Annotated in this window: 46 protein-coding genes; 23 read left to right on the top strand and 23 right to left on the bottom strand. The window is 55.8% G+C overall.

Annotated elements, in window-relative coordinates; all coding sequences use genetic code 11:
* Window positions 1-717: 717 nt before the first annotated feature.
* The 3 genes from L1D47_RS07185 (at window position 718) to L1D47_RS07175 (ending at window position 3,008) form a co-directional block, all read left to right on the top strand.
* Window positions 718-1,545, top strand: coding sequence for an SseB family protein (locus L1D47_RS07185; RefSeq protein WP_239883564.1), 828 nt, complete (start codon window positions 718-720; stop codon window positions 1,543-1,545).
* Window positions 1,546-1,708: 163 nt separating this feature from the next.
* Complete coding sequence (locus L1D47_RS07180; protein WP_041508488.1) at window positions 1,709-2,188, top strand: YbaK/EbsC family protein; 480 nt, start codon at window positions 1,709-1,711, stop codon at window positions 2,186-2,188.
* Between the two features lie 142 nt (window positions 2,189-2,330).
* Window positions 2,331-3,008 carry an SDR family NAD(P)-dependent oxidoreductase gene (locus L1D47_RS07175; RefSeq protein ID WP_239883563.1) on the top strand — a complete coding sequence of 226 codons (678 nt, stop codon included), beginning with the start codon at window positions 2,331-2,333 and terminating at the stop codon, window positions 3,006-3,008.
* Window positions 3,009-3,090: 82 nt separating this feature from the next.
* On the opposite strand, the gene L1D47_RS07170 is transcribed toward L1D47_RS07175, so the two are convergent.
* From L1D47_RS07170 to L1D47_RS07150, 5 genes are all read right to left on the bottom strand, one after another.
* Entirely contained in the window at window positions 3,091-3,684 is a 594-nt protein-coding gene (locus tag L1D47_RS07170) for a hypothetical protein (protein ID WP_239883558.1), read from the bottom strand.
* 326 nt (window positions 3,685-4,010) lie between these two features.
* Window positions 4,011-4,373, bottom strand: a complete 363-nt coding sequence (locus L1D47_RS07165; RefSeq protein WP_239883556.1) for a response regulator — start codon at window positions 4,371-4,373, stop codon at window positions 4,011-4,013.
* Window positions 4,374-4,562: 189 nt separating this feature from the next.
* Window positions 4,563-5,645, bottom strand: coding sequence for a rhomboid family intramembrane serine protease (locus L1D47_RS07160; RefSeq protein ID WP_239883555.1), 1,083 nt, complete (start codon window positions 5,643-5,645; stop codon window positions 4,563-4,565).
* A gap of 14 nt (window positions 5,646-5,659) precedes the next feature.
* Window positions 5,660-5,914, bottom strand: coding sequence for a hypothetical protein (locus L1D47_RS07155; protein ID WP_239883544.1), 255 nt, complete (start codon window positions 5,912-5,914; stop codon window positions 5,660-5,662).
* Between the two features lie 174 nt (window positions 5,915-6,088).
* Window positions 6,089-6,397, bottom strand: coding sequence for a hypothetical protein (locus L1D47_RS07150; protein WP_239883542.1), 309 nt, complete (start codon window positions 6,395-6,397; stop codon window positions 6,089-6,091).
* A 376-nt stretch (window positions 6,398-6,773) separates the two neighbouring features.
* Here L1D47_RS07150 and L1D47_RS07145 point away from each other — a divergent pair, with 376 nt between their 5' ends.
* Both L1D47_RS07145 and nhaD read left to right on the top strand, forming a co-directional pair.
* Complete coding sequence (locus L1D47_RS07145; RefSeq protein WP_239883540.1) at window positions 6,774-7,634, top strand: pirin family protein; 861 nt, start codon at window positions 6,774-6,776, stop codon at window positions 7,632-7,634.
* Between the two features lie 303 nt (window positions 7,635-7,937).
* Complete coding sequence (gene nhaD, locus L1D47_RS07140) at window positions 7,938-9,413, top strand: sodium:proton antiporter NhaD (RefSeq protein ID WP_239883538.1); 1,476 nt, start codon at window positions 7,938-7,940, stop codon at window positions 9,411-9,413.
* A gap of 156 nt (window positions 9,414-9,569) precedes the next feature.
* On the opposite strand, the gene L1D47_RS07135 is transcribed toward nhaD, so the two are convergent.
* On the bottom strand, window positions 9,570-10,952 hold the full coding sequence (locus L1D47_RS07135; RefSeq protein WP_239883527.1) for a Na+/H+ antiporter NhaC family protein: 1,383 nt from the start codon (window positions 10,950-10,952) through the stop codon (window positions 9,570-9,572).
* A 532-nt stretch (window positions 10,953-11,484) separates the two neighbouring features.
* On the opposite strand from L1D47_RS07135, the gene rihA reads away from it, so the two are divergent.
* The 4 genes from rihA (at window position 11,485) to L1D47_RS07115 (ending at window position 14,970) form a co-directional block, all read left to right on the top strand.
* Window positions 11,485-12,495, top strand: coding sequence for a pyrimidine-specific ribonucleoside hydrolase RihA (rihA, locus tag L1D47_RS07130; RefSeq protein WP_239883525.1), 1,011 nt, complete (start codon window positions 11,485-11,487; stop codon window positions 12,493-12,495).
* A 44-nt stretch (window positions 12,496-12,539) separates the two neighbouring features.
* Entirely contained in the window at window positions 12,540-13,454 is a 915-nt protein-coding gene (gene rbsK, locus L1D47_RS07125; protein ID WP_239883523.1) for a ribokinase, read from the top strand.
* Window positions 13,455-13,658: 204 nt separating this feature from the next.
* A complete protein-coding gene (locus tag L1D47_RS07120; RefSeq protein WP_239883521.1) occupies window positions 13,659-13,880 on the top strand; it encodes a ribosome alternative rescue factor ArfA in 222 nt (73 codons plus the stop codon).
* A gap of 148 nt (window positions 13,881-14,028) precedes the next feature.
* Entirely contained in the window at window positions 14,029-14,970 is a 942-nt protein-coding gene (locus L1D47_RS07115; protein ID WP_239883519.1) for a DMT family transporter, read from the top strand.
* A gap of 76 nt (window positions 14,971-15,046) precedes the next feature.
* Here L1D47_RS07115 and L1D47_RS07110 read toward each other — a convergent pair whose 3' ends face one another.
* The 6 genes from L1D47_RS07110 to L1D47_RS07085 all read right to left on the bottom strand — a co-directional run bounded on the left by L1D47_RS07110 (window position 15,047) and on the right by L1D47_RS07085 (window position 20,056).
* On the bottom strand, window positions 15,047-15,256 hold the full coding sequence (locus L1D47_RS07110) for a hypothetical protein (protein WP_239883518.1): 210 nt from the start codon (window positions 15,254-15,256) through the stop codon (window positions 15,047-15,049).
* 448 nt (window positions 15,257-15,704) lie between these two features.
* Window positions 15,705-16,661: a hypothetical protein gene (locus L1D47_RS07105; protein WP_239883517.1), complete on the bottom strand. Its 957-nt coding sequence runs from the start codon at window positions 16,659-16,661 to the stop codon at window positions 15,705-15,707.
* 4 nt (window positions 16,662-16,665) lie between these two features.
* Window positions 16,666-17,796 (bottom strand): AI-2E family transporter, encoded by a 1,131-nt coding sequence (locus L1D47_RS07100; protein ID WP_239883516.1) that lies wholly within the window; start codon window positions 17,794-17,796, stop codon window positions 16,666-16,668.
* Window positions 17,797-17,961: 165 nt separating this feature from the next.
* Window positions 17,962-19,065 (bottom strand): endonuclease/exonuclease/phosphatase family protein, encoded by a 1,104-nt coding sequence (locus L1D47_RS07095; RefSeq protein WP_239883507.1) that lies wholly within the window; start codon window positions 19,063-19,065, stop codon window positions 17,962-17,964.
* 161 nt (window positions 19,066-19,226) lie between these two features.
* Window positions 19,227-19,724 carry a hypothetical protein gene (locus tag L1D47_RS07090; RefSeq protein ID WP_239883505.1) on the bottom strand — a complete coding sequence of 166 codons (498 nt, stop codon included), beginning with the start codon at window positions 19,722-19,724 and terminating at the stop codon, window positions 19,227-19,229.
* Window positions 19,721-20,056, bottom strand: a complete 336-nt coding sequence (locus L1D47_RS07085) for a hypothetical protein (RefSeq protein ID WP_239883503.1) — start codon at window positions 20,054-20,056, stop codon at window positions 19,721-19,723. The genes L1D47_RS07090 and L1D47_RS07085 overlap by 4 nt, the downstream gene beginning before the upstream one ends.
* Before the next feature lie 340 nt (window positions 20,057-20,396).
* Between L1D47_RS07085 and nfsB the strand changes: the two genes are divergently transcribed.
* The 3 genes from nfsB (at window position 20,397) to L1D47_RS07070 (ending at window position 22,736) form a co-directional block, all read left to right on the top strand.
* Entirely contained in the window at window positions 20,397-21,050 is a 654-nt protein-coding gene (nfsB, locus tag L1D47_RS07080; protein ID WP_239883501.1) for an oxygen-insensitive NAD(P)H nitroreductase, read from the top strand.
* Between the two features lie 174 nt (window positions 21,051-21,224).
* Window positions 21,225-21,884, top strand: coding sequence for a DNA-J related domain-containing protein (locus L1D47_RS07075; protein ID WP_239883499.1), 660 nt, complete (start codon window positions 21,225-21,227; stop codon window positions 21,882-21,884).
* A 189-nt stretch (window positions 21,885-22,073) separates the two neighbouring features.
* Window positions 22,074-22,736: a thiol:disulfide interchange protein DsbA/DsbL gene (locus L1D47_RS07070; protein ID WP_239883490.1), complete on the top strand. Its 663-nt coding sequence runs from the start codon at window positions 22,074-22,076 to the stop codon at window positions 22,734-22,736.
* A 60-nt stretch (window positions 22,737-22,796) separates the two neighbouring features.
* On the opposite strand, the gene L1D47_RS07065 is transcribed toward L1D47_RS07070, so the two are convergent.
* A complete protein-coding gene (locus L1D47_RS07065) occupies window positions 22,797-22,943 on the bottom strand; it encodes a hypothetical protein (protein WP_239883489.1) in 147 nt (48 codons plus the stop codon).
* 216 nt (window positions 22,944-23,159) lie between these two features.
* On the opposite strand from L1D47_RS07065, the gene L1D47_RS07060 reads away from it, so the two are divergent.
* Together L1D47_RS07060 and L1D47_RS07055 are read left to right on the top strand one after the other, a co-directional pair.
* Window positions 23,160-24,194 (top strand): HlyD family secretion protein, encoded by a 1,035-nt coding sequence (locus tag L1D47_RS07060; protein ID WP_239883487.1) that lies wholly within the window; start codon window positions 23,160-23,162, stop codon window positions 24,192-24,194.
* Entirely contained in the window at window positions 24,184-25,227 is a 1,044-nt protein-coding gene (locus L1D47_RS07055; RefSeq protein ID WP_239883485.1) for a DUF2955 domain-containing protein, read from the top strand. Before L1D47_RS07060 ends, L1D47_RS07055 begins: the two co-directional genes overlap by 11 nt.
* Window positions 25,228-25,320: 93 nt before the next feature.
* Here the strand turns inward: L1D47_RS07055 and L1D47_RS07050 are convergent, their stop codons facing one another.
* The 5 genes from L1D47_RS07050 to L1D47_RS07030 form a co-directional block, all read right to left on the bottom strand.
* The gene (locus tag L1D47_RS07050; protein WP_239883483.1) at window positions 25,321-25,845 is read right to left on the bottom strand and encodes a cytochrome b/b6 domain-containing protein; all 525 of its coding nucleotides are present in this window, start codon (window positions 25,843-25,845) and stop codon (window positions 25,321-25,323) included.
* Window positions 25,846-25,909: 64 nt separating this feature from the next.
* Window positions 25,910-26,431, bottom strand: a complete 522-nt coding sequence (hemG, locus tag L1D47_RS07045) for a menaquinone-dependent protoporphyrinogen IX dehydrogenase (RefSeq protein ID WP_239883481.1) — start codon at window positions 26,429-26,431, stop codon at window positions 25,910-25,912.
* 195 nt (window positions 26,432-26,626) lie between these two features.
* The gene (locus tag L1D47_RS07040; protein WP_239883480.1) at window positions 26,627-28,258 is read right to left on the bottom strand and encodes a di-heme oxidoredictase family protein; all 1,632 of its coding nucleotides are present in this window, start codon (window positions 28,256-28,258) and stop codon (window positions 26,627-26,629) included.
* Window positions 28,259-28,370: 112 nt separating this feature from the next.
* Window positions 28,371-29,519, bottom strand: a complete 1,149-nt coding sequence (locus tag L1D47_RS07035) for an imelysin family protein (protein ID WP_239883478.1) — start codon at window positions 29,517-29,519, stop codon at window positions 28,371-28,373.
* A 33-nt stretch (window positions 29,520-29,552) separates the two neighbouring features.
* Entirely contained in the window at window positions 29,553-30,962 is a 1,410-nt protein-coding gene (locus tag L1D47_RS07030; protein ID WP_239883476.1) for a FlxA-like family protein, read from the bottom strand.
* A 202-nt stretch (window positions 30,963-31,164) separates the two neighbouring features.
* Between L1D47_RS07030 and L1D47_RS07025 the strand changes: the two genes are divergently transcribed.
* On the top strand, window positions 31,165-32,331 hold the full coding sequence (locus L1D47_RS07025; RefSeq protein WP_239883474.1) for an MFS transporter: 1,167 nt from the start codon (window positions 31,165-31,167) through the stop codon (window positions 32,329-32,331).
* 78 nt (window positions 32,332-32,409) lie between these two features.
* Window positions 32,410-33,246: a TIGR03899 family protein gene (locus L1D47_RS07020; RefSeq protein WP_239883472.1), complete on the top strand. Its 837-nt coding sequence runs from the start codon at window positions 32,410-32,412 to the stop codon at window positions 33,244-33,246.
* 8 nt (window positions 33,247-33,254) lie between these two features.
* Here the strand turns inward: L1D47_RS07020 and cobA are convergent, their stop codons facing one another.
* Window positions 33,255-34,076: a uroporphyrinogen-III C-methyltransferase gene (gene cobA / locus L1D47_RS07015; RefSeq protein WP_239883470.1), complete on the bottom strand. Its 822-nt coding sequence runs from the start codon at window positions 34,074-34,076 to the stop codon at window positions 33,255-33,257.
* Between the two features lie 233 nt (window positions 34,077-34,309).
* Between cobA and L1D47_RS07010 the strand changes: the two genes are divergently transcribed.
* Genes L1D47_RS07010 through L1D47_RS07000 form a run of 3 tightly spaced genes read left to right on the top strand, consistent with a single transcriptional unit; the run spans window position 34,310 to window position 37,282 of the window.
* A complete protein-coding gene (locus L1D47_RS07010; RefSeq protein WP_041508460.1) occupies window positions 34,310-35,236 on the top strand; it encodes a phospholipase A in 927 nt (308 codons plus the stop codon).
* Window positions 35,237-35,268: 32 nt separating this feature from the next.
* The gene (locus L1D47_RS07005; protein ID WP_239883469.1) at window positions 35,269-36,759 is read left to right on the top strand and encodes a S41 family peptidase; all 1,491 of its coding nucleotides are present in this window, start codon (window positions 35,269-35,271) and stop codon (window positions 36,757-36,759) included.
* Complete coding sequence (locus tag L1D47_RS07000) at window positions 36,752-37,282, top strand: redoxin domain-containing protein (RefSeq protein WP_041508458.1); 531 nt, start codon at window positions 36,752-36,754, stop codon at window positions 37,280-37,282. The genes L1D47_RS07005 and L1D47_RS07000 overlap by 8 nt, the downstream gene beginning before the upstream one ends.
* An 86-nt stretch (window positions 37,283-37,368) precedes the next feature.
* Here L1D47_RS07000 and L1D47_RS06995 read toward each other — a convergent pair whose 3' ends face one another.
* The 4 genes from L1D47_RS06995 to L1D47_RS06980 form a co-directional block, all read right to left on the bottom strand.
* Window positions 37,369-39,084 carry a hypothetical protein gene (locus L1D47_RS06995; protein ID WP_239883468.1) on the bottom strand — a complete coding sequence of 572 codons (1,716 nt, stop codon included), beginning with the start codon at window positions 39,082-39,084 and terminating at the stop codon, window positions 37,369-37,371.
* A gap of 473 nt (window positions 39,085-39,557) precedes the next feature.
* Window positions 39,558-40,310 carry a phosphoadenylyl-sulfate reductase gene (locus L1D47_RS06990; RefSeq protein ID WP_239883467.1) on the bottom strand — a complete coding sequence of 251 codons (753 nt, stop codon included), beginning with the start codon at window positions 40,308-40,310 and terminating at the stop codon, window positions 39,558-39,560.
* Window positions 40,303-42,000, bottom strand: a complete 1,698-nt coding sequence (gene cysI, locus L1D47_RS06985; protein ID WP_239883466.1) for an assimilatory sulfite reductase (NADPH) hemoprotein subunit — start codon at window positions 41,998-42,000, stop codon at window positions 40,303-40,305. The genes L1D47_RS06990 and cysI overlap by 8 nt, the downstream gene beginning before the upstream one ends.
* A gap of 77 nt (window positions 42,001-42,077) precedes the next feature.
* The gene (locus L1D47_RS06980; RefSeq protein ID WP_239883461.1) at window positions 42,078-43,862 is read right to left on the bottom strand and encodes an assimilatory sulfite reductase (NADPH) flavoprotein subunit; all 1,785 of its coding nucleotides are present in this window, start codon (window positions 43,860-43,862) and stop codon (window positions 42,078-42,080) included.
* Between the two features lie 331 nt (window positions 43,863-44,193).
* Between L1D47_RS06980 and L1D47_RS06975 the strand changes: the two genes are divergently transcribed.
* The 4 genes from L1D47_RS06975 to L1D47_RS06960 form a co-directional block, all read left to right on the top strand.
* The gene (locus L1D47_RS06975) at window positions 44,194-45,363 is read left to right on the top strand and encodes a Re/Si-specific NAD(P)(+) transhydrogenase subunit alpha (protein ID WP_239883452.1); all 1,170 of its coding nucleotides are present in this window, start codon (window positions 44,194-44,196) and stop codon (window positions 45,361-45,363) included.
* Window positions 45,363-45,638, top strand: coding sequence for an NAD(P) transhydrogenase subunit alpha (locus L1D47_RS06970; RefSeq protein WP_011864469.1), 276 nt, complete (start codon window positions 45,363-45,365; stop codon window positions 45,636-45,638). Before L1D47_RS06975 ends, L1D47_RS06970 begins: the two co-directional genes overlap by 1 nt.
* Window positions 45,639-45,644: 6 nt before the next feature.
* Window positions 45,645-47,027: an NAD(P)(+) transhydrogenase (Re/Si-specific) subunit beta gene (locus tag L1D47_RS06965; RefSeq protein WP_239883445.1), complete on the top strand. Its 1,383-nt coding sequence runs from the start codon at window positions 45,645-45,647 to the stop codon at window positions 47,025-47,027.
* 305 nt (window positions 47,028-47,332) lie between these two features.
* Window positions 47,333-47,507, top strand: a 175-nt coding sequence (locus L1D47_RS06960; RefSeq protein ID WP_239882609.1) for a transposase, incomplete at its 3' end; no start/stop codon positions are given.

Raw genomic sequence — 47,507 nt, 5'->3', positions numbered from 1 at the left:
ACTTCATGTCTGTCTAGAACTTTCAATGCATACTTTCGTTGTATAATATCAATTACAACAATTAGTTAAGCCTCATCTAAAGCAATCAAGAATAAGCTCAGGTTGTGGCTACAACAAATCCCCATCGAAGTTGCCGAAATACATAAATGAAAATGCCGTGTAGCCATCATGGACGATGGCTAAGACTCGGGGGGACAGGAGTCCCATCCGAGTCGTTAGGCGATTTTCATTGAAGTATGAGGGCAAACAACTTCGTCTGGGGCGGCAAGGGGAGATGCAAGAGGGGGATTGCTGAAGATCCCCCTCTTGCCCTGGTGTGGAACGGAGTTCCACGACTTTCCTCGGTCGCCAGACCGAAACTAGCCAAGGGGGCAGAACAAATGGGGCGGCAGCGGGAGATGCAAGGTGAGTAATTATCCTTGAAGATTGTGCTTACGAACGAGAGGCACGGATGCCGAACTGGCTTTTATATAAGGATATATTTGGGGATTGCTGTTGATCCCCCTCTTGCCTGGGTGTGGAACGGAGTTCCACGACTTACCTCGGCCGTAAGGCCGCACATACCCAGATATGGGTTGAAGACCCACAACATTATTTCCCCAAACGAAGTTTGCCCCCACTCACCACTCCCCTCTAGACCCAGCTAACACCTTGATCTACTATGCCCACTCACCAGGATGTCTGGTCTATACCAGCTGGCAACAAGGATTAGCGAAAATGGAAGTTACACTCACCCCGAGCAATGCACTCGAAACCGCCCTGCAGGCGGCACTTGCCGATCACACCCAGGCCAAAGCCCTCTATGAACACCTGATTAAGGCCCGGCTCTACCTGCTGAGCGACGGCCAAGAAGATCCTCAGGCCGATGGCACCACAGAGCTCTCCATCATGCAATGGCACATCCCCGTCAGCGATGATCAGGTGCACTACTTCGTCCCGCTGTTTACCTCCCAGGAGGCGGTCGATCAGGCCAAGATGGTTATGCAAGCAGAGGGCAGCGAATTTCACGGTCAGATAGAGATAGATGCGCCTCAAGCATTTCAGCTGCTGCTGACCAATCAGATGGATATGGCGCTCAACCCCAATAGCAATCTATCGAAAGTCGTCAGCAGCGATGAGATCCGCTATATGTTGCTGCCCGACATGGTGCTACTCCCCCAGGGAAATCACCTCCTGCTGCTAGGCAAGGTACTGGCAAGCGATCTGCCCATGTTCGGCGCGGTGCGGCAAATATTGGCTAACTACCCCAGCGTCAAGGCGGGCTATTTCATCGAATCATGCGAGCTAGATATCCGCCGCGGCGGCACAGACAGCGCCTTCACCCTGGCGCTCACCCTGGAGGGAGATAGGATTAGCGATGATTTCAGCCGCATTCGCAGCGATTGCCGCAACCTGCATAGGGAGATTGAGCTTCATGGCTGGGAGATACGCCCCTACCTGTTAAGAAGTGACAAACATGATGAGATAAGCGAGTTCTGCCTGAAGAAGCTTGACCCCTTCTACCGCCCTTCATTGTTGAGCAAAATTAAGACCTGGTTTAGCTGATCGGCAAGCCAGGCTTGGCGGGTGACTTAATCGATAAAAAGCGCTGCTCAGTCAGCAGCAAAAACGGTATCAAGCCAGTGGTGAAAAGTGCACTCAGCCAGCATTGGAGCCTGGCTGGACTATACTTATCGATAACGTTTCACAACGTTAACGAGGCAAGTATATGAGTATTTCAAACCGGTTAAATCACTATCTGGCTGAGCATGAAGTGAACTATGAGATAGTGCTGCACCGCCACAGCCACAACTCTATCAGCTCGGCGATTGCCGCCCAGCTGGCCCCCGCCCAAGTCGCCAAAGGGGTGATATTGGAAGATCATCAGGGACGCAGGATCATGGCGGTACTGCCCACCAATCATAAGATCAACCTCAAGGCGTTGGGTGACAAGCTCAACCGCGATCTGCATCTGGTGAAGGAGCAAACCGTCTATCAGATGTTTGACGATTGCGAGCACGGCGCCATCCCCTCCCTCGGCGCGGCCTACAACATAGAGACCATCTATGATGACCTGCTGATCGAGGCCAAGGAACTCTACCTCGAGGCCGGCGACCACACCAGCCTGGTCAGGCTGAGCCGGGAAGACTTCATCAAGCTGATCAAAGACGCTAAACACCTGAGGTTTAGCTATCAGAGCATCCACTAGCACTGACTCATCAGGGAAGCGGCGGCTTCCCTTTTTTTGTCCAGGCTCTCATTAATCCTTCTCACACCCCACAGCTTCTGGCATCTGGGCTAAGTTGCGGCATAATAGGCCGACCTAACCAAGCTTAATGAGTGAATGGATCATGATACTAATTACCGGAGCCAGCAGCGGCCTGGGCGCGGCCCTCGCCAGGCGTTATGCCAACATGGGGGAGCAGGTGGTGATCTCGGGGCGCGATCAAGCCAGGCTTGCCAGCGTAGCGCAGAGCAGTAGCGGCCTTCATCCTCTGAGTGCCGACCTCTGCAACGAGCAGAGCGTGGCGACGCTGTTAGATGGCGTCGATGCCATGAGCGGCGCCTCACCACTTAGCACCGCGATTCACTGCGCCGGCAGCGGCTACTTCGGCCCCATCGCCGAGCAGCAGGCCGATGAGATAACTAAATTACTGCAAAACAACGTCACCTCCAGCATCTTGCTGGTGCGCGAGCTGGTTAGACGCTATCGAGACACGCCGCTGAATCTGGTGGTAGTGATGTCCACGGCCGCCCAGCAAGCCAAGGCGGGGGAGTCGACCTACTGCGCGGCCAAATGGGCGGTGCGCGGCTTCATCGAGTCCGTGCGCCTGGAACTCAAGGGTAAGCCGATGAAGATCATCGCCGTCTATCCCGGCGGCATGGATACCGGCTTCTGGCCCAGCAGCGGCAAGTCCCTCGACACCTCGAGCTTCATGAGCGCCGAGGAGGCCGCCGAGATGCTACAGGGAGCCCTAAGGGCCACCGAACATGGCCATATCGCCGATATCACCATCGCCAGAGGCTAGCTGTTCGAGATTGAGCGAAACCAAAACAAAGGCTCGGCCTGAATAAGCAGTGCCGAGCCTCGCTTAAGAGCTTGCTAGCAGATCACTTACGCTTGTAGATGGCTTCCATCTCGGCGGCCATGGCCTCTGCCTCTTCGAGCTGCAACTTATGTTGTTTTTCGCCAAGTTCGATAAGTTGTTGCTCTAAATCCGCCAATTGCTCCTGCTCGGACTGGGTGAGCTCTGGCTTATCCTGCAGGGCAAAGATGGCGTCATGGATCTTATCCATCTCCATATCCAGGGCCTCGATAGCATCGGGATTCTCGCCGTCCTGACTATCCAGCTCATCCAGCCAGGCATTAAACTGCTCACGTGAGGCGCCCACGCCCTCGGCGGTCTGGTCGATGAAACAGTCAGACAAGGCCTCGGCGTTCTCTTCTGTCATGCGCTCATACTTATCGAAGCAGCTCTTCATGGCGTGGCGATAACCGCGCTCCAGCTTGCCGCTGTCGATACCAGACACCTGCTCCATGGCGATAAAGTCGCCGTCGGCTTTCATCTGCGAGACATTAAATTCGATAAGCTTATCGACATCCACCTCCATGCCAGCCAAGCCATAAGCATCAGGCGGTGGAAGGTCGGCGCCCTGGGCGCTGGTGAGGATAAAAAACAGCGGTAGTAAGAATCTTGCTTTCATGATTAATCCCTTAATCTGGTGTAATAGCTTAGTCTGTGTAATAGCTTAGTCTGTGTAATAGCTTAGTCTGTGTAATAGCTTAGTCTGTGTAATAGCTTAGTCAGCCAGGCGGTGACCTCCTTGTTGCCGCCATAAGATAGCCCAGCCCATGGGGCCAGTCTAGAGACAAGCGCGCTCACGAAAAAGCGGCTTTTCCTTTATAGGACAAGCCGCTGAAAATGATGATTTATTATGATGCTGCTGTCAGGAATGGGCTGGCTAATACGACGCTGAATCTTCTTGAAATCCTGGCCAATAGCCTGCGAACCACCTCGCCAGCGGCGGCGTTAGAGGTAGGCCTCGATTATCACCTGAATCGCATCAGGCATGACAGGCTTGGTGATGTAGTCATCGACGCCGAGCTTGAGGGCAAAATCCTTGTCCGACTGCTCCGCCAGCGAGCTTATCACCACCAGGGGGATCTTGGCGGTCTCTTCGCTGCCCTTGAGATGCTGGATCACCTGATAACCGTTGACGTGGGGCATGGTGATATCCAGCAGGATCAGATCCGGTACCAGGGATTTCATCACCTCGATGCCACCACTGCCCGAGTTCACCGCGGTGACCTCATAGTCGTCCCCCACCATGGCGAGTAACACCCCGGTACAGACGGGATCATCGTCGATGATCAAAATTTTCGCTCTGGACATTTATCTCTCGCTCTCGCTGTTGATTTGATTACATTGTATCCAAGTCTGGCGGGAATACCAGCCTGTGGCAGGTGGTTAACCTTAGGATTTAGACCCCTTTTTTTCGCTTAAGTTTCAGCAACAAAAAGCACGCCCATAAAAAAGCCCCGTCCGAAGACGGGGCCTTGAAGCACGGCGGCAACTCAAAGGTTAGCGGGCGATTTTCACCTCGGGCTCGTTGAGCAGCGCCAGCATAGGATTATCATGCATCACCTTGGCCTTGAGGCTAACCCCCAAGATAAGGCCCATCACAAACCCGCCTATGTGCGCCCAGTAGGCCACGCCCTGGCCCGCCATGACCAAGCCAAAGATGTTGAATCCCAGCCAGATGGCGAAGAAGGCCATGGGGCTGAGCTTCTTCTGATACACCACGAACATGAAGGTCAGGCTGGCATGGCGGAACCACATGAGGTACATGCCGAACAGCCCGGCGATGGCGCCACTGGCGCCCACCATGTAGATGCCAGAGCCAGGGTCGGCGGCGATCTGCGCGGCGGCTGCGGCCAGGCCACACAGGAGATAGAGCGCGAGAAACTTGGCGCGGCCCAACACATCTTCCAGGTTATCCCCCACCACGTAGAGGAAATACATGTTACCCGCCAGATGCATGATATCGCCATGAAGAAACATATGGCTCAGCAATGTCCAGGGGTGGTGGCCCGCCAGCAACTCGTTGGAGCGCATGGCAAAGTTTTCGAACACTGTCTCTGTGCTGCTCAGGTTAAAGCCGTAGGCGACGAAGATCAGTATATTGAGCGCCAGCAGCATGTAGGTCACTAAGGGCGTCGATTTCGGCTTAAGGTTAAATTCCACCGGCATCTTGCAGAGGAACTGAAACAGCCAGGTCTTGACGCTGATGCTAGCGTTTAACTCCTCCAGCAGTTGTCTCACCTTGGGCGATTGCACCACCTTGGTACGCTCATGCTCATCGACCCAGACACCGCTACAGCTATGGCAGACATCCACCTCGATCTCATAGCCAGTCATCAGATGGTAGCGATGCAAGCTCAGGTCGCACTGATGACAGCTGCGGCTGGAGATCCCCAGCAGCTCGCCCAATGTCTCTTCGACCCTGACATCATCATCGCCATTGTCGGCCTTCGACAGGGCGGCATTTAGCTCGCCGTTTTTAAACCAGAGACCACCGCACTGACGGCAGCAATCCACATGCTCGCCGTGAAAATTGTAGGCTCTTAGTCGCCCCTCGTGGCAACCTGGACAGATATGGGTCATGGGGAGCTCCTTTGCTAATCTACTATGATGTCGTTGCGTCTCAGCTCATCGGCCAGCGCAGTATAATTGGCCTTCAGTGCCGGCAGTGTGTTGTCGCTCATCTCTTTGGTCAGCCCCTTAAGCAGGTCGCCGCCATACTTGGCGCCATAGACTCGCCCCTCAATCTTGCCAATGATATCGGTCACCTGCAGATAGAAGCGCCGGGTCTGTGACAGCAGCTGAGGCGGCGTCTCCAGGGTATAGGGCGAGTAACGCATATTCTCCCACACAAAGCTAGCCAGGGCAGGCTTGTGATTCTTGATGTCGAAGGGCGCCTTACCGGCGATGAAGTCGGCGTACTCATTGATGATGGTGATATTGTCCTACACCTCATCATATAGGGCATGACGCAGGTAATAGTTGTTCTGCTTGTTGGTCAGGTTATCGAAGGTGATCGCCTGCGACTATCCCTCCTGCGCCGCCACATAGACGCCGGCGACCGTGGCGATGATCATGAAGATCTGGCTGATCCAGAAACTGGTCTTCACCAGCTCCCGATTGTCTAAACGGGGAAAACGCTTGCCATCCTCTATCGCTGTGGCTGGGGCTGGGGCTTGGTCATGCTTGCTCTGCGTGTGCTTAAAGTGGATAGATGCAAGGCACAGTTTGCAGCGAATGGCCCTAGTCCTTCGCAAGAACTGTAACGCAGCAAATACCGCAGTAAGCCTCGCCCTGCGGGGCTTTGATAGCAACACCATTTCGGCGTTATTCAACTTCAGCAGGCCTCGGCATGCCCTCAGTTGAATGCCTTGAACTGTCGCTGCTATCAAAGCCAGAGCTGTGCGACGACTTGTTCGCACCTTCCCTAACACAAGCCGATGACAAATTTGTACCACGAGGTTTTATTTTGATAACAAAAACAATAGCTACCGAATATTTTTGTGATACAAGCCTCCCGTAATCCAATGCAAGAGGCGACTCACCTCTGCGTTAAACATCCTATTTTGTAGAAGCTATTAAGCGGTATTTAGCAATATTCGTTCGATTAAACCAGTGATAGGCTGATCCCATTCCCGCCAGCTACACTTAAGCAGCACTAAAGCAGTACTGAAGCAGCACTAGGCGGTTCCCAATCATGAGGTACTTAAGATGAAAGTGATCAGCCAATTTACCGCCCGTCCCGCAATGGATGGTGACGGCGTCAACATCCGCCGTGTGGCCGACTTTATGAACACCCGCTTCGATCCCTTCCTGATGCTGGATGAGCTCAAGTCGGACGATGCCAGCGACTATATCGGCGGCTTCCCGCCCCATCCTCACCGCGGCATAGAAACCTTTACCTATATCCGCAAGGGGGGCTTCGAGCACAGAGACCAGCTGGGGAATGTCAAGGCAATCAAGGCCGGTGACGTGCAGTGGATGAGCACAGGCAGCGGCGTGGTGCACTCAGAGATGCCCCTGGCCGACGCCCAGGATGGCCTACACGGCTTTCAGATCTGGCTCAACATGCCCGCCAAGGAGAAGATGCGCCCGGCCATCTACCGCGATAGCACAGACGAGCCGCTGCCCGAGACACAAAACGACAGCGGTGCCCGTCTGCGTGCCCTGGCCGGCAGCTGGCAGTTAAAAGGTGGTGAGCCGCTGCAGGCGCCCATTCAGGAACTGGCGGGCGATGGCAAGATAGCCGACCTGATGCTGGCGCCCAATGGTTCGGCCCAGCTGGATCTAAAGTCGCGCGAATATGTGGGTCTCTATCTCTATCAGGGCGAGCTGGTTAGCCAGGCGGCGCCGGAAAAGCGCTACGGCGCGGGGCAATACCTTGTCGTCGATAGCCGACAGCTCATCGAGCTCGAGGCGGGCGAGCTGGGCGCTGGGGCGCTGGTGTTTGCCGGTCAGCCCATTCGCGAGAAGATAGTGCACATGGGCCCCTTCGTGATGAACACCGAGCAGGAGATCCAGCAGGCGATCGCCGACTATCAGGCGGGACGATTCGGCAGCATCAAGGCCTAATGGCTTAACCCAACAGATGAAGAGGGCCAATAGCCCTCTTTTCTTATGTAAATTCAGCAGCATCCAACTGCGCCAAAATCGTGATCCTGTGCTAACTTTCTAACAATGAAAATCTCGAAATCGTCACAAAACCCATGATAATTTTATTACCACTTTGTAGGTGAACGTTTATTTTTCAAACATAATTTGATCAAATTTATGTGACTTAGCCGTAACTAATACACATAAACTTGAGGCGCATCAAAATTTACAGCAGGAAAGCTATGGTAATTTTTAAGCTATTCCTAACACAGAGAATACTTAATGAGAAACCTTAAGCCCCCCTTTGGCAACCTTGCCAGTAGCTTAGCAAGCTTAGTTGTATGTTTGGCCGCACTGTTTAGCCCCGCTGTTTTTGCCAGTAGTGGCGAGGCAGGTGGGCAGCTGTTAGATCTCACCGCCACAGGGGCTGGTTATCTCGCCGTCGTCATCTTCGTCCTGGCCTACCTGCTGGTGATGGGCGAAGAGGTGCTGCACCTGAGGAAATCCAAGCCGGTGCTGGTCGCCGCCGGATTGATCTGGGGCATCATAGGTTACATCTATGTACAGCACGGCATGTCGGAACTCTCAGAGACCGCCTTTAAGCACAACCTGTTAGAGTATGCCGAGCTGCTGCTCTTCCTGCTGGTTGCCATGACTTACATCAACGCCATGGAGGAGCGTAATCTGTTTGACGCCCTGCGGGCCTGGATGGTGGGTAAGGGTTTTAGTCAGCGTACCGTCTTCTGGCTCACCGGCTTCATGGCCTTCTTCATCTCCCCCATCGCCGATAACCTGACGACGGCCCTGTTGATGTGCGCCGTGGTGATGAAGGTCGGCGGCGACAACAAGAAGTTTGTCGCCCTGGCCTGTATCAACATAGTGGTGGCGGCCAACGCCGGTGGCGCCTTCAGCCCCTTCGGCGATATCACCACCCTGATGGTCTGGCAGAAGGGCGTGGTGCATTTCGAGCAGTTCATCGACCTCTTTATCCCTTCTCTGGTCAACTTCCTGGTACCGGCGGCCATCATGAGCGTCTTCATCGTCAACCAGGTCCAGGAGGCGGATGAGGAGAAGGTGCTGATGAAGCGCGGCGCCAAGCGTATCGTCGCCCTGTTCCTGCTCACCATTGCCACCGCCGTTTGCACCCACAGCCTGCTGGGCTTACCACCTGTACTGGGCATGATGACAGGCCTTGGCTTCCTGCAGTTCTTCGGCTTCTACCTGCGTAAGAGTTTCCCCAAGGCGGTGATCAAGGCGAAAGAGCAGGCGGAGCGCGATAACAATATCAAGCGCCTGGAGCAGCTGGGTAACGTGGTGCCCTTCGATGTGTTTAGCCGCATCGCCCGCGCCGAGTGGGATACCCTGCTCTTCTTCTACGGCGTGGTGCTCTGCGTCGGTGGTCTGGGCTTTATGGGCTACCTGAGCCTGGTCTCCGAGGCCATGTATACCCACTGGGACGTGACCTATGCCAACATCGCCGTGGGCGTACTCTCCTCTATCGTGGATAACATCCCCGTGATGTTTGCCGTGCTAACCATGAACCCTGACATGGGACTGGGCCAATGGCTGCTGGTGACCCTGACAGCGGGTGTGGGTGGTAGCCTGCTCTCTATCGGCAGCGCCGCCGGGGTCGCCCTGATGGGTCAGGCTCGCGGCATCTACACCTTTGCCAGCCACCTCAAGTGGACCCCAGTGATAGCCCTCGGCTACGCCGCCAGCATCCTGGTGCACCTCTGGTTGAACAGCTCGCTGTTCTAAGCCCGTGTGTCGTGTGTAGCGTGAAGGAATGAAAAGGTTAGATTACCTATAGTCACCCTATGGGTTAATCAAAAGGGGCGTTGACTAGACTAGTCAACGCCCCTTTCTCATTTATGTCTGCTTCCGACTTAGCTTAGGCCGAGACGAGGAAACCCCTTAGGCCAAGACGAGGAAACCGATAAAGGTCAGTCCGGCCGCCAGCAAGGCATAAGGCAACTGGGTCACCGCATGGCTCACCAGGTTACAGTTTGATCCCTGGGCCGCCAGCACGGTAGAGTCAGAGTAGAAACAGGCCTGACTGCCGAAAGAGGAGGCCGACAACAGAGCGCCGATCACCAGCGGAATATCGGCGTTAACCGCCTGGGCCAGTGGCATCACGATAGGGATAGATACCGCGAAGATCCCCCAGCTTGAACCTGTAGCAAAGGCCAGTATCGACATGGTCAGGAAGACCACGGCTGGCAGCCACTGAGAGGTCATGAAGGGGCTCAGGTTGCCAATCACATATTGCGGCAGCATCAGTTTGTCGCACACATCCTTAAACACGAAGGCGGCGATAACCGTGCCTATGGCCGGTAACATGGACTTAAAACCGTCGAGCATCTGCTCCATCATCTCAGACAGTGGCATCAGGCGCTGCACCCCATAATAGGGCAGGGTCACCGCCAGGGTCGCGATCAGCCCCTTGAGCACGTCGATATCGAAATAGACGGTAAAGCCCACCAGCAAGAGGATAGGCACCATGAAGTTGTGTAGCTTGCCCAGGTTATCGGCATGCTTAAACTCCTCTTCGATCGCCTTGAGGCTATAATCGTCCGAGGTCTGCACCTCATCAAAGGCATCGACCGCCTTGGCAGGTTTGCCCGCCATGGCCGCCAGTTGCGCCTTCTTCATCGGCCCGAAGGCAGGCACTATGCCCAAGATCACCAGCAGCACCATGGCCACCGCCAACCAGGCGTAGAGCATATAGGGGATCGCCGACATATAGACGCTGATCCCCTGGCCCTCGCCTGCCACGCCGTTATCCACCAGCAGGCCGCCGAAGAAGACGGCCCAGGTCGACAATGGCACCAGCACACAGATGGGCGCGGCGGTAGAGTCCACCACATAGGCCAGCATCTCCCGCGACACCTTAAACTTGTCGGTCACCGACTTCATGGTCGATCCCACGGTCAGGGCGTTGAGATAGTCGTCGATAAAGATCACTACGCCCAGAATAAAGGTCATCAGCAGGGATGACTTTGGCCCCTTGGCATACTTGAGCGCGTGGCGACCGAAGGCCATAGAGCCACCCGTCTTCACCAGGAGGGCGATCAGGGCGCCAAAACCGCCACAGACCAAGATCAACCAACCTATGGTTTCATCGGCCATGACAGAGAGCGAGATATCGGAGAAGTTATTCAGTACCTGATCGGGTTGGTATAACACCAGGCCCACTAAGGCACCTATGATTAACGAAAGGATTGGACGGCGTAGCCAAACCGCTAACACCAAGACCACCACAGGTGGGATAAGACTTAAGGCTGTCGCGTCAGACATGGCTTAAGGTCCTTCTAAAATAGAGCCGATACGGCAAACTCATTTTACTCGGCGTAAAACCCCAAAGTTTATACGCTTAATTGCTGCTTTATTATGGACATAACGACGTTCGCCCTTGGCGAACCATGCCTTTATTTTTGTACCCCAGCTAAAACATCGGGCGCAAAATAATCTGCATTGGAGATTGAGTCAATCAGAAATAGTTATCCGGCGACAAAAAATTTTTAAGCCCCAAATGCAAAACAGACAAGCAGTTGATAAATAACAATATAAGTAAAATATGATGCGCTAATCCCGCCTGCCTTCTCAAAACAGCTTATGCAGCCAAAGCGCGTAATTAATAAGAGCACATATGCTTATTTCCGCTCTATGATGAAGACGGCTAAGCCTTGGCCACTCACCTGCCCACTCACTTGCCCGCTTACTTGCCTAATTAGCGCTTTGTCTGCTCAATCACAAATTTTCATCTCAGAGATGACACGCACCTAAAGCGTGATACTCTGCCACAGGTGTCAATCAAAGGAGCTGTACCATGACTCAATCAAACGCTGCCCCACATTCTCACGCAGCACACGCTTCTCCCAAAGCCATTCGTCCGCTCGCCTCGGCGACCCCTATCATTCTCGACTGTGACCCGGGCCACGACGATGCGATCTCCCTCATTCTGGCGCTCAGTAGCGAGCGTCTCAATCCGCTGGCGGTCACCACTAGCGCGGGTAACCAGACACCCGACAAGACCCTCAATAACGCCCTGCGGATCCTGACCCTGCTCAATCGCCCAGACATGCCGGTGGCCGGCGGCGCGGTTAAGCCCCTGGCCAGGGAGCTGATTATCGCCGATAACGTCCATGGCGAGAGCGGCCTGGACGGCCCGAAATTGCCGGATCCCGCCTTCGCCCCGTTAGCACAAAACGCCGTCGAGCTGATGGCCGAAAAGGTGCGCCAGAGCCAGATCCCTGTGACCTTAGTGCCGTCAGGGCCGCTGACCAATATCGCCCTGTTTATCGCCAACTATCCCGAGCTACACAGCAAGGTCGAGCGCATCGTATTGATGGGCGGCGCCGCCGGAGTAGGTAACTGGACTCCAGCCGCCGAGTTCAACATCTTCGTCGACCCAGAGGCGGCCGACATGGTGTTCAAGTCGGGCATTCCAATCACTATGTGCGGCCTGGACGTGACCCACGAGGCGCAGATCATGGATGAGGATATCGAGCGGATCCGCGCCATCCCCAACCCTGTGGCCCAATGCGTCGCCGAGTTGCTGGACTTCTTCATGATCTACCACAGAGATCCTAAGTGGGGCTTTACCGGGGCGCCGCTGCACGATCCCTGCACCATCGCCTGGCTGCTCAAACCCGAGCTGTTCACCGCCCAGGATTGCTGGGTCGGCGTCGAAACCAAGGGGGAATATACCCAGGGGATGACGCTAGTGGATCGCTATCAGCTCACAGACAAGGCCCCTAACGCCACAGTGCTGTTCGGCTTAGATCGTCAAGGCTTCGTCGACCTGATTGTCGACTGTCTCAGCGCCTATAATCAGTAGACAGCCCAGGGAGGGTTCGCCCTCCCCCTAGGCGAGAGGAAACTATGACCAGACTGTTAATTCTCGGCAGTGCCAATGCCGATCATGTGATGAACCTGGAGCACCTGCCCAGCCCTGGACAGACCCTGATGGGCCAAGGCTACCGGCTGGAGCACGGCGGTAAGGGCGCCAACCAGGCGGTGGCCGCGGCGCGCCTGAGCCGGGAAGACACCCGGGTCGACTTCATCTGTCATCTGGGCCGAGATGCCATGGGTCAGGCGATGGCCCAGGCGTGGCAGCAAGACGGTATCACGCCGGATGGCATCACCTACACGAACCAGCAGCCAACGGGCACGGCGATGATCTTCGTCGCCGACACCGGCGAGAACATCATAGGCGTCTCGGCCGGTGCCAACGCCACCCTGACGCCCGAGGCGCTCACGCCCCACCTTGAGCTGATCGCCGAGGCCGATTACCTGCTGCTGCAGCTGGAGACGCCTGCGGTAACTGTGCTCAATGCCCTGGAACATGCCAAGGCCAACGGGGTAACCACCATACTCAACCCGGCGCCAGCCATGGTAATAGGCAAAGACCTGTTCCCTCTGGTGGATGTGATCACCCCCAACGAGACCGAGGCCGAGGCCATCACCGGCATAGAGGTAACCGATGAACAGAGCGCCAAGTTGGCGGCGCAGATGCTGCATCAATTCGGGCCGAAAATCGTGATCATCACCCTGGGCAAGCGAGGCGCCCTGCTCAGCACTAAAAAGCAATGCGCCCTAATACCAGGCGTTGAGGTGAAAGCCTTAGATACTGTGGCCGCCGGCGACACCTTTAACGGTGCTCTGATGGTGGCCCTGGGTGAAGGCAAATCGATAGAGCAGGCGGTAGCCTTTGCCCATCGCGCCGCCGCCATCTCGGTCACCCGCGCCGGCGCCCAGCGTTCTATCCCCTATCGCCACGAGCTGGCAGACAGCTGATCCTCCATAGGCTTGCTCTGTGTTCTCAAGCCATGGGCAAGCCTATTCAACCGAGCGAATTCAAAGTTAAATCACTGATTTAAAAGCTAAAGCATTTTTTGCTAATTTATGGTAAAATACTGTTTGCTTTTTAAGCAGCCTGGGCGTAATCTTGCGCCGCCTGAAAATGACTACCAGGTTAAATACTGAAATGAGAGGAAAACCATGAGTAAAAAATCGTGCCGCAACGCGCACGCTCCCCACGAGAGCGGCCGAGGCGTCATCAAGGACAACGCCTTAAAAGCAATCGTCACCAGCGAACTGTTTAAGATGCGTGTCGAGAAACCCAAGAAGGGCAAAGGGTCATACAGACGCCAACAACAAAAGGGGCATATGCTAAAGGGCAATGCCCCTTTTGACTTATTAAGCCCCGCCATTGCACGCTAAGCCGCCTACTCACTGCTCATTCCATCGCCTGTTATCCCACATCAGTAATTTTTCTCAACAGCACATTTGGCCGTAGCTTTCCCACGCAAACTGGGTCAAAATCGCCTCTATCACTCTTTGCTTATTTTCGTACCAGGGCCTCGCTAGCATGTCTTCCCATTCTCAAACCGACCCAGCACAACTGCCTCGGCTGGTTCCCGTTTCGTTTCTAGCCGTGGTACTCATCTGGTCGACGACTCCGCTGGGGATCGTCTGGAGCAGCGAAACTGTGCATCCCACCATGGCGGTACTCTCGCGCATGGTGATCGCCCTGCTCATTGGCAGCCTAATCATACTGTTTAGCAGCATACGCCTGCCCTGGCACCGCACCGCCTTCAGGCTCTACGCCTATTCTGCCATAGGCATAGTCGGTGGCATGTTGCTGAGCTATTTCGCGTCGCGCTACCTGGCTTCTGGCACCATGTCACTGCTGTTCGGCCTGTCTCCCCTGGTGTCTGGCCTGCTGGCCCAAAAGCTACTGAACGAACCTAAATTCAGCCCCATGCGGATCCTCGCGCTTATCCTGGCGTTCTGCGGCCTGGGGGTGGTCTGCTCGGCCAAGCTCGCCCTGGGCAGCGATACCTGGATAGGCCTGGTGTTGATCCTCTGCGCCGTGTTCCTCTTCAGCCTCAGCGGCGTGCTGATCAAGACGGTGGATCTGGCGATTCATCCCATCGCTAGCACTGTCGGTGCCCTGCTGTTTTCAACCCCCCTGTTTGCACTGGCCTGGTTAATCTTCGATGCCAGCCTGCCGGTGGAGACCTGGTCGATGCGCTCCATCGCCGCCATCTTCTATCTGGGGATCTTCGGATCCTTGATAGGTTTCATCGGCTACTTCTATATCCTGCAGCACCTCAATGCCAGCACAGTGGCCCTGGTCACCCTCATCACCCCTGTCTTTGCCATGGCGCTGGGCGCCCTGGTGAATAACGAGCAGCTCTCCCAAACTTTGATGATAGGGGCAGGCCTGGTACTGGCGGGACTCGGCCTGTTTCAGTGGGGAGATACCCTGCTGGCCCGCAGGCGCGCCGGGCTCTCTACGCCGCGCTAGCCCACATAACATGGGTCAGCCTAGCGGCCTAGCGACTTAATGAGTTAGCGGCTTAGCGGTTTAGCGATTTAGCGATTTAGCGGCCAATCAGGCTGGCCTGGCGCTCTCGCCGGGTGTGACCAACCTCAGCCTTATCCGGCCGCGGATGAGCCTGATGCTGAGCACCGCTCGCGAGGCTGATTAACTTGCAGATGTAATCGATGCGCTGGCGGTAGGCCTCGCTGCTGGCATACAGGGCTCGGTTGACCACGAATCCCAGCAGGGGAGATTGACTATTTAACCTCATTGCCGACTCCTTAACCTCACAACTGAGGCATCTGGTGCTATCCCTTAATGGAGCATAAGGCGTACCAATCCAGCCAATGGACATGCAAGCGATTAAATCAGAAGGGATTTAGCGAAAGGATATTGAGCCAAGGGCGAGAGAGGCCTGGATAGCGTCAAGAAATTGCACCTTGCTAGGGCCTGTTTATCTTTCGCATTCATTTTTGCAGCATTCTGTATCGATTTTATACAAGGCAGAGCGATTGCAATGTGGTGTGCTACATCAATGAGCAATAACGCAGTAGAAAAATGATACAGACGCTGCCCGCAGGGTTCGTCTCGAGCACGTTCAACTCTTTGTTACTCGGCTTTTATATAGAATAACTATACTTCAAGCCTTATGCCGCGATTTGAACGTGCTCAATTAGAACAAAAATTGTTCTCAAAAGGTCAACAGGCCCTAAGCTGTCTTAATCGTCGGCCTTCACCAGATACAGGCGGCTAAGGTCTTTATTCCACAGCTTGATGATCTTGCGGGTCTTGTCTTTGTTCCAGAAACATTTACCGAAGAGGATGATACCTGCGCCCTCGAGATCCTCACGATCTTGGATATCGAACCTTTTACACAGCGCCTCTTTAACCTCCTCGATAGGAATGCCCACATCATTACAGTCGGCGGGATTGAGCCAGAGCATCGCCTTGTCGGCATGGGAGATGGTGCCCCAATACATACGCGGCGCATGGCGCTCGTTGGGCTCGGCATCGGCAAAGTTGACAAACAGGTTCTTGGCCCGCCAGCGATACTTGTCGTCGGTATAGATCCAGAGATCTGAGTCGGCCAGATCGCTGCCCCGCAGCAGGCTATGGAGGAGTTTCTGTAGCCCCTGGGTCGCTATCTTAGGCTCAGCTGGCGACTCGGCGCTTGAGTCATCCTCAGGCTCGCCATTTCCCTCTGCCTGAGCGAGATAATTCCCCTTGGGGCTCTCCACGCTGCTATCTTTCTCGGCGTCAGTTGGCTTTGGCTTTGTCTTTGGCTTTAGCTTTAGCTTTAGCTTTAGCTTTGTCTCAGCCTCTGTCTTTGCCTTGGCTTTAGTCGTCGGTGCCTTACGCCGCGCCGGCATGCTGAAATCTATCTTCAGGGCGTCGCTCTCCAGCAACTGCTGGTTCACCTCCAGGGCATCCTGCTCCTCCTGCTTACGGCTGGCGGAGGGATTAAACTCGGGGCAATCTGGTTGATGATAACGCGAGCCGAAACAGGCCGCCTTACCGTCGCGCGAGGCCTTGCGAAAATAGGCCTTACCGTCACATACGGGGCAATAGAGCTGCTGGCGCAGCGCCTCTATCTCTTGCTCGCCGAGGCGCTGAAAGTTAAACACTGAATAGGTTTTCTCGGCTTGCCCCTCTACCCGGCAGACGGCATCTAACATAGGCTTACTCCGCTGCCTTAAGGTCAGTCGATGAACTCGTTGTTTCTGACTGCTGGGCCAATACCGCCTCGGGTTCACCGCCGTTTAGCCAGGCGATGAAGAGTTCATACCAGATGGCCAGCACCACGGCACCCAGGAAGAGGCCGATTATACCAGCAGATAACATGCCGCCGATGGCGCCTATCAGTATCACGGGCATGGGCACATCTACGCCCCGGCCCATCAATATCGGCTTAAGAATGTTGTCCGAGATACCACCGAGGAAGACCCAGACGCTGAAGATAATTGCCGAGGTGCCCTCCATGGATGAGTAGGCATAGCCTATCAGGGGTAACACTATGATCAGTGCCGGCAGCTGGGCGATCCCCAGAAACAGGGCCACCAGCGTCAGCAGACCCGCGGCGGGCAAGCCAAACACAAACAGGGCCGAGCCGATCAGCATAGCCTGGATAAAGGCCACACCCACCACCCCGATCAGCACACTGCGGATGGTGGCGGTCAGGCTGGCCCAGGCTTGAGCATTGGGGCCTACGGCCCTCACCGCCAGCTTACTCATGGCGGCGCACTGCTCGGAGTTAGCCATAAAACCGGCGGCGATCAGTAGCGAGATGATGAACATCACCAAAGTGGCCAGACTGCTGCCGATCACCCCAGCCAGCGCCGCGAAGCCCGCCTTGATCTCGGGTAAGAAATGCAGAATCGCCTTCTCCAGATTACTGGCAATATTGTGCCACACCTCAAACAGGCGCTCGCCTATGATGGGGATCTCTGCCACCTTTTGAGTCGGCTCGGGTAGGTTGATCTCGCCGCTCTGCAGCACCTTAAGGGTATTTGACACCCCCTCGAAGATGGAGCCGGAAACCACCACGAAAGGTGTCACCAGCAGGGCGAGCCCCACCAGGGCGATTAGGGTTGCGGCCAGGCCACGACGCCCCTTTAACAAACGCTCCAGTCTATGGGTTAATGGCATCAGCGCGACGGCGATGATGGCCCCCCACAGGGCTGGCACTATGAAGGGCCTGACGATGTCATAGGTCCAGATCACTAAGATAGCGAGCAGACCGATGCGTATCGCCGCCTCTGTCATATTACCGATAAAGGCCTTGCGCTGCTGCACATTAGCTTCATTGTCCATCACTTTCCCTTCCCAGCATGTGTCAGTGTCCAACTAAAGCGCCAATCCAATTCGTCAGGCATTAGCACTGAGCAAAAGATAGCCGATAGTCGCGATGAATCCCACAAGTAAAACAAGACTATAGCCCACATTCGGGTTGAGGGGCCTGCCCTTGTTCCCCTTAGCTTATTCCCTAATCTTAAGGCTAATCATCACAGGGGCGTGATCTGTGCTGTGGCTGTCGCGCTCATATTGAGGGTTGATCAGATGGCTATCATAGGTGTGATACTGGCTCACCTCCGCCAAACACTGATCGTTATGGGGATCGAACTCGTCGGAGAGCAGGATATAGTCGATTACCTCACCTCGATTGAGATGATAATGTGTCGCCGGACGCGCCACAGAGACGGGGCTGTACTGCGAGCGGTCGTGTAGCAGGTAGCCGTCCTGCAGGCGATAGGCCTGAAACGCGCCCTCTCCCAGCTCCCCAAGCAAACGGCTATCCTGACTCACCAGCGCCGACAGCACACCGCCGGCTAAACTATCGTTAAAGTCGCCCATCAGGATCACAGGGTTGCCGGTTTCGATCCGGCGCCTGGCGATGGCGAGCCTCATCAGACTCGCCTCTGTGCCGCGCACCAGAGAAGACGCCCACTTGGCCGCCGCCTCGATGGCAAACAGGGCCGCCTTTTCACCGCCCTGGCTATCAGGCTCAGCAAGCGCTGCGGGCTCACTCTGGGCGTTCTGCGCTAATGTAGATTTTGACGTCGATGCCGACACCTGTGCCAACTCGGGCTCAAACTGAGCACGCTTAGACTTAAAATGCACTACATAACAATCGCAGGGGCCGAGGTGTGGCAGGGCTATGGTCGCCCTCAGGGGCAAGCGACTGTATTGAAACCCAGGGGCGATTCCCATCAGGCTGGCGACCGTCTGATCGATAGTGCAGGCCTCACAATTCAATATGGGATACTTGCTGGCGAGGGCCAGCACTGGGTGGCGATAGATGAAGTCATCGCTGACCTCAGGCGTATCGACGGTGACAAAATGGGGATAGCCCGCCTCGGCCAACAACGCCTTTAAGGCCGCTATCGAAAACACCTCCTGAAAACCTATGACGCAAGGGTCATGGCTCGCCAGGTAGCGCCTTATCCAGTCACATTTCTGCCGCCACTGGGCCTGGGTATAGATGTTATTAAAATCATAATAGGCATCGGGCGGCGCAATAAAGTTGTATAGGTTGAAACTGGCGATCCGTATCTGGCTCGCCGCGGTTGAGCTTTGGCTCACGTCTCCTCCTTTAGGGAAGGTGCAAACAGGTCCCATGTGTGCTCTGCGTCAGATGCCTTGAACGCCAATTGCAGTGCAAGCCAGAGTGCCACGAGGACTTATTCGCAACTTCCTTAGCATGCCAGCCCTTATTGAGCTCTAGGCCTCAGACAAGTCCCGACTCACCCCCAGGGCATATCGAAATAGATCCTCACGAAGAGATCTTTGCTCCAGGGCAGAATCGGCAGATAGTCGGGCGAGTCCACAGGCCCCCTGGCATAGGGGTCCAGATTATACTCGTTATATTTCACGCTGAAGACGAGCCGACTCTCGGACGACCAACTGTCGGCATCATAGCTAAGGCTTGCTTCCAGCTGATTCTCCAGCCAGTCGCTACCGTCGTGCCACTGCTGCGCCGCCAGCCTGAGATCAAAGGCTTTGCCCAGGGCAAACTGAGTCGCCGCCGCCAGGGTGTAGGCACCTGTCTTATTTTGGAAATCTTCCCTGTCATAACCGCGCATGCGGGGGACATCGTCGTCGATCTCGAGGAAGTAATAACCGCCCCCCAGCTTAACATCGGCCTCGAAGCCCTCTCGCTGATAGCCATAGCCCAGCGCCGGAAACAGCCGCACCTGTTTCTCCACCGAGCTGACGGTATTACGCTTGCCGTCCAGGCTCACATCCCAGAAGAGGCGAGAGTGCTGTGTGAGTGAGACAAGACGCCACCGGCGCTGTAATAGGAGCTAAACCAGACGGGAATATGGTCCGGGTCGAGCTCATCGACATCGTTGTCCACGAAGATATTCAGCTCACCCGTGAGTTTGATGTCACCCTGGGTGAGATGGCTCAGGCCAATGCTCACTCCTGCGCCTAAGGTGTGCGAGTCGGCTTCATCCACATAGTAGTCGTGACCGCCGATGCCAAGACGCCAGTCCAGGGCCATGGCAGGCGCACTCAACAAGGCCCCCGCCAGGGACCAGGCGATGATGGATGAATCTATCTTAAAAGCCATGTTTTCTTCCCCGCGCAGGGAAGCCGAGTTAATCCCTCGACTCAAGATGACAGTTTTGAAAGTTAAGCATAAATTACCTTTTTTGTCAGTTAATTACTGCCACTTCTGCGACAACTGTTATCTAAGTAATCGCCAGGGCTATCGCCTGGACTATTCCCCTTGGGATTCCCCGATACATAGCCGCCAATCCCCAGGTTGACGACGGCTTATTATCAATATTTTTTTGAAAGTATATGTGACTTTCCTCTGTTTTTATCGATGAAAGAGTCACGTAGAATCAGCCTCACTCTCGACATAAAAAATCGACATAAAGAATCGACTCAATCACAGGATGCTTACCATGCAACAACTCAGTTTCTACACCAATAAACGCTACACCACTAAGGCATTCGACCCTAGCCGTAAGATCGCTCAGGAGAAGGTCGAGGAGATCAAGCAACTGCTCCGCATGAGCCCCTCTTCGACCAACTCTCAGCCTTGGCATTTCGTGCTCGCCTCGACCGACGAAGGCAAGGCGCAGATTGCCGAGGCCACCAGCGACTTCGCCTTCAATACAGATAAGATCCTCAACGCCTCCCATGTGTTGGTGCTCTGCACTAAGACCAGCATGGATGAGGCCCACCTGCTAAAGGTGCTTGAACAGGAAGATGCCGACGGTCGTTTCGCCGATGAGGAGGCCAAACAGGGTCAGCACAATGGTCGCTCCTTCTTCGCCAACATGCACAGAATCGAGCTAAAAGACAGTCAGCACTGGATGGAGAAACAGGTCTATCTGGCACTGGGCAACTTGCTGCTGGGCGCTAGCCTGCTGGATATCGACGCCACTCCTATCGAGGGCTTCAACGCCACTAAGCTCAATCAGCTGCTGGATCTGCCGGCTAAAGGCTACGCCGCCTCTGTGGTGGTGGCCCTGGGCTATCACAGCGAGGAAGACTTTAACGCCAAGCTGCCTAAGTCGCGCCTGCCTATCGAGACACTCTTCACCGAGATCTAACCGGTTACGCAATTTATCCGGCCGATGGCGATGCATGTCCATGCATCGCCTTGCCCTCTTTCCCCTTTCCCCTTTTCCCCGCGACTGCTAGCCCGACAAGCCGATAAGACTTGCCTTCTATTTGCCCCCTTGTCATAGTAGAAATTATCGCCAGTCACGGATGAGACACTCAGTATGCTCCTTGCCAAATCGAGCCCGACAGCAGCCAGACTAGAGGACGCCTCATCGTCCACCCAATGCTTTGCTATCAAAGGCGATAATCCCCTGATCTGGCCACTACTCACCCTGTTGCAGCGAAGCAATCGTAGCTGGAAGGTACACCACCTGGCCGCCGCCCTGCAGGAGAAAGGCCTGATGCGCGAATTGGACGTCGACCCGCAGAAGGCCCTGTTTAAACAAAACTTCCTGCTGATGAACGCCCTGTTTGAGTTGCAGGCCATGCTGCTGCCCGGCAGCTACCTGCAGGTCAAGGCGATGGAGATACAGATATTTCGCATCCCTCCCAGTAACTTAGATACTCAACTGAGTCAGGACGACGCCCTGAGAAGCTATTATCTAGACTGGCAGCACTATGACACCTGCCCGGACATCATTCAGGAGATGCTGGAATCTTTCTGGCAACGCTATGAGGACTATATCGGCACCCGCCACAACGCCCTGCCCAAACGCCAGGCCCTGCAGGTGTTTGAGCTCGACCAAGACGCCACCGACAGAGAGATACGCAAGCAGTGGCGAAAACTGGCGCTGCAGTGGCATCCCGACCGCGACGGCGGCGACGCGGCTCAGTTTAAGCGTGTCTGCGAGGCCTGGCAGACCCTGCGGGAATCTCGCTAGCTAAACCTCATCACCTGCCCAGCCTCTTCTCGGGGAAGCAGATCCCAGAACTTCCGCTCAGGTCACACTCTGACCCCTTTTTCTCCTTGCCGCTTCAGTCATAATTAAGCTTTGGCATTTAGGCTAACCCTATTGTCGATTGACGTTAGCCATTGATTGCACAACGACGCTATCAATTTAAGGATCATCATGATTAAACATATCGCACTCGCCCTGACGCTCGCCGTGGCGCCACTCACCAGTTTTGCCGCCCAGTTTGTCGAGGGGCAACACTTTATGACAGTGTCTGACAAGGCCCCCAGCACCAGCCCTAAGCTGACCGAATTTTACTCCTTCTACTGCCACAACTGCTTCAACATGGAGACTCAGTTTCTAGGCGATATCAAGGCCAACCTGGACAAGCGAGTCAGCTTCGACAGCAAGCACGTAGACTTCATGAACTCTGATATCGGCACCGAGGTGATGCGTTCACTGGGTGTGATCCAGGAGCTGGGTGTACAGGACAAGATGATCCACGCCATGTTTAGCGCCATTCAGGGCGAGCAAGGCGGCCATGGACATAGCCATGATCACGACCATAGTGCCCATGAGAAGCCAAGCATTAATACCCGTGACGACATCAAGAAGGTGTTTGCCGATCAGGGGATCGACATCAGCAAGTATGACGAAATCGCCGACAGCAAGGCGGTCAGCGATAAGCTAGATCTGTGGCGCGCCCAGCAGCGTGAGTTCCGCATCCAGAGCGTACCCACCTTTATCGTCAACGATAAGTATGCGGTCAACCTGAGCCAAATTCGCACCCTGGGTGAGCTGATCGACCTGATCAACTACCTAGCGGTAGAACACAAATAGACTTAGAAAAAAGACATAAAAAAAGGCGCCCTTGGGCGCCTTTTTCTTTTCATATTTACCCTAGCCGATAACCACTTGCTGCGCGTCCTGATAGGTTTCCTGTTCGACCCTGGCAAAGGACTTGGTCTGCGCCCGATAGATATGATTAATCAGCTTCAGGGTGGCGAAGGCCAAAAGAATGCTGACCACCTCAGAGAGCTGAGACACCAAGTTAGCTGCAAAGACGCCTCTGCTAAGCCTGCGCAACTAAAGCCTAACCTTGAACTGACCAACTCGTTTTCCCCATCTTTTTAACTACCTAAGTCATATAAACACCATAAACAAGAGGTGTTACTTGCTGGTAACACAATCGAGGATTACCATAAAACAATCTCTATTCATCGAGGCGAAGGCATGTCTGCTGCGGAACAATCATCACGGAAAATGAGTTTTTACATCATAGGCTTAATCTTAGTCGTCTGGCTCTATAGCCTGTGGGCCGACAGGGTGACGCCCATGACCAGCGAGGCTAGGGTGCATGCCTACCTGGTGAGAGTCGCTTCCGAGGTCGCCGGTAATATCACAGAGGTAAACGTCAGAGATAACCAGATCGTCGAGGCGGGCGAGCCCCTGTTTCAGATCGATCCGCGCAACTATCGTCTCGCCGTGCAGTCGGCTCAGGCAAATCTGTCACTCGCCGGGCAGAATATCGGCGCCAACACCGCGGCTGTCGAGGTGGCCCAGGCCAAGGTGGTCGATGCCATCGCGGCCCGCAACAACGCCAAGGAGCAGGCCGCCCGCGTGAGCGAGCTGGCTGGACAGGGCGTATTAAGCCAGGCGGAGCTGGACAATGCCATCGAGGCTAAAGACAGAACTCAGGCGAACCTGGAGGCGGCCGAGGCCTCTCTGGTGCAGGCCAGACAGGCGCTGGGCCCTAAGGGGCAAGACAATCCACAGATCCTATCGGCCATGGCAAGCCTTGAGCAGGCCCAGCTGGATCTGCAAAGGACTCAGGTCAAGGCGCCCTCTAAGGGCGTAGTGACCAACCTGCAACTCACCCTGGGGCAGCGGGCCAATGTCGGCTCTCCCATGTTGACCTTTATCGATCCTCGCGGCGTGTGGATCTCGGCCCTGGTCAGAGAAAACTCGCTGGAACACATAAAGGTGGGCAACAAGGTCGAGATCGTCCTCGACGCCCTACCGGGCAGGGTACTGGAAGGCAAGGTGGACAGTATTGGCTGGGGCACAGGCGGCAGCAACAACATCGATCAGAATACAGGTTTTCTCACCGCAGATACTAACGGCATAAAGGCTCAGCGCTATCCGGTCAATATCGTCTTCACCGGCACCAAGCCACCCGGCAATATTCGTTATGGCTCACAGGCGACTGTGGCCTTCTACACCGAGCAGAGCAGCATAGGCGAGTTTCTTGCTGGCATCTGGATGCAGATAGTGAGTATCTGGACCTATGTTTCTTAGTCCAGCCAACCCTATCATACGTCTGGTATTTGGCCCGCTGGCGCTGCTGTTTTACCTCTGGCATCAAGCCGCGCCCCTGCCCATACTGGCGCCCATCTTCATGGTGATCTTTCTCACCCTGATGCCCTCGCGTCCGCCCCTGAGCATGATGCTTAAGTTGCTGCTGATCGTCTTGTTTGTCAGCCTGGGACTGGTGTTTATCGGCGGGCTCTTACTGGACTCACCCACTGGCTACCTGCTGTTTTGCTGGTCCTTGCTGTTCTGGAGTTTCTACCGCAGCCACAAAGATGGGAAGGATCTGCTCTCGACCCTGATGTTGATCGTGGTGATCATCATGACCATCATGAGTAAGCAATTGCAGGCGCCGATCGAGGTACTGCCCTGGCTACTGCTCAAATCGGCCGTGTTGGCGCTTGTGTTGACCTATTTGAGTTTCCTGCTGTTTCCCGGCGATGAGCAAGACATACTGCCCGATGAGACCCAGGCAGACGACAGCAGTACCCATATGGGCAGCATATTATTTAAGACCACCGCCATGACCTTAGTGTTGGCGGCCTTGATCGGCATCGGCAGCTCTCAGAGCATGCTGATTGCCATCACGATCGGCAGCATGATTAAACTGGCGGATCCCAAGGATCACAAGAGCTTCAAGCAAAACAGGCTGATCACCACGGCCGTAGGTATTCTCTTCACCTTCCCCGTGATGCTGACCTTCACCTTCGGCCTGCCGACCTGGGTGGTGTTGGGGATGGCGATCTTCTGCGGCCTGCAGCTGGCCTGCTTTGCCATCAGGCGATCCTGCCCCCTCTCTATCTATCAGCTGCTGTTCACCAACTTCGTGGTGCTGGTATATCAGATCATCACTCATTTAGGGTCAGATGCCCTCTATGCCCAGCTGGTGCGCCTGGTCTCGATCAGTATCGCCGTCATTATAGGTGGTCTGCTACTCAGCCTGCTACACCATGAGCCCGTGCCCCTAAAATCATCAAAAGCGCGGACTGAAGACGCCAAGTCACCCCAGCCGGACGCCTAAATGACACCCACGAAAAAGCGCGGCCATGGCCGCGCTTTTCTATTTTAAATTCACATTAACGTACTCTGTTAAGCCTTAGCGAATTAGCCTATGCTAGCGGCGAATGAAGTCCAGCAGGTGGGAGATGGCAAACAGCGCGTGGATCACCATGAAGACGATGAAACCATGGGCCAGACTATGATGATAACTGCGCCAATTAAGCGCCTCACTGCTGCCCTGGGTGAGAAACCACATCAGTCCGGTCAAGGACACAGCCACAAACAGCAGCATACCTATGCCTTCGACCACGCTAAACAGACCGCGGCCACCGGCCAGGGGTAACTTACCGCGCATCAGGCCACACACATCGTTACTCAGCTGAGTGAAGTCGCCCACCAGATAGGGAAAATACTGCCGCCACTGGCCACGCATCATATTAATTAGCAACATGGTTACCGAGAAGATCCCGGCAAGCAGCCCCAGGTAGACATGCAGAATATCCCAGACCGAGGCGTTGGCCCGCAGGGCGCGCCCCATCATGAGCCAGCCGCTGGTGCTCACCAGAAACAGGGTCAACAGGATGACAAACAGATGCTGATAGGTCTCCAGCACCTCGCGCAGCTTGGTCAGTGTCTTCATCTTGCTCTCCCCTCGAAATGGCTCACGCCATGAACCCCATGATCTGTCTTGTTCCTAAGCCTCGCTAGAGCGCGGCGACCTGCCGCGCATAGTCTTTCACCTTATCCCAATCGGTATACTCTACCTTGGTATCCGGCGCCGTCGGCCCCTTAGTGATCCACATGATGAAGCGTATGATGTTGCGATCCAGGGCATTGTAACCCTGATAATCCAGATTGCCGCCAAACACCGCCAGCAGCTTAGGCTGCCAGGGCGACTTGGCCAGAAACGCCTGCATGTAAGGGTTTGTCTCCGGGGTATTCTTGGCGGACTTGCGCGCCACCAGGCTCACAGAGAAGAAAGTACTGGCCTTTTCCTGCAACAGTGCGAGGTTCTGGCTAATGAAGTCGTACACCCTGGGGTTATGCTTGCCGTGGCGAATGCTGGCGCCCAGGACTATCTTATCGAAACCCTCAAGCGGGGGCGGGTTATCTATGCTGGCACAGGTGACGCTATGTTCCAGCGCCTCGAGCTCGCGCTGCATGAAATCGCACAGCTTACGGGTCTGCCCATGCACACTGGAAAAAATGATTAATATTTTGCTCACGTAGGCCCCTAAATCGACTTATCTCTTGCTATAGCATCATGATAGGGGAAATCGGGCAATATTTAATTGAAACAGATCACGAGGACTAAGGGCAAAATCCGGCTTAAGTTTACCGACTTCACAAATTGCCCTCAGAATACATTTCATCATAAAAAAGCGCAGCCTAGGCCGCGCTTTTATCCTCTCAACACTCCCTTAGAGGGACATGACGAACGCCAGCAGTTGTGCCCGCTCCGCCTGAGTCAGGGCCATGAACTTGTCTGTGCTCGCCTGGGCCTCACCGCCGTGCCAGAGGATCGCCTCCTCGACACTCGCCGCACGGCCATCGTGGAGGAATCCCGCCTGGGGATTGACCGTCTGGGTCAGGCCTATGCCCCATAACGGCCGGGTGCGCCACTCGCTGCCGCTGGCCAGGAAGTCAGGGCGACCGTCGCTCAGGCCTTCGCCCATGTCATGGAGCAACATGTCGCTGAAGGGATAGATGGTCTGCCCCTTCAGCGCTGCTATCATAGGCAGGCCGCCGATCTCGCCGCTGCTCTTGGTCACAAACTTGGGCTGATGACAGCCGCTGCAGTTGACCTGCTCGAACAGACGCGCGCCCTCCCTCACCTTGGCGTCATCCACCTGACGCCTGGCCGGTACCGCCAGGGTCTCGGCGTAGAAGACCACATCATCGCTGAACTCGGCGCTCGCCTCTGGCTCACCGTCGACGCCGCTGCCGGTATCGACGAACCCTGTGCGGGCAAGATAGCTGTCATGCATACTGGTGCCCGCTATGCTCTCCTCGGGAAATAGAGGGTTAGTGATCCCTATGTCACCGCGCAGCGCCCCCAGAGACTGTACCCGCACGCTGGGGGTGTTGGCCTTCCAGCCGAAACGCCCCAGAGAGACAGGATGGCTGTCGCCGCGCTGCGCCTTAACGGCGTCGAATACCAAGTTTGCCCGCCCCGAGATGCCATCGCCATCGGCATCGTTTTCATCCACCAGCGCCATAATACTCGCCTCGGGGATCGCCTCCAGCAGCCCAAGCCCAAACACCGGCATGCCATTGCGCCAGCCCATCTGCACATCACTCTGCAGCAGCTCCGAGGTCACATTGCTGCTATTGAGGCTCTCGCCCGGTGCATCGAATGGGTTTTCCACGGTAAACAGCGGCTTCTTCAGCGTCACCTCTGTGCCGTCGGGATAGGTCACCTTCTTCTGCTCAAAGGAGAGGTAGACATCGGCCTGGCCACCAAAGAGGTTCTGCTGCCAGTCTTCTCTGGCCTTGAGGACGCCGCGGTGAAACAGCTGAGTTCCAAAGTTAGGCACAGGGATCGGCGCACAGTAGTTGTTCTCGGCGCTAGGCTCCAGGCAGGCCTGGTCTGGCGCCTTGCTGATACGCAGGAAGATCCCCGCCTCGGAGCCCAGTTTGATGCGCGCTTGCCCTGCAGGCACTATGGGCGTCGAGTTACGGCCGTCGCGCTGATGGCAGGAGTTACAGTCGGCGTTATTGAACACGGGTCCCAGGCCGTCGAGTTCGGGATGCTCCTCGTTTGGCGCCGTGGTAAAGGCGGTCTCAAAGTTCAGATCGCCACTGAGATGCTGGGCGAGCTGGGCCTCACTCAGGTTTACCGCCGGGGTGGAGTAACCATGGCCAGAACTCGAGGCATCGAAGGTGGTGGTGTCGCCGCCCAGGGCAGTCACCTGGGTATAATCTGGATAAACTTTCTCGGGCGCGGGCGCTTCTATCTCATCCCCCGAGCCACCGCAGCCACTTAGCGCCAGGGTCTGAGCCAGGGTCAAGGCCGCCAGCAGGGCGGAGGGTTTCATTAAGCTATTCATCATCTTTTCACACTTTATTAGGGTCGGGCTAAATCGCTCTCTTGCCATTAGCCTTGATTTTTATAGGGTTAAACGGGCAATAAAAAGAGAGCCTTAGCTCTCTTTTATGCTGGCCCTATACCTTCCACTCCTTGAGTAGCGGCAGCACCTGATTTTCCAGGCTGGCCTGTAGGGTGGCCAGGGCGTCGACCGCCTTCTGGACACGCGCACGGCCTGCCTCATCCTTTATCGCCTGACGGAAAGGCATATTATCCGAGCCCTCGATGGCGCGGATCTGCAAGATGGCGCTGTCGATCTCTGCCGCGACACGGCTGGCCAGCTCGGCGTCGGCGGCGCGCACGAAATCGATGATCCCCTGCTTGTCAGCCTCGCCGGTGAACTCACCCTGATAGACGTTGCGCACCCCTATGATGTTGTCGCTAAAGTCGGTCAGCGAGTTCCACGAATATTGCGATTCCACCTTAGAGGTGTCGGCATTGGCCAGTGCACTACCGAAGGGATCGGCAATCTTGCCGTTACCCACCTCATCGACGATACCTATCATCCCCTGGATCAGCTCCTCTAACACGCCGACTTGCGAGCTATAGAAGGTGTTGCCATCGACGCCCGGTGACTTCAGCAGTTCGCCATAGGGCTTACCACCCTGGCCGTCATGGCTCACCTGCCAGGCATCGGCCAGCTGCTTGGTGTAGTCACGGAACACCTCGGCCAGTCCCATGAGGTAGTCGCGCTCGCTGGCGGTCAGCTCGTCGATCTGCTTAAGATTGTCGTTAATGCCGTCACCGAAGAGCAGAAACTCCATGGTGTGGAAACCCTGCACGTCATCGTTCCAGCCCTTGATGGTCTCGGCGTCGAAGCCGCTGCTATTAATCAGCACAGTCTTAAGATCTGTGGTGTTCAGTGGCCAGCTATCCAGGTGGGGGTCGATGCCCAGAGAATCTACCGGACCGAAGATGTGTGACTCCCCCTGCTCCCAAGGCTGACGGGCGGCCTTCCAGGCAGACTGCGCCGCTTCAAGGTTTGCCTGGGTTGGCGTCGCCACCAGGGTCTGGGTCGCCTGTAGCAAGGCTTCGCCGCGATCGGCTAAGGTGCTGTAACCCTTGACGATCACCTCGTCACTCAGATTGATGATCAGGGCGTTCGCATCGAATCTAAAGCCTGTCTCGGGCACCACTACCTTGCCCTCGTCGCTGCCTGAACCGCCACAGGCGGCCAAACCAGAAATGAGTGCCAATGCGATCGCGCCATATTTAAATTGTTTCATCTGTCTCTCCATAAAAATCAAAGTTGTCATCCGTTAGAGCGAGAATTGGTAACCCACGCCCAGGGCAAAGAAATGAGTATCCGGGATGGCGGCCACCGCCACCTGATGCAGGCCGCCCTCGGCCTTAATCACCAGCTCAGGGATGGGCGAGTAGTTGACACCGACGCTGGTCCAGGTGTTTTCATAGCGCTTGGTGGCCGTGCCGGTTTCCACCTCACTGAGCGGATTGGCGTAATCCAGGTTGGCAAATACCGTCAGCGGCAGGGCGAAGAAGTGGTTGAGATCCAGCCCCGCCTCGACGAAGAAGGACTCGGCCTTGCTGCCCAGCTGGGCAAAGTTACCCGGCTTGAGGCCTGGAGTGGTCTTGTTGGCCTGAGTGATCGCATCGGCGTCATCCAGGGTGCCCTGCAGGTATTGCCCCCGCAAGATCCATGGGCCGTCGACATAGGCACCTGAGAGCGCCAGCAGGCTCACGCTGCCATCACCCGCCAGCTTGTTGCTCTTGTGGCGATTGCCACTGGTATTGCCATAGTAATAGGCGGCGCCCAGCGCCAGCCCAGGCTGCTTGAAGCTGCCGTAATCCAGGCGCAGCACATAGGCCAGATCGTCGGCATTGATATGTTCGAAGCGCTTCTGATGGCCGGAGGCTATCCAGTCATAGGTGCGGAAATACTCTGAGTTGAGGCCACTAACCACCTGGGCCTGATAGTGGAAGTCCCCGAGCTCACCGAAGATACCGATACCCGTCTCGTTCCACACCGCGGGTAGCAAGGCGGCCTCGCTGCGATGACGCAGCACGGTCAGATACTGGTTAGGCTTGTGCAGCACGCTGGAGAGGCCCACGGGCAGATGTATGTTACCGAACTTGACGCCGAAGGCCTTAGAGGGGCGATACCTGATCTGCGCCTTCTCGATCATCACTTCGCCGCCGGCCTCGACTTCAGATTCAAACTCGCCAAACTCGTCGAAGCCGTCGTATTCCAGCGCGGCACCTGTGCCGCCATGTTCATACTCTATCTCCACCTCCATGTCCCACTCGTCGTTGAACTGATAGCCAAATTCGGTGACGATCCGCTCGAGATCCAGACGGCCGCGACGCTCGGGCGTGGTGTCCTGTACGTTGTCGAAATACTCGTCGCTGGTGTAGTTCATGCTGCCATAGGACTCAAACTTGAAGCGGCGCCAAGGGCTGTTTGCGGCCTCCTGGCTCACCTGCTGCTGCACCGTCTGGTTCAAGGCTTGCTGGTCATACTGCTTCTCGGTCTGCTGTGCCTTGAGCTGTGCCAGCTCCTGTTTCAGCTGATTAAGCGCCTGTTCCTGCCTGACGATAGACTCGGCTAGGCTGGTGGCGTTAGCTGTGCTATTCGTTTGAGTGTCGGCATAGGCATTGCCCGCCAGCAAGCTGGCGATAGCTATCCCTAAGGTAGTCAGTTTCAGTGTCATCTTCTCTCCATGTTGATTAATCAACATCCCCCATTAAATTGCGGGCACAATATTTCAAATGAGAATTATTTGCATTAGTATTTACGTTTGTTAATAACAAATCGATGACAAAGCGTGCTAGGGAAGCAAAGATTGAAACCAGTTTGTAGCATCCAGGCGATGGGGTAGACTAGTTTCCCCACAGAGACAGGAATTCAATGGAATGTTAAAAAAGAACCCGCAGACCCTCTTACTACTCATGACCTTCGTGATGTCCTTGGTATTTTCTGTGTGGCAGGTGCTGCTGAATAACTTTGTCATCGAGCGGGCCAGCTTTACCGGCGCCGAGATTGGCATATTGCAGAGCTTGCGTGAGATTCCCGGGTTTCTGGCCTTTACCGCCATCTTCATTCTGCTCTTGCTCAGGGAACAGACCTTCGCCTTGGTTTCCTTGGCGCTGCTGACCATAGGGGTGGGCATCACAGGCTTCTTCCCCCAGGCACTGGGGCTCTATCTGACAACAGTATTGATGTCGGTGGGCTTTCACTACTATGAGACCATCAATCAGTCCCTCACCCTGCAATGGGTCGACAAGGGTGAGACCGCAGGCTTCTTAGGCAAGACGCTGGCCTGGCGATCGGCCGCCGCCCTCACCGGCTACGGCAGCATCTGGATTGTGATGACCTATCTGCATCTGGATTATCAGTGGATGTACGCCATCATAGGCGGACTCGGGCTGCTGATGGTGGTCGCCCTGACCCTCTACTTCCCCCAGTTTCCCCAGGGAGAGGTGCAGCACAAGAAGGTGATCCTCAGACGACGCTACTGGCTCTACTATCTGCTTACCTTCTTCTCCGGCGCGCGGCGGCAGATCTTCATGGTGTTTGCTGGCTTCATGATGGTGGAAAAGTTTGGCTATAGCGTCAGTCAGATCACCGCCCTGTTTCTGATTAACTATGTGGTCAACCTGCTGTTCGCCCCCGCCATCGGCCGCTTTATCGGCCGCATCGGCGAGCGCAATGCCCTGATGATAGAGTATGTCGGCCTGATAGTGATCTTCACCAGCTACGCCTTCGTGCAGCAGGCCGAGATGGCGGCCGTGCTCTATGTGCTGGACCATCTGCTGTTTGCCATGGCCATCGCCATCAAGACCTATTTTCAGAAGATCGCCGAGCCTAAGGATATCGCCGCCACCATGTCGGTCAGCTTCACCATCAACCATATTGCGGCCGTGGTGATCCCAGCGCTGTTGGGGATGCTCTGGCTCTATTCCAACAAGTGGGTCTTCTTTATCGGTGCAGGCTTCGCCCTCTGCTCCCTGATGCTGGCCCTTAATATTCCGCGCCATCCGGCCCAGGATAAGCACGTTAACTGGCCGGCCAACGCTTAAGCTAGGCGTCTGCGGCGAAATTCAGATAGAATCTGACAATAGGGCAACCTAAGATAAGACTATTCACAAGAAAAGATTATGGCCGAAATTGTTAAGCTATCTAACTCAGGGTCGAACCAACCCGACGTATCTGCCCGCCGCAAGGCCCTGCAGCTTGGGCACCTGATCGGCCTGGGCAGCGATGAGAATTATCGCCCCTCCCAGGCCTCGGTAGCCGAACGCTCCGACCATCGCCTGCGCAAGCTCGCCAGTCGCTATCAGGCCAACCTGGAAAACGTCTACGCCATCGCCCTCTCCCACACGCCGTCGGACGTCACCGGGGCGGATCTCGATCCCGACTGGATCCATCAGTTCTTTCAGCTGGCAGAACAGATCCACAACCGCAACATGCAGGCGCTGTGGGGACGCATTCTGGCCAATGAGATCACCAGTCCCGGCAGCTTTAGCCTCAGGAGTCTGGCCACACTTAAGCAGCTGACCCACAAAGAGGCGCAGATGTTCGAGAAGGCGCTGGGCATGGCGGTGACCTTCAACAACGAATCTAAGCTCAAGCTGGTGATCGGCTTTCGCCACGCCGGCGGCATAGGTCAGCTGTTTCGCAAGACGGATACCACCCAGATCGCCCTGTCGCAATTTGGCCTGCCCTACTCCTCTGTGCTCACCCTGGTGGATGCTGGCCTGTTACACAGAAGCGAATTTGAGACCGGCCAGCTCAACGCCAAGAATCCCATCAGCTTTACCCTGTCGGGCAAGCGGATGACGCTGACGCCTAAGCACGGCCATCTGGTGTTTAGCTATTATCGACTGACGCCGACCGGCGACGAGTTGGCGCAGCTGGTGCGCCCCAAGGCAGATGAAGAATACGCCCGCGCGCTGCAGGCACTATTCAAGAAAGACTTTAAGATAGATTACTAGAAAGTAGATTACTGACCCAGCGACTGCTTTACCGTCGCATCCAGGGTCTTAGGGCTGGTTTGCGGGTTAAACCAGTGCAGGCTATCGGCCAGGCCAACCACTTCACCAATAATCATCAGGGCGGGCATCTCCAGCGCCGGGTCCGCCGCCAGTTCGGCCAGCTCACCTAAGGTACCGATGAAACGCTGCTGCGCCGCCGTGGTCGCCTTAGAGACGATTGCCACCGGCGTGTTGGGCGAGCGCCCGGCCGAGATCAGCCCATCTTGGATGCTGCCCGCATTGAGGATCCCCATATAGACCACCAGGGTATTGGCGCTGTTGGCATAGGCCTGCCAGTCCATGGGACGGCTCTCAAGCTTGCAGTGACCCGTGATGAAGGTGACCCCCTGGGCATGATCCCTATGGGTCAAAGGAATACCGGCATAGGCAGAGGTGCCGCTGGCCGCCGTGATGCCTGGCACCACCTCGAACTCAACCCCGGCCTCGACGAGCGTCTCCAGCTCTTCGCCGCCACGGCCGAAGATGAAGGGGTCGCCCCCCTTGAGGCGCACCACATGCTTGCGGGTATAGGCCTTGGTCACCAACAGCTGGTTGATCTCCTCCTGGGCGGCGCTGTGTTTACCGGCGCGCTTACCCACGGCGATCAGCTCGGCGTCCTTGGGCGCAAGCGCCAAGATCTCCTCACTCACCAAGGCATCGAACAAGACCACGTCGGCCTTCTTTAAGATGCGGTAGGCCTTGAGCGTTAATAGCTCAATGTCGCCTGGGCCTGCGCCCACAAGCCAGACTTTGCCCTGTGCCTGCTGCCCGGGTAGAGTAATTAGTTCCATATCCGCATCTCATACAATAGTGATGAGGTTAATATAGCGTCATTCTTATTCCTTAAAAAATAGAAATTAATTAGGTTTTATTCCTTTTGGTTATTAACAGGGTTGACCCGTTTTTTAATTAAGCAAATCAAATAGACAGAATTAAAATAGGTGCACGCGGCGGACTCAAATGTTAAAACATAGGCTAGATTTGGAGACGACGCGCTAAGCTTGCGACACGAGAGGAAACAAGGATGCAAACCACCCAATACCTTAAATGGCTGACCCTATTCGGCCTATGCTCACTGCCTGTGACCTGCCTCGGCGCCGAGCCCACGGCAGAGGAGAAAACCAAAGCGGATGGTTCACTGCTCGACCAGCGTGTTGAGGATGAGCTGGCCACCTCTGAGAGGCCCTTCGTGATCACGCCTCACAAGGTCAACTATATTCTGCCCGTGACCTACAACAGCTCTCCAAATATGGCGCCCTTTGCCGACAAGCTAGACGAGCAGAATTCGGAAATCGATAATCTGGAAGCCAAGTTCCAGATAAGCTTTAAGTTTCCTCTGATGTATAACGTCTTCGGCGACAACGGCCACCTGTTTTTCGCCTACACCAACCAGTCCTATTGGCAGGTATACAACAAGGATATCTCCTCGCCGTTTCGCGAAACCAACCATGAACCTGAGATCTTCATGCTGTTTAACAACGACTGGCAGATAGGCCCCCTGACCAACTCCTTCTGGGGGGTGGGCGCCGTGCACCAATCCAACGGCAAGTCAGGTGATCTCTCCCGTAGCTGGAACCGTATCTATGGCACCATGGTGTTCGATAGCGGCCCCTTTGCCCTCGCGGGCAAGGTATGGTGGCGCATTCCGGAAGATGAGAAAGAGACGCCCGACTCACCCAGAGGTGATGATAATCCGGACATCTTGGATTACATGGGCAACTTCGAACTCATCGGCGTCTATGGAGTTGATAAACATAGATTCTCACTGATGCTGCGCAACAACTTGGAGAGCCCGAATCGCGGCGCCGTCGAGTTTACCTGGAGCTATCCCATCATGGGCAACCTGCGTCTCTACACGCAGTATTTTAACGGCTATGGCGAGAGTCTCATCGACTATAATGCCCATACCCAGCGTATCGGCATCGGCTTCGCGATAAACGACATTCTCTAACGCCTTGGCCGTCTGTCGCATTAGGAAGTGGAATGAAATTCGGACACCAGAGCATCATCAATGGCTTCGGCCTCATCATGGCCCTGAGCTGTATACAGCTGACGGTGATCGCTCTGCGCGAAGAGCCGCCCAAGCCACAACTCTCGGCGCGGGAGATGCACTCGGATCTTAACTACCTGCAAGAGCATTTGGCGCAATACTCGGCCAGCGGGGCGGCCTCCCCCGAGCGTTTGCTGCAACTGGAAAACCAGGTTAATCAGGCGAGGAGTCAGTTACCACTCGGCGGTGAACGCCAGCTGTTTGCCCAGCAACTGCTGAAGATACTGACGACGATCGACGATCCCAGTGCCAGGCTCGACGGCGTGACTACCCAAGCCTATCTGCCGATCAAGCTGCGCAAGCTAGAAGATAGATGGCTGGCACTATCCGCTAACAACCGCCCTCTGGACAGCGAAGCGCCCTTCGTCACCCATATCGATGGCCTGCCCATCGCGCTGTGGATAGACGCCGCCCGACACTTTCTCCCCCCCAGCCTGGCCGATACCGCCAGTGAACAGGCGAGACACCTTTCAATGATCGCCATGCTCAGACGCGAGATAGGCCTAGTCGCCAGAAAGCACTGCCGCCTCACTCTCAGCGATGAACAGGGCAACGGCCGCCAGCTTAGCCTGACGCTGACCAGCAAGCCGCCCCAGACCCTGAGCAACAGTGAGCCGGGCGACCAGGCAAGTGTCGATATCCAGGGGGTATTCGGCCTCTACGACCTGTCAGGCTTCTCCGCTGACAGCCCCCTGGGTCGACGCCTCAAGCGCTCGCTGACAAGCCCTATTACCATATTGGATCTACGCCAGGCCCATGGGACAGGCGATGCACTGCTGCACCTGCTGGCGCAGGCATTCAGCCCGGATATCAGGCCGCCGCTGCTAGCTGCCTGGCCAGACTCGCTACAGGCGGTGGCCCGCTACAAGAAGGGGCCGAACCTTCGCGGTGACTATCTAAAACCCTTAGGCTTCCTACCGCCCGCCGACCTGAGTCAGGCAGAGCAATTGCAGCTGGATCTGCTGCGCTCGCAATTGCCCCAAGAAGAGCCGGGCTTCAGCCCCTGGCAGGCCAAGTTTTGGCATCAGGACAGCTTACCCTGGCCGCACCTGCCCCGCGCCAAACGGGGTAAGTTAATGCTACTCATCGGCCCCAACTGCCGCCAGCAGTGCCAGTGGATTGCCCACTTCGCCAAGTCCTGGCCCGACACCTTAGTGGTGGGCGAGCCGACACGGGGCGAGTATGGCAGACAGCAGCAGATCACCCTGCCCAACAGCGCCATTCGGGTAAGTTTCAGTAGCACTCAGGTATATGACGCCACGGGAAAAGCCCTGTCGGGCGTGCCGACCCAGCCCGATATCGAGCAGCCGCTGGATGAGACCGTCTACTGGGAAAACCTCATCAGCCTGTTTGCGCCCGGCGCGAGCGGGCAAACACAAGCTATAAATAACCCTAGCAACGCAGAAAGGAACACTCATGAATAAGTTAGTTACCAGACTCCTGCTCGGCCTGAGCCTGATCATTGCCGCGCAGGCCAATGCCACCGACCTCAAGGTGGGCGACAAGGCCCCAGATTTCAGGCTTCAGGCCACCGACGGCCACTATTATCAGCTCAGCGACTACCTGGGCAAACAAACCCTGGTCTTAGCCTGGTATCCCATGGCCAACACCCGAGGCTGCACCTTGGAGTGCAAGTCGCTGGTAGAGAAAGGCAGTCTTATCCGTCAGTACAAGGCCGTCTACATGATGGCCAGTGTCGATGATCTGGAAGACAACCAGAAATTTGCCAAGGAGCAGAAAGCCGATTTCCCTATGCTCAGCGATCCCACCAAGGAGACCGCCAAGGCCTATGACGTACTCAACCTGGTGCGGGTCGCCAGCCGAGTGACCTTCTACATAGGCGAGGATGGCACCATATTGAAAATCGATGAAGACATTCATCCTAAGACGGCCGCCGAAGATATTGCCGCCAACCTGGCTGAGTTAGGCATCGCCAAGGCCGAATAAGTTAAAAGTTAGCCATAAAAAAGCCCCGTGCGCTCAGGCCTCGGGGCTTTTTATTTGCTATGACTTATTTGCGACGATGAATATGCTTAGTCGTTGCGGGTCTCTACCAGGCTGTCGATGACGATCCCCTTAGCATTGATATCCATCTCCACCTTGAGCTGAGTGCGATAGTCTTTCAGCGCCTCCAGCTCCTCAGGAATAGGCTCGCCGCTCATGGCCATCAGGTTCATGGCTGGGGTGAACAGCTTGGCGTAATCGGCTGTCATAGAGACAAGACCGTTAGCGCTCGGCGCTTCGCCCGCGAGTGCATCGGCGATCGCCTTGCTCTTCTCGCCTGTGTAGATGGTCAGGTGCTGTCCCTTCAGTGCCATCTGCGCCCGCACCCCGAGGGATGGCGGCAGGTGCAGCGCGGCGCCGAGATCGACCGTGCTACCGTCGCTAGGCAGATTGACATTGGCCAGCTCGGGGGCAAACGGCTTCACCATGTTAAACAGGGTGGCCGGGTCGTCCGCCGTCAGGGTCGTGATAGCATCGAGATCCTTAAGGGAGATCTGCTGCGTGTCTTGCTCTAGGGCATAATCGAGCAGCGAGAAGGAGACCCCTTTCACGCCGTTGGCCATACCGGTAAACATACCCAGCATCGCCGGGCTCTGCCCTTCCATCTCCCCCTGTAGCTGCGCCAGCGGCTCGCACTGATAGCTTGGGGTGAGCAGGTCGTCCCAGATCTTAGAGATGCTAGGCACAAACTGATTCACATCGATACCCAGCGCCATAGAGAACACACCCGTATCGATCGTCTTGGTATGGGCCGGAATAAAGCCGCGCATCTGACTCAGGGCGCCGAGGATCACCTGGTTGTTGCTCTCGATAACCGTGCTAAAGCCTATCTTAGCCCGCTTATTCTTCACCTCAAAATCCGTATAACCGATGATAGTACGTGGCCAGTTGGCGGCGATGCCGGCCAGCTCGCTCTGACAGGCCTGAGAGCGTAGCTCAACGAAGGGATCGTCATGGATAAGCTTAAAGATCTGGGTCAGCTGACGCGCCATCTGGTTACCGTCCAGGGTGGTGATCGCCTTAACTAACTCCTGATGATTGATATAGCTGACGCTGTCCTTTTTAAAACCGTGTTTCTTGATGATCTCATCGACCGTGCCGGCCTTGGCCAGCGAGTCTTGTACCGGCTTAAGCCCCAGTGCGGTTTCTAGCAATTCAGGCTCGAGAAAGCTGGTTTCCAGGGTCAAGGTCAGCATGCCCTTGTCGATGGCAAACACCAGATCAACGCGCTCGTTCTCGCCCTCGTCGGTGAGACGATAGGCACGGTACTTGACCTCGCCAAGCTGCTTGGCCGTGTGCGTCAATCCGCTATCGGCCTCGGCCTTATCCAGTACCGCCCAGAAGTGTTGAGGATTAGCGATATCCAGCTTGATCACCGGCAACACGCCCAGGGTATAGAAATAACTGGTGATTTTCTCGGGCAGGCCAAAGGTATCGACTAGCTGCTGGCCATCTTTCGAGGCGTCGAAGTAACGCTCCAATACACGGAAGATAAACTGGGCCCTGGGATCGTCGTCCTCAGACAGCAGTGTCTTCATCTCAGCAGGGTATTGCTTCTGCGCCTCGGGGAGGGCGTCGATATAATCCTTTATGGGAAAAGGCTCAAACTGTGCTGAAAACAACGGTGTATCGGCTGGCACATAGGCCAATACCTGATTATCTACGGACTTAGGCGCCTGCTGCATCGCCCAGTAGCCCCCTGCGCCTACGGCAAGGATTGCCACCGCCACTAATGCCTTCTTCATTCAATAAACTCCCTGTTAAATCGCGCGGGCAGTCGGGCCTATCCCAAGCTGGCAGCACGTAAGAAAAGAATGGCGTCGATATTACTATATGGATGAATAAAAAGGGAAATAAGATTATCGGGGGGATCCCTGGATAGCCGCAGCAGACTATCCAGGGCCTATGGCTATTAATTAGCATGCGCCAGCAGACCAATCAAACATCTAGCTCTCGCCAAGCGAGTTGGGTTTCGATCTTGTCGGCGGCTCTGCCCGTCGCTTAAAAGAGGAAGAAAAGCGACTGGATCCAAATCGGCTCCGATACAGACAACAATCCAAAACCATCTACGGGAACTTACCACTATAGTTCAAATTTCTGACCTGTGCATAACTGTGTGCAAAAGAAGTGCAAAAAAGCACACAAATCAGAAGAAAGTACTAATGAATCAGCATGCTAGAGGCTTTATATCTCATAAAGCCTCCTGTTTCACCAATCCTTAGATCTCATAGTGCAGGCCACACTCGCGCTTGAGGCCGTTGAAGCGGGTCTCCTCTTCGGTCATCCCCAGCTCCAATGGGCGACTGGAATGGGTATCCCCCACCGACACATAGCCCTGCTCCCATAGGGGATGATAAGGCAGGTCGTGCTTAGTGAGATACTCGTGCACATCCTTGTTGCTCCACTCCAGAATAGGCAGCAGCTTGTAGCGATCGCCATGGATCGCCAGAATCGGCAGTTCCTCGCGAGTGCTGGACTGGGCGCGGCGCAGGCCCGCGAACCAGGTGCCTACCTCTAGCTCCTTGAGCGCCGTCTGCATGGGGACCACCTTGTTGAGACGATTGTATTGCTCCAGGCCATCCAGCCCCTGCTCCCACAGGCGACCGAAACGGGCCTCCTGCCAGGCACTGGTCATGGGGGCGCGGTACACCTTGAGGTTAAGCTTCAGCCGCTCGGTCAGCTCGTCGATAAACTGATAGGTTTCGGGAAACAGGTAACCCGTGTCTGTGAGGATCACCGGAATGTCCTGCTGTACCTGGGTCACCAGATGCAGCATCACGGCGCCCTGAATACCGAAGCTTGACGAGAGCGCATGGGTGCCCGGCAGATAGGCCAGGCCCCAGACCACCCGCTCGGCAGGCGTGAGTCCGGCTAGGAAGGCGTTGACTCTGGCCAGCTCTGCATCTTGCTCAACCTTAGGCGCGCTCAGTAGAGCCTTTAGCGCCTGGGCAGAGATCACTGAATTATCCATGGAAATCCTTAGCGGCATCGATAACCGCCTTCACCACGCCGACACGCACGGTGAAGTTACCAAAGGTTTCGCCAGCTTCACGCTCTTTGACGTAGCGGGCAAACAGTTCATCCAGTGCCGCCAGTATCTCGGCTTCCTGAATGTTTTCGCGGTAGAGCTTGTTCAGGCGTGTCCCCTCGAAACTCGCGCCCAGGTAGAGGTTGTAGCGTCCGGGCGCCTTACCCACCAGGCCAATTTCGGCGGCGAAGGGGCGCGCACAACCGTTAGGACAGCCCGTCATACGGATCACTATCGGCTGCTCCAGGAAGCCATGTTTCTCCTGCAGCGCCTCTACCTTGGTCATGAAGTCTGGGAAGTAACGCTCGGCCTCGGCCATCGCCAGGGCACAGGTTGGCAGCGCCACACAGGCAATGGAGTGACCACGAGTCGGGCTGATCAACTTACCCATGAGGCCATGACTGCGGGCGATCGCCTCGATCTGCGCCTTATCCTCTTCGGCCACACCGGCGATGATGATGTTCTGGTTGGCGGTCATGCGGAAATCACCCTTGTGTACCTGGGCTATCTCTCGCAGGCCTGTCTGCAGCGGTTGTCCCGGCAGATCCTTGATGCGGCCGCCCTCGATAAACAGGGTCAGGTGCCAGTGGTTATCCACGCCCTTGATCCAGCCATAACGATCGCCGCGATCGCCGATCACCACCTCTCGCTTAGGTTCGAATTTTACGCCGGCGCGCTGTTCCACTTCTGCCTTGAAGGCCTCAAAACCATGCTTGACTATGGTGTACTTAAGGCGCGACTGCTTACGATCTGAGCGGTTACCCCAATCGCGCTGCACCTTGAGCACGGCCTCGGCAAACTTGAGGCAGTCTTCGGCCTTGATGAAGCCAAAGTCGTCGCCCAAACGCGGGAAGGTCGCGACCTCGCCATGGGTCGAGCCCATGCCGCCACCGGCCACCATGTTAAAGCCCACCAGCTCACCGTCTTCGGCCACGGCGATGAAGCCGAGGTCATTGGTGTAGACATCTACGTCGTTGTCGGGCGGTACGGCCACGGCCATCTTAAATTTACGTGGCAGATAGGTCTTGCCATAGACTGGCTCCACCTCTTCGCTCTCGCTCACCGCCACCTTGTCATCGCCCAGCCAGATCTCGGCGTAGGCCTTGGTGCGTGGCAGGTAGTTGTCCGATAGCTTCTTGGCCCAGTAGTAGGCCTGCTGATGCAGCTTGGACTCTACCGGGTTAGGGTTACACATGACGTTACGGTTCACATCGCCACAGGCGGCGATAGAGTCCAGCGCCTCTCTATCCAGATCCTGGATCAGCGTCTTGAGGTTACGCTTAGGGATGCCGTGATACTGAAAGGTCTGGCGGGTCGTCAGACGAATGCTGTTGGAGCTGGTCAGGGTCGAGGCAATCTTATCCACCCCCAGCCACTGCTTGGGGGTACAGACGCCACCGGCCACACGGGCACGCAGCATGAAGCTGTAGAGGGGCTCTAGCTTCTGCTCCTTACGCTCGTTGCGCAGATCGCGGTCGTCCTGCTGGTAGAAACCATGGAACTTGATCAACTGCTGATCCGCATCGTTAAAGGCACCGGTCAGCGAGGTATCTAACCCCTCTTCTATGGTGCCGCGCAGGTAGTTACTGTCGGTCTTAAGGTACTCGTTTACTGATAATTTCTGATCGCTCATGGCTACTGCCCTATCCTGTTTTTGCACCGGCGCTGCCCATGCAAGTTAATCTGTCGGCGACTGGCGCCCTGTCTCAATTAATAAACGTCTTTCTGATAACGCTTGTCGCTACGCAGGCTTTCCAGCAGGGCCTCGGCCTGCTCTTCGCTCTTGCCGCCATGCTGCTTGATCACTGTCACCAGGGCCTGATGCACATCTTTGGCCATGCGCTCGGCGTCGCCACAGATATACAGGTGGGCACCGCGCTCGATCCACTGCCATAGCGTCTCGCCGCGCTCCAGGATGCGGTGCTGCACATAGATCTTATGAGCCTGATCTCTCGAAAAGGCCGAATCCAGGCGCGTCAGGGTGCCGTCTTTAAGGTACTGCTGCCACTCGGTCTGATAGAGGAAATCCTGCTCGAAGTGCGGATTGCCGAAGAAGAGCCAGCTATCGCCCTGGGCGCCCTGGGCCGCGCGCTCCTGCATGAAGGCGCGAAACGGTGCCACACCCGTACCAGGGCCAATCATGACCACAGGCGTATCCGGATTTTCCGGCAGGCGGAAGTGATTATTCGGCTCCACATAAACCTTCACTTCGGCGCCTTCCTGGGCGTTTGCCAGGAAGTGCGACGCGCCGCCAAAGCGGGTGCCCGACTCGCGCTCGTCTTCCACCAGCGCCACGGTCAGGTGTACCTCGCTCTCCACCTCAGACTGGCTCGAGGCGATCGAGTAGAGTCTTGGGGTGATCGGACGCAGCAGCTCCACCAGCTGGAAGGCGCTGATGTCCACGGGATACTTGGCCACCAGATCGGCCAGCTGATGCTTGAGAATAAATTGACGGGTCTGCTCCCTGTCTTCGCTGATCGCCTGCAGCTCACTATTGCCGCTTAGCTGCGCCCAGTTTTGTACCAGACCAGGATAGAGCTGGGTCAGCTCACGCTTCTCTTTAAGCGCCGCGCTCAGGGTCAGGGTTGCATCCCCTAGAGTGACCTCTGCCTCGCCGTCTAACTTGAGGCCCTCCAGGATCTCAGTAACTAAGGCATCGCTGTTACTGAACCAGACGCCCAGGGCATCACCGACCTGATAGTTCAGGCCAGACTCGCCGAGATCTATCTCAACATGGCGCACGTCGCGATCCGAATCGCGCCCCGTCAGCTTCTGACTCGCCAAGAGCTCGGCGCTGTAGGGTTTCTGTTTAGTAAAGCTCGAACCCGTCGTCGTGGTGCTTGCGCTGCCGATAGAGACCACGCTCGCGCCGGTGCCCACCAATGGTTTGACCGCGCCCAGCACAGCCTCTTGCCACTGAGTCGCCGCCGACTCGTAATCCACGTCACACTCGGTGAGCGGCACGATCGCCTTTGCACCCAATGCACTCAGGCGTTGATCGAAATCTTTACCCGTCTGGCAGAAGAACTCATAGCTGGAATCTCCCAACGCCAGCACGGCATAGTTGAGAGCATCTAGCTTAGGCGCACGCTTAGAGGCCAGGAACTTGTGCAGCTCGATGGCATCGTCCGGCGCCTCACCTTCTCCATGGGTGCTCACCACGGCCAGCAGCAGGGTCTCCTGTTTCAGCTGACGCGTCTTGTAGTCGGCCATAGAGACCAGATTGACGCTGTAGCCCTGGGCCTGCGCCTTATCGGCCAGCTCATTGGCGATGCCACGGCCGTTGCCGGTCTGGCTGCCGTAGAGAATGGTAATGGTCTGCTGGGGCGCTTGCTGCACCTCGCCGGCCACGCCGCTCAGTTCGGCCGTAGCCGCCAGGTAGCCGCCTACCCAGGCGAGTTGCACGGCGTTGAGTTCAGAGGTGAGTTGCTTAAGCTTATCCACCTGCGTCGCAGACAGGGGAGAAGCCAGTGATGAAAGCTCTTTTAACAGCATGGAAGACGGCCCTATAACAGTGTAATTAGCCTAGCTTAGTGGCTTAATAGAAAAGCAAAAAAGAATAAAATCTAATTTTTAATTCATTTTTGGAATATGCAAAGGTCATAATTTGAGCTACAAAAGTGAGAGTGGTGAGCGATATTTGCTTAAGCTGTGCCCTTAACCACAGAATTTGAAATGAAATTTTGTGGACTGGCGCAAACTTTTTGCTCCGACCAGTGAACCAGCGCTGATTATGAAAAATTCGCGCTTGTGTCTAAGTCCAGACTCGCCACAATAGCGAGCCAAGAATTCAAACGACGTCTGTCCCCAACTAAGAGGTTTCTCAGTGAAACTAGGTCTACCTAAAGAGAGCCATGCCGACGAAAAACGCGTTGCGTTGATCCCGGCCAATGTGACTCGGTTAATCAAAAAAAACCTCCAAATACTCGTGGAGAGCGGAGCGGGTGTCGCTGCTGGCTTTAGCGATCAAGCCTATCAGGAAGCGGGTGCCGTTATTGCCAACCGAGACAAGGTACTCGGCGCCGATATCATCACCCTGGTCAACCTCAAGGGTGAGCAGTTCGAGGAGATCAAGGCCAAGGCAACTCCCCAGCAGCTGTTTATCGGCATGATGGATCCCCTGGCACAACCGGAAAATGCCACTGCTCTGGCAAAAACAGGCACCAGCACCCTGGCACTTGAGTTGGTCCCCAGGATCACCCGTGCTCAGAGCATGGATATCCTCTCCTCAATGGCCACCATCGCAGGCTATAAGGCCGTGCTGCTGGCCGCCCATGAGGCGCCGCGCATGTTCCCCATGATGATGACGGCCGCCGGCACACTCAAGCCCGCCCGCGCCTTCATCATGGGTGTCGGCGTCGCCGGCCTACAGGCCTGTGCCACCGCCAAGCGCCTGGGCGCCGTGGTGGAAGCCTACGATATTCGCCCCGCCGCCAGGGAGCAGATCCTCTCTGTGGGCGCCAAGCCGGTAGAGCTGGATCTGGAAACCGAGAACACAGAAACCAAGGGTGGCTACGCCACCGAACAGAGTGACGACTTCCTCAAGCGTCAGCAACAGGCGATGGCCAATGTGCTGGCTCAGCAGGATATCGTCATCACCACGGCGGCCATCCCGGGTCGTAAGGCGCCCGTGCTGATCACCAAGGAGATGGTGGATGCCATGAAGCCGGGCACGGTAATTGTCGACCTTGCCGCCGAAACCGGCGGTAACTGCGAGCTAACCCAACTGGACGAAACCGTGGTCCATAACGGCGTCACCATACTCGGGCCATCGAATGTACCTGGCAGCGCGGCAACCCACGCTAGCCAGATGTATGGCACCAACATAGAGAACCTACTCAAGCTGATCGTCGACGATGAAGGACAATTAAACCTGGACTTCGACGACGAGATTGTGCGCGACACAGTCGTGACCCATCAGGGTGAGGTGGTTAACGCCAGATTGCGTGACCTGTTATCACTGCCGCCACTTGCGGCAACAGAGGAGGCTCAATAATGGAGATCTTATTACTACTGACCCTGTTCGTGGTGGCAGTATTCCTTGGGGTTGAGCTGATCACTAAGGTGCCGCCGACCCTACACACCCCACTAATGTCGGGCTCAAACGCCATCTCGGGGATCTCCCTGGTCGGTGCCCTGCTCGCCGCCGGTTCCGGCGCGGGACTCTGGGTCAATGTACTTGGCTTTATCGCCGTGGTGCTGGCCACCATCAACGTTGTGGGTGGCTACATGGTCACCAACCGTATGCTCGCCATGTTTAAGAGGAAATAAGCCAACATGAGTATGACGATTATCTATCTCGCCTACCTTGTGGCTGCGAGTCTGTTTATTTTAGGGATCAAGGGGCTTACCAAGCCCCGCACCGCGGTGCGTGGCAATCAGTTGTCCGCCCTGGGTATGTTTATCGCCGTAGTGGTGACTCTGCTGGATAAGAGCATCTTGAGCTATGAGTGGATCATCGCCGGCATCCTGCTGGGTGGCGCCATAGGTGCCGTGATGGCCACCAAGATCCAGGTGACCGCCATGCCGCAGATGGTGGCCCTGCTCAACGGTTTCGGTGGCGGTGCCTCGCTGTTTATCGCCCTGGCAAGCTTCCTGGATCCCGATTCGGCGACCCATGTGGTGGCGCTGATCTCCATCGGCCTGACGGTGCTCATCGGCTCGGTGACCCTGTCGGGCTCCTTCGTGGCCTTCGCTAAGCTGCAGGAGCTGATCTCGGGTAACCCCATTCGGGTACCGGGCAACAAGTTTATCAATGCCAGCCTGCTGATCGCGGCTCTGATACTGACGGTTGCCGTGGTCACCACGCCGAGCAATCCGACCTTCATCTACGCACTGGTAGCCGTGTCGCTGCTCCTGGGTCTCTTCCTGGTGGTACCTATCGGCGGCGCCGACATGCCAGTGGTTATCGCCCTGCTGAACTCCTACTCGGGTATTGCGGCGGCGACCACAGGTTTTATCACGGGCAACACTGTACTGATTGTCTCGGGCTCTCTGGTTGGCGCCTCGGGGATCATCCTGACCCAGATCATGTGTAAGGCGATGAACCGCTCGCTGTTTAACGTGCTCTTTGGCGTCATGGCCGAGGGTGGCGAGACGGTAGATGCCGACGAGGTCTATGCCGGTAAGGTAACTTCCTCCTCGCCGGAAGAGGTCGCCATGCTGCTGGAAACCGCCGAGCGCGTGGTGATCGTTCCAGGCTATGGCCTGGCGATGGCCCAGGCGCAACATGCGGTGCGCGAGTTAGCTTCTGTGCTGGAGGCGCGCGGCGCCCAGGTGCTGTACGCCATTCATCCTGTTGCCGGTCGTATGCCTGGCCACATGAACGTGCTGCTGGCCGAGGCCGAGGTGCCCTATGAACAGCTGATCGAGATGGATGAGATAAACCCTCAATTCGAGCAGACAGATGTGGCCATCGTCATCGGTGCCAACGACGTGACCAACCCTATGGCGCGAGAAGACAAGGGCAGCCCCATCTATGGCATGCCTATCCTCAACGTCGACAAGGCGCGCACTGTGGTAGTCGTTAAGCGCTCCCTGAGCCCTGGCTTCGCCGGTCTGCCTAATCCGCTGTTTGCCAAAGATAACGCCCTGATGTTGTTTGGTGACGGTAAGAAGGCGATTGTTGATCTGACTCAGTCCCTGAAAGAAGCGGACTAAGCGTACAACATCTACAAAAAGGTCGTTTAACGGCCTTTTTTATTACCTAGGGCCTGTTGACCTTTTGAGAACAATTTTTGTTCTAATTGAGCACGTTCAAATCGCGGCATGAGGCTTGAAGTATAGTTATTCTATATAAAAGCCGAGTAACAAAGAGTTGAACGTGCTCGAGACGAACCCTGCGGGCAGCGTCTGTATCATTTTTCTACTGCGTTATCGCTCATTGATGTATGTAGTGGCATAGTGAATTTGGCCACCTGAATAGACGAAGTGATAGACTCACTTCCAGAGAAAAGGTGGTAGAAATGAAGAACACAAGACCGACATTCAGTGCAGAGTTCAAATTAGAAGCTGCGCAGCTGGTAACGAAACAGGGATACAGCATAACTGAGGCTGCAAGCGCGATGGGCGTCAGTAATTCAGCCATGCGTAAATGGGTAAACCAGCTTAGACAGGAGAAGCAAGGCGTATCCCCCAAAG

Origin of the sequence: Shewanella sp. Isolate7 (assembly GCF_022398425.1) — a bacterium.
Lineage (GTDB): Bacteria > Pseudomonadota > Gammaproteobacteria > Enterobacterales > Shewanellaceae > Shewanella.
This window is presented reverse-complemented; position numbering and strand designations above follow the sequence as displayed.

Excerpts from the sequence above, each read along its gene's own strand:
- rbsK (WP_239883523.1), top strand. The coding sequence starts at position 12,540 with ATGACCAGACTGTTAATTCTCGGCAGTGCCAATGCCGATCATGTGATG.
- L1D47_RS07145 (WP_239883540.1), top strand. The coding sequence starts at position 6,774 with ATGAAAGTGATCAGCCAATTTACCGCCCGTCCCGCAATGGATGGTGAC.
- L1D47_RS07185 (WP_239883564.1), top strand. The coding sequence starts at position 718 with ATGGAAGTTACACTCACCCCGAGCAATGCACTCGAAACCGCCCTGCAG.
- cysI (WP_239883466.1), bottom strand. The coding sequence starts at position 42,000 with ATGAGCGATCAGAAATTATCAGTAAACGAGTACCTTAAGACCGACAGT.
- L1D47_RS07165 (WP_239883556.1), bottom strand. The coding sequence starts at position 4,373 with ATGTCCAGAGCGAAAATTTTGATCATCGACGATGATCCCGTCTGTACC.
- L1D47_RS07075 (WP_239883499.1), top strand. The coding sequence starts at position 21,225 with ATGCTCCTTGCCAAATCGAGCCCGACAGCAGCCAGACTAGAGGACGCC.
- nfsB (WP_239883501.1), top strand. The coding sequence starts at position 20,397 with ATGCAACAACTCAGTTTCTACACCAATAAACGCTACACCACTAAGGCA.
- L1D47_RS07030 (WP_239883476.1), bottom strand. The coding sequence starts at position 30,962 with ATGACACTGAAACTGACTACCTTAGGGATAGCTATCGCCAGCTTGCTG.
- L1D47_RS07055 (WP_239883485.1), top strand. The coding sequence starts at position 24,184 with ATGTTTCTTAGTCCAGCCAACCCTATCATACGTCTGGTATTTGGCCCG.
- L1D47_RS07180 (WP_041508488.1), top strand. The coding sequence starts at position 1,709 with ATGAGTATTTCAAACCGGTTAAATCACTATCTGGCTGAGCATGAAGTG.
- L1D47_RS07110 (WP_239883518.1), bottom strand. The coding sequence starts at position 15,256 with ATGAGGTTAAATAGTCAATCTCCCCTGCTGGGATTCGTGGTCAACCGA.
- L1D47_RS07170 (WP_239883558.1), bottom strand. The coding sequence starts at position 3,684 with ATGAAAGCAAGATTCTTACTACCGCTGTTTTTTATCCTCACCAGCGCC.
- L1D47_RS07005 (WP_239883469.1), top strand. The coding sequence starts at position 35,269 with ATGAAATTCGGACACCAGAGCATCATCAATGGCTTCGGCCTCATCATG.
- L1D47_RS07060 (WP_239883487.1), top strand. The coding sequence starts at position 23,160 with ATGAGTTTTTACATCATAGGCTTAATCTTAGTCGTCTGGCTCTATAGC.
- L1D47_RS06965 (WP_239883445.1), top strand. The coding sequence starts at position 45,645 with ATGAGTATGACGATTATCTATCTCGCCTACCTTGTGGCTGCGAGTCTG.
- nhaD (WP_239883538.1), top strand. The coding sequence starts at position 7,938 with ATGAGAAACCTTAAGCCCCCCTTTGGCAACCTTGCCAGTAGCTTAGCA.
- L1D47_RS07085 (WP_239883503.1), bottom strand. The coding sequence starts at position 20,056 with ATGGCTTTTAAGATAGATTCATCCATCATCGCCTGGTCCCTGGCGGGG.
- L1D47_RS07160 (WP_239883555.1), bottom strand. The coding sequence starts at position 5,645 with ATGACCCATATCTGTCCAGGTTGCCACGAGGGGCGACTAAGAGCCTAC.
- L1D47_RS07120 (WP_239883521.1), top strand. The coding sequence starts at position 13,659 with ATGAGTAAAAAATCGTGCCGCAACGCGCACGCTCCCCACGAGAGCGGC.
- L1D47_RS06990 (WP_239883467.1), bottom strand. The coding sequence starts at position 40,310 with ATGGATAATTCAGTGATCTCTGCCCAGGCGCTAAAGGCTCTACTGAGC.
- L1D47_RS07025 (WP_239883474.1), top strand. The coding sequence starts at position 31,165 with ATGTTAAAAAAGAACCCGCAGACCCTCTTACTACTCATGACCTTCGTG.
- L1D47_RS07000 (WP_041508458.1), top strand. The coding sequence starts at position 36,752 with ATGAATAAGTTAGTTACCAGACTCCTGCTCGGCCTGAGCCTGATCATT.
- L1D47_RS07115 (WP_239883519.1), top strand. The coding sequence starts at position 14,029 with ATGTCTTCCCATTCTCAAACCGACCCAGCACAACTGCCTCGGCTGGTT.
- L1D47_RS07040 (WP_239883480.1), bottom strand. The coding sequence starts at position 28,258 with ATGATGAATAGCTTAATGAAACCCTCCGCCCTGCTGGCGGCCTTGACC.
- L1D47_RS07175 (WP_239883563.1), top strand. The coding sequence starts at position 2,331 with ATGATACTAATTACCGGAGCCAGCAGCGGCCTGGGCGCGGCCCTCGCC.
- L1D47_RS07010 (WP_041508460.1), top strand. The coding sequence starts at position 34,310 with ATGCAAACCACCCAATACCTTAAATGGCTGACCCTATTCGGCCTATGC.
- L1D47_RS07020 (WP_239883472.1), top strand. The coding sequence starts at position 32,410 with ATGGCCGAAATTGTTAAGCTATCTAACTCAGGGTCGAACCAACCCGAC.
- cobA (WP_239883470.1), bottom strand. The coding sequence starts at position 34,076 with ATGGAACTAATTACTCTACCCGGGCAGCAGGCACAGGGCAAAGTCTGG.
- L1D47_RS06995 (WP_239883468.1), bottom strand. The coding sequence starts at position 39,084 with ATGAAGAAGGCATTAGTGGCGGTGGCAATCCTTGCCGTAGGCGCAGGG.
- L1D47_RS07100 (WP_239883516.1), bottom strand. The coding sequence starts at position 17,796 with ATGGACAATGAAGCTAATGTGCAGCAGCGCAAGGCCTTTATCGGTAAT.
- L1D47_RS06980 (WP_239883461.1), bottom strand. The coding sequence starts at position 43,862 with ATGCTGTTAAAAGAGCTTTCATCACTGGCTTCTCCCCTGTCTGCGACG.
- L1D47_RS07050 (WP_239883483.1), bottom strand. The coding sequence starts at position 25,845 with ATGAAGACACTGACCAAGCTGCGCGAGGTGCTGGAGACCTATCAGCAT.
- L1D47_RS06970 (WP_011864469.1), top strand. The coding sequence starts at position 45,363 with ATGGAGATCTTATTACTACTGACCCTGTTCGTGGTGGCAGTATTCCTT.
- L1D47_RS07105 (WP_239883517.1), bottom strand. The coding sequence starts at position 16,661 with ATGTTAGATGCCGTCTGCCGGGTAGAGGGGCAAGCCGAGAAAACCTAT.
- L1D47_RS07035 (WP_239883478.1), bottom strand. The coding sequence starts at position 29,519 with ATGAAACAATTTAAATATGGCGCGATCGCATTGGCACTCATTTCTGGT.
- rihA (WP_239883525.1), top strand. The coding sequence starts at position 11,485 with ATGACTCAATCAAACGCTGCCCCACATTCTCACGCAGCACACGCTTCT.
- L1D47_RS07135 (WP_239883527.1), bottom strand. The coding sequence starts at position 10,952 with ATGTCTGACGCGACAGCCTTAAGTCTTATCCCACCTGTGGTGGTCTTG.
- L1D47_RS07070 (WP_239883490.1), top strand. The coding sequence starts at position 22,074 with ATGATTAAACATATCGCACTCGCCCTGACGCTCGCCGTGGCGCCACTC.